Origin of the sequence: Streptomyces sp. NPDC092370, from assembly GCF_044755265.1 — a bacterium.
GTDB lineage: Bacteria > Actinomycetota > Actinomycetes > Streptomycetales > Streptomycetaceae > Streptomyces.
In genome coordinates this window covers 1-55,056 of the sequence record NZ_JBIVQO010000002.1, presented here as the reverse complement: position 1 = coordinate 55,056, position 55,056 = coordinate 1, and the positions used below count along the sequence as shown (strand labels likewise).

The window sequence follows — 55,056 nt, the reverse complement described above, 5'->3', positions numbered from 1 at the left end:
CGCCGAGCTGCGCGACCACGGGCTCGCCGGGCGAACCCCTCGCTTTCGGCAGCGCGGGCAGAGGCCGCTGCGCCGGCTGGAGACACAGGCGCCGCAACCGCCGTCACGGCACTCGTACCGGATCACGCGGGACTGGGACCACCTGCGTGCGGCACTGGAGGAGAAGTCATGAGCAGTGTGCTCGTCGTCGGCGGAACGTCCGGGATCGGGCTCGAATTCGCCCGGGCGCGGGCCGGGCAGGGCGACGACGTCGTTCTCACCAGCCGCGACACCCAGCGGGCCGAAGTGGTCGCGAAGGAGGTCGGCGCCCATGGACTGGCCGTGGATTTGGCCCGGCCGATGGAGATCGCGGCGGCCCTGGCCGGCATGGGCCGCGTCGACCACCTGGTGATCGCGAGCGTCTCCCGGGACGACAACAAGGTGACCGAGTACGACATCGACGCGGCCCTGCGCCTGGTGACCCTCAAGCTCGTCGGTTACACGGAGGTCGTGCACACGCTGGGCGGCCGGCTGCACGACGACAGCGCCATCGTGCTGTTCGGCGGCCAGGCCAAGGAACGCCCGTACCCGGGAGCGACGACGGTGGCGACGGTCAACGCCGGGGTGCGGGGCCTGATGAACTCCCTCGCCGTCGAGCTCGCCCCCGTCCGGGTGAACGCGGTGCATCCCGGAGTCGTGGGCGACAGCCCGTACTGGCAGGCCAAACCGGAGAAGGTGCTCGCCGCGCTGCGCACCGAGACACCCACGGGGCGGCTCGCCGCGATGGCGGACGTGGTCGACGCGGTGGACTTCCTGCTGCGCAACCGGTCCGTCAACGCGGTGGAACTGACCGTGGACGGGGGCTGGCTGCTCGGCTGAGGGGGTGCCGGTCACCGGGCGCGGCTGAGCGTGTCCTCGGCGACCTCCTTGTCCACCGCCGCCCGCACCAGCGCGGCGGCGAGGACGGCCGGGTCGGTGTCTCCGGCCAGTGCGACGAGGCGCTTCGGCTCCTTCGGCAGGTTCAGCCGTTCGGCGCCCTGGAGGGCCTTGGCGTCCAGGTAGGGGGCCACCTCCGGCCAGACGCCCTGCGCCTCGCGCAGGAAGATGCCGGCCCCGGCCGGGCCTATGCCCGGGAACTCCTGGAGGAGGCGGCGCAGTTCGGATACCTCGCCGCCCGCATCCCCGCGAAGCCGCCGCAGATCGCCGCCCCACCGGTCGTTCAGCAGCTCTGCCGCGTCGCCGAGCTGGGTGGACGTGCGTTCGTCGTAGCGCCGGTAGCCGCCCCGGCCCAGCGCGTCGACCCGCTCCTGCCAGGCGGCCTGCGCCATACGCCGCGGATCGCGCAGCCCCGCCTCGTGCAGGGCACGGGCGGTGGCCAGCGCGATCGAGCCGCGGATGCGGGCACTGAGCAGATGGGACAGCACCAGCAGCCGGTAGAGCGGCTGCGGGGTGTCCTTCAGCCCGATGCCCGCCTCCTCGGCGTACGTCCGGCCGTGCGCGCCGACCAGTTCCCGTACGACGCGCTCCTGGCTGCCCACGGTCTACCCCTTCAGCGGGTCGTGCCCGATCGTCATCAGCCGGTGCCGGCGGCGGGTGTCCTCGGCCGTCACCTCGGGCTCGGGCTCGTTCTCCGGGTCCACCTGCTCGGTGACCGTGTCCACGACCTTCCGCATTACGCGCAGGTCGTCCTCGGTCAGGTCGGTGCGCCGCTTCTGGAGGATGGCCAGGACGTGCTGCCCGGTGGGCGAACCCGCCTGGTCCGGCAGCGGTTCGGTGGCCTCGTCCGCGTCGCGGACCCGCAGCCAGGCCGCGAGTTCCTGCGAGGTCATGTTCACCACGCGGTGGAAGTCCTCCCACAGCGCGTCGAGTTCGAGGGCGTCGGTCATCGCCTGCCCCTTCCGTACGTACGTCGGATGCTCTGTGCCGTCCTGCCGCGATCAGCGGGGGAAGTTCTCGGCGTCGAACATCCACCGCTGCTTCTCCAGCTCCGCGGTGATGCCGATCAGCAGGTCCTGGGTGACCGGGTCCGCCTTCTCGGTCGTGTCGATGCGCTCGCGCAGGCGGCCCACCGCTTCCCGCAGTGCGTCCACCATCACCTGCACCGCGTCCGAGTCACGTACCCAGCCCTCCGCCGGGGCGGGCAGCGTGAACGCCTTGGCGACGGTCTCCGGGCGGCCGTCCGGCGGGACGCCCAGCGCGGCGGAGCGCTCCGCCACGGTGTCGGCGAAGTCCCGCGCCGCCGTGACCACCTCGTCCAGCTGGAGGTGGATGGACCGGAACCGCGGTCCGACGACGTTCCAGTGCGCCTGCTTTCCGACCAGCGAGAGCCCGAGCAGATCCACCAGCGTGTCCTGGAGTGCCTCGCAGGAGACCTTGCGGGCGTCGTCGGGCAGTGTGCTCCTCACAGCCGTCATAGGGCACTTCTCCTTCTCGCGTCGTTCCCGGTCGTCCGGAGCAGCGCGTCGCGCTCCTCCTCGCCGGTGCCGCCCCAGACGCCCGAGGCCTGACCGCTGCCCAGCGCGAAGCTCAGGCACTGGTCGGTCACCGGGCAGCGCGCGCAGATCCGCTTCGCGGCGCTCGTGTCGCGCAGGGCGGGGCCGGCGGTACCGACGGGAAAGAACAACTCGGGGTCCTCGTCCACGCAGGCGGCGCTCCGCAACCACTCCATGACGGCGCGGGTGCCCCGGGTGCACTGGTGCAAACGTGACGCATGAGGGGCGTCCGGCCTGCGATATGACCTAAAGGGAACCCCGCGAGGCGCAGAATCTTCACAGCGGGCGAGGTGAAGGTCTATAGTCCGAAACTAGCAGTGCTAATTAATGCGCGGTGTGAGGAGCCTCTCGTGCGTCCCGTCCACTTCGCGGCCGCCCGCCGCACCCCCATCGGCAAACTGCGGGGATCCCTCTCCTCGGTACGGCCCGACGACCTCGCCGCGACCGTCGTCCGCGCCCTGGTCGCCGGCGCGCCCGCGCTGGACCCGGCCCGGATCGACGACGTCTACTGGGGCGCCGCCAACCAGGCCGGCGAGGACAACCGCAACGTCGCCCGCATGGCCGCCCTGCTCGCCGGCCTTCCGGACTCCGTGCCCGGCGCCACCGTCAACCGCCTGTGCGCCTCGGGCCTGGAGGCCGTGACCACAGCGGCCCGCACCATCGCCGCCGGCGAGGCCGACATCGTGATCGCGGGCGGTTCCGAGTCGATGAGCCGCGCCCCCTTCGTGCTGCCCCGCCCCGACGAGGCCCTGCCGCACCGCATGGAAACCGTCGACACCCGCCTCGGCTGGCGCCTGGTCAACCCGGCGATGCGCGAACTGCACGGCCTGCTGGCCATGGGCGAGACGGCCGAGGAGGTCGCCACGCGGTACGGCATCCCGCGCGAACGCCAGGACGACTTCGCGCTGCGCAGCCATCAACGGGCAGCCCTGGCCCGCAAGAACGGTCACTTCGACGACGAACTCCTGCCCGTCGAACGCCCCGACGGCGTGACCGTCGACACCGACGAATGCGTCCGGGAGGACACCTCCTACGAGAAGCTGTCCCGGCTGAAGCCCGTCTTCCGCGACGGCGGCACGGTCACCGCGGGCAATGCCTCGCCGATGAACGACGGCGCAGCCGGTCTCCTCCTGGTCAGCGAGGACGCCCTGAACGAGCTGGGTCTGGAGTCCCTGGGCCGCTACGTCGCCGGCGCCGCCGCCGGAGTCCACCCCGACGTCATGGGCATCGGCCCCGTCCCCGCCACCCGCAAGGCCCTGACCCGCGCCGGCTGGAGCGTCGGCGACCTGGAGGAGGCCGAGTTCAACGAGGCCTTCGCCGCCCAGGCCCTGGCCTGCGTGGACCAGCTCGGCATCGACCCCGACCTGGTCAACCCCAGCGGCGGCGCCATCGCCCTCGGCCATCCCCTGGGCTGCTCCGGCGCCCGCATCCTGACGACGCTGCTCCACCGGATGCGGCGCACGGGAGCGGGACGAGGCCTGGCCACGATGTGCGTCGGGGTGGGACAGGGCAGCGCGGTCCTCGTCGAGCGGTCCTAGCGGCAGCCGGACGGTCCCGGCGGCCTCAGCGGGCCCACCAGACGAGACAGCGCTTACGGGCATCTGTTCGTTGCACATAGCATCAGTGCTCGCATGAACACCATGACCCTCTGGCACATCACCGGCTGGGAGTTCGCCGCCCTCGCCTTCGCGGCGCTGCTCGTCGGCTTCTCGAAGACCGCCGTGAGCGGGGCCAACACGGTCAGCCTCGCCCTCTTCGCGGCGGTGCTGCCCGCTCGCGCCTCCACCGGCGTACTGCTGCCCATCCTGATCGCCGGAGACCTCCTGGCCGTCGCCACCTACCGGCGGCACGCCCACTGGCCCACCCTGTGGCGGCTGTTCCCGGCGGTCGCCGCGGGCGTCGTCGTCGGCACGGTGTTCCTGATCTGGGCGGACGACGCGATCGTACGGACCTCGATCGGCGCGATCCTGCTGCTGATGGCGGCCGTGACGGTGTGGCGGCGGCGCACGGCCGACGCGGGGGAGGAGCCGGAGTCGGTCACCACCCGCTCGGGCCGGATCAAGGCCCGCTCCTACGGCGTCCTCGGCGGCTTCACCACCATGGTCGCCAACGCGGGCGGCCCCGTGATGTCGATGTACCTGCTCTCCGCGGGCTTCCGCAAGCTCGGCTTCCTCGGCACATCGGCCTTCTTCTTCCTGATCGTCAACGTCTCCAAGCTGCCCTTCAGCGCGGGCCTCGGCCTGATCGACGGCCGCTCGCTCCTGCTCGACCTGGCGCTCGTGGCGTTCGTCGTGCCCGGCGCGCTGTTCGGCACATGGGCCGTGCACCGGATCAACCAGCGGCTGTTCGAGCAGCTCGTCATCGCGGCGACCGTCGTGGGCGGCCTGCAACTACTGCTGCGCTGACTCCCGCAGCAGCGCGGGAAGGTCCGCGAAGGAGTCGATCACGTGGTCGGGTGTGCCGTCGGCGGCCCGCAGCGTCTCCGGCTGGAACTTCCCGGTCCGCACGAGCACCCCGGTGATCCCGGCCCGCTGCGCCGCCAGCACGTCGGACTCGACGTCGTCCCCGACCATCACCGTCTCGTCCGGGCCGACGCCCAGCCGGGCGAGCGCCGACGCGAAGAACGCCCGCGCCGGTTTGCCGGTGATCTCCGCCTCCACCCGCGCGGCCCGCTCCAGCCCGGCCAGGAACGCCCCGGAGTCCAGCCGCAGCCCCTCGGACGTACGCCAGTACAGGTTGCGGTGCATCGCCACCAGCCGGGCTCCCCGCTGCAGATGGCCGAACGCCCGGTCGAGCGCCGCGTAGCCGAACTCGGGACCGGCCCCGCCGACCAGGACGACATCCGGCACGGCCCGGGTGTCACTCCCCTCGACGACGGTGACACCGTCGAGGTCCTCCGCGATGTCGCCGCTGTTGAGCAGCGCGCACCGGGCGCCGGGACAGTGCTCGGCGAGGTAGGCGGCGGTGGCGGCGGGCGCCGTAAGGATGTCCTCGGCGGACACCGGGAACCCCGCCTGCGCCAGCGTCCCGGCGATCGACGCCCGGGTGCGGGAGGTGGTGTTGGTGACCAGCAGGACGGCCGGCCCCGCCGCCCGGATCTCCCGCAACGCCGCCACGGCCCCGGGCAGCGGCCGCCACGACACGGTGAGCACCCCGTCGATGTCCACGAGCACGGCACGCACGGACTCCATGCCAGGACGATAACCATCCGGAGCCGTGTTCGCCGGTCGGTCTCCGGTCGGGTGGTCGGGTGGGGCGGGGTGCGTCCCGGGCCGTGTTCGCTGGTCGGTGTGCGGTCGGGTGGTCGGGTGGGGCGGGGTGCGTCCCGGGCCGTGTTCGCCGGTGGGTGCGTGGTCGGGTGGTTGGGTGGGGCGGGGTGCGTCCCGGGCCGTGTTCGCCGGTGGGTGTGTGGTCGGGTGGTTGGGTGGGGCGGGGTGCGTCCGGAGTGGGGTTCGCCCGCGGCACCCGTCCCGTCGGCGGCCGGTCCGGACCTCGTAGGCTCGACGCCGTGTCCCCTCACGTTCTGATCCTCGGCGGCACGGCCGAGGCCCGCGCCCTGGCCGCCGCGCTGGCCACCCGCCCCGGCGTTCGCGTCACGACGTCCCTCGCGGGGCGGGTCGCCGAGCCGGGCGCGCTTGACGGACAGGTGCGCGTCGGCGGCTTCGGCGGGGCCCGGGGCCTCGCCGGGTGGCTGCGGGAGGAGGGCGTGGACGCGCTCGTCGACGCCACTCACCCCTTCGCCGAGTCGATCACGGCCAACGCGGCCCGCGCCGCGACCGAGACCGGTGTACCCGCCGTGGTGCTCCGCCGCCCCGGGTGGCGGCCCGCCCCCGGGGACCGGTGGCACCCGGTCCCCTCACTGGACGCTGCCGCGGACCTGCTTCCGTGTCTCGGCCGCCGGGTGCTCCTCACCACCGGGCGGCTCGGCCTGGCCTCCTTCGCCCACCTGACGGGACTCCACTTCGTCGCACGGTCGGTGGATCCCCCCGAGCCGCCGATGCCGCCCGACACACAGGTGCTCCTCGCGCGCGGCCCGTTCACCGTCCCCGGCGAGACGGCCCTGCTGCGCGAGCACCGCGTCGACGTCCTGGTGACCAAGGACAGCGGGGGAGCGGCGACGGCGGCCAAGCTGACGGCGGCCCGGGACCTCGCACTTCCGGTCGTGGTCGTACGGCGGCCGCCGCTGCCGGACGGTGTGACGGCCGTACCCGATGTGGAGGGGGTGCTGGAACGGCTGGAGCTGTCTTAGCGCTGACGTCGAGCCGGCCGTGAGGGGACTTCCCCGGACCGTGCGGCAGCCCCTGGCTCAGGTTCTCCACACGCAGCCGTTTCGCGATCGCGTGACCGCCACCCGCAGGTCGCCGTCCGAGGGACGGCCGATGTCCTGCCCCAGCCCGTCCTCCGGCGAGCCGGCACAGGCCCGGCGAGGACCGCGGTCTCGCGAGCCTCCGCCTCGGTGGGGGAGAGCATGGAGCCGTCGCGGGTCAGGAAGCCGTCCTCCACCACCCCCGAAAACCGCAGCAGCACCTCCGGCGGCAGTACGGACGGGGCGGCCTCCGCCACGACGGTCGCGTCGCCACCTTCACACCGGTGGGCTGTGCGCGCCTGCCAGAACCTCCGCACCGGTGCCCGCTGATGTGCCCGCCGGTCCCGTCAGTCGCGGGGGTGCCGGCGCAGCAGATACGTGTCCATGATCCAGCCCTTGCGCTCGCGGGCCTCGGCCCGCAACCGCTCGATGCGGGGGGCGGCCTCGGCGATCGGACCGGAGACGAGGATCTCGTCGGGGGTGCCGATGTAGGCGCCCCAGTAGATGTCGACGTCCTCCTGCGCGTACCGCTGGAACGTCTGGTGGGCGTCGAGCATCACCACCACGTCGTCCACACCCTGCGGGAATCCTTCCGCGAGCCGCCGGCCGGTGGTGATCTGCACCGGCCGGGCGACGCGGTTGAGTCCCGTCCGGTGCCGGGCGACCAGCGCCGAGACACTGCTGATGCCGGGCACGACGTCGTACTCGAAGGCCACGGCGCCCCGCTCCAGCACCTCCTCCAGGATCCCCAGGGTGCTGTCGTACAGCGACGGATCGCCCCACACCAGGAACGCGCCGGTCTGCTCCTCGCCGAGCTCATCGGCGATCAGCCGCTCGTAGATGTCGGCGCGGGCGCTGCGCCAGTCCCCGACGGCCGGGGAGTACGCCGCACCGCCGGCGCTCCGGTCCCGCTCCGGGTCGCGCGCCTCGACGACGCGGTAGCTCCCCCGCGGCACGTGCGCGTCGAGCATGTCCCGGCGCAGCCCGGTGAGGTCCGCCTTCACCTCGCCCTTCTCCAGGATGAAGAACACGTCCGTGCTCCGCAGCGCCTTGACGGCCTGGAGGGTGAGCTGGTCGGGGTCGCCCGCTCCGATACCGATGACATGAATCTTTCGCACGCCCCGAGTGTGCCGTACGGGGCTGAGGGCGAATTCACCGCGGTGGGGGTCGGCGGCTGGTGCCGGCCGTTCAGGTGCGGGCGCTGTCGCCGCCGTCGCAGTCAGCGACCGGCTGCCGCGCCCCGCAGCCGGGGTGCCCGGACCGTCGCGTCCACCGGGCGGCCGGTGCGCTCCAGGTCTCCCGCCAGCTCACGCGCCCACGCGGCCACGCCTCCCACGTCGACCCCGTGCGGCAGTGCCCGCCCGGAGCCGGCCACCCACGCCTCGGCCGCGCCCGCCCCGCGCCGGAGCAGCCGGGCCCCGCCGGTCAGGTTGCCGCGGGCGGCGTGCGTGAGCCCCACGGCGAGCTGGGCGAGGCCACGCCACAGCTCGCGCTCCTCGTCCGGCCCCGACTTCCACGCGTCCTCGAAGACCTCGTGCGCGTGGAACGGCTTGCCCTCGTCCAGCAGCCGCTGCGCCTCGGCGACGGTCTCCTCCGGGGCCCGGACGACGCCCTCGGGCTGCCGGGGCACACCGTCGGTGCCGTACGGCAGGGGCCGCCCGAGACGGTCCCGGGGCCGGGCGTTGCGCGCCCGCCCCTCACTGTCGCGGTCCCGTGCGCCGCCCGTCCGGCCCGAGTGTGTCTCTCCCATGCTGCCCATACCCCGATTGTCCCGCCCGGCCCGCTTTCGATGCGGCCAGGGGTGTGGGGTAAAGTGCTGTTCGCGCGATCACGCGGTTCACCGCGGGTGGCGCGCACCGGGACGTGGCGCAGCTTGGTAGCGCACTTGACTGGGGGTCAAGGGGTCGCAGGTTCAAATCCTGTCGTCCCGACGGTGCGAAGGGCCCCGCAGGCCGATACCTGCGGGGCCCTTTTCGTTTGCGTAGGCCCTTGACCTCGAGAGCGCTCCAAGCCGCAGACTCCCCTGCGTGCCCGAAAGCCGGAGCACACGGGAGGGGCGACATCCATGAAGTACCGCACGATCGGCACGGATCCCACGACCCGCCGTGAGGTGAGCGTCCTCGCGCTCGGCGCGATGCTGTTCGGCTCGGTGACGGACGAGGCGACGTCCTTCGCCGTGCTCGACCGTTACGTCGAAGCCGGCGGGAACTTCATCGACACCTCCGACAACTACGCCTTCTGGACGGACGGAGGCCAGGGCGGCCAGAGCGAGGAACTCCTCGGCCGCTGGCGGCGCAGTCGTGGCATCGGTGACGAGATCGTCATCGCGACCAAGCTCGGGGCCCGCCCCCTGGCCCCCGGCACCGGCTACACCGACAACCCCGAGGGCCTGTCCGCGAAGGTGATCCGCGAGTCGGCCGAACGCAGCCGCGAACGGCTCGGCCTGGCGAAACTGGACCTGCTGTACGCACACATCGAGGACCACACCGTCCCGCTCCAGGAGACCGTCGAAGCCTTCGGGGCACTGGTGGCCGAGGGCACCGTCGGACTGCTCGGTGTGAGCAACCACGCCGTCTGGCGCGTCGAGCGGGCCCGGGCCCTCGCCGCCGCGGCCGGACTGCCCGGTTACGAGGTCCTCCAGTACGCGCACACCCATCTGCGCCCCCGCACCGACGTCCCCGACGCCCTCTTCCCGGACGGCAGCCTCGGCCACGCCGGTCCCGACCTGCTCGACTACCTGAGGGCCGAGCCCGGCCTGACCCTCGTCGCGTACTCACCGCTGCTGAAGGGCGCCTACGTCCGCCCGGAGCGGCTGCCCGCCGACTTCGACCACCCCGGCACCCCGGCCCGGCTGGCCGCACTGCGCGACGTGGCCCGCGCGACCGGTGCGAGCGTCAACCAGGTCGTGCTCGCCTGGCAGATCGGCGGAGAACTGCCCGTCCTGCCGCTGGCCGGAGTCTCGTCGGTGGCCCAGCTGGAGGAGAACCTGGCGGCGGTGGACCTGGACCTGACCCCGGAGCAGCGCGCCCGGCTGGACGCGGCGCACTGAGACCGTGGGACCGTGGAGGGGAACCGGCATCCGGACCTCCGAAGGGAGCACCGGACATGACCACACACCCGGCCCACCCCGCCGCCCGCTCGATCAGGACCACCCCCGAAGGCCTCCTGTGGGAACCCAGCGAACGCTGGGTGCGCGGCCGCAAGGGCGACGTCACCGTCGTCGACAGCCGGCACCCGGTGCTCGTCTGGGAGCCACGTCTGCCCGTCCCGCAGTACGCCTTCCCGTACGAGGACGTCCGCACCGACCTCCTCCGCCCGGCGAAGAACCCGCCCACCGGCACCCACACCGGCTCCCGGACCTTCTACGACCTCGACGCCGACGGTGAGGTGCGCGAGAACGCGGCCTGGACGTTCCCCTCCGACGACCTGGCCGGCCACATCGCCTTCGAGTGGTTCCTGCGCGCCGACACGGGTCTCGACCACTGGTACGAGGAGGACGAGGAGATCTTCATCCACCCCCGTGACCCGCACAAACGCGTCGACGCGCTGCCCAGCAGCCGCCATGTGCAGGTCGAGATCGAGGGGCGGATCGTCGCGGACAGCCGTGCCCCCGTCCTGCTCTTCGAGACCTCCCTGCCCACGCGGTACTACCTCCCCCGCGAGGACGTCCGGCTCGACCTGTTCGACGCGACCGACCACCAGACCGGATGCCCCTACAAAGGCACCGCCGAGTACTGGTCCTGGGGCGGCGGGGGTGACGTACCGCCCCACATCCTCTGGAGCTACCCGGAGCCGCTGCCCGCGGTGAGGGCGGTGCGGGGGCGCGTCGCCTTCTTCAACGAGGTCGTCGACATCACCCTGGACGGCGAGCGCCTGGAGCGCCCGGACACGCCGTTCAGCCGGATGCTGCGGAAGGGGAGCCGCTCGTGAATCCGTCGAGCAAGGCACCCGGCCCGGCTGCGAGGCCCAGCGGGCCGCCCGTTCGGCGAGTGAGGCCGCCGTCTCCGGCAGGGTCGGCAGTTCCTTCGCGGACAGCCGGTACGGCGCGGGACGGACTGCCTCCCTCATGCCCGAGGACCGGCGGCTGCTCGCCCGGGCCCTTGCCCCTCCCGGACCGGACACGGCTGCGACCCCGCTGACCTGGTGGTGGCATGTCGCCGGGGAATCCGGAGAAGCCGGCCCGCTATGCCCGCTGTGCGCGCAGCAACCGATGGTTCGCCGACAACGTCGTGCCCGGGAGGTGCTCGCAGAGGAGGGGGGAGACCGCCTGTGTGCGACCCGACCGTACCGAGACGCCGGCCCCCTGTACCGGTTTCCCGGCGGGCAGCCGGATCGTGCTGCCGCTCGTCGGCAGGGCGAGGCGTGTGCGCCGCCTCGACGCGGAGGGGTCCTGGCCGGCCGGAAACGACCCCGCCGGTGACGAGGACGGTCGGCTTCGCGCCCGGATGCCGGCTCCGGTCAAGGCCGGACCAGCAACTGGAAGTCGAACGAATAACGCGAAGCCCGGTAGAGGTGCGTCCCGTACTCGACCGGGCGCCCCGTGTCGTCGTACGCCGTGCGCTGCATGGTGAGCAGCGCCGCCCCCTCCCGCTCGTCCAGGCGGGTCGCCTCCTGTGCCGTGGCCGCGCGGGCGCCGATCGTCTGGCGGGCACTGTGCAGGGTGATGCCCGCCGCGCGCATCATCCGGTACAGGCCCGTGGCCTCCAGGCGCGCGCTGTCCAGCTCCAGCAGGGACGCCGGGAGGTAGTTGCACAGCAGGGCCACCGGACGGCCGTGGGTGCGGCGCACCCGGTCCAGTACGGTCACCTCGCCGCCCTCCGGCACACCCAGGGCGGCGGCCACGTCACAGGAGGCCGGGACGACCTCGTGGCGCACGACCTCGGTGGTCGGTGCCTGACCGGCCTCCTCCAGGTCGTCGTAGAGGCTGCTCAGTTCCAGGGGGCGCCTGACCTGGCTGTGCACCACCTGCGTGCCCACCCCGCGCCGCCGGACCAGCAGCCCCTTGTCGACGAGGGACTGGATGGCCTGGCGGACGGTGGGGCGGGACAGGCCGAGGCGCACGGACAGGTCGACCTCGTTGCCCAGGAGGTTCCCCGGGGCGAGCACCCCCTGCTCGATCGCCGCCTCCAGCTGCTGCGCGAGCTGGTGGTAGAGCGGCACGGGACTGCCCCGGTCCAGGGCGAAGTCGAGCGAGCCGAGCGCGGAGGCCGCCGTGGTGCGGGCCCGGTCACCGGTCTTCGCCATGGCGGAACCCCCTTCGGGTGTCAGGAGCGTGTCAGGAGTTGCTCGGGAAACCGAGGTTGATGCCGCCGTCGGACGGGTCCGGCCAGCGCGTGGTGATGACCTTGCCCTGGGTGTAGAAGGCGATGCCGTCGTTGCCGTAGACGTGCAGGTCGCCGAAGAGCGAGTCCTTCCAGCCGCCGAAGGAGTGGTAGCCGACGGGGACCGGGATCGGCACGTTGACGCCGACCATGCCCGCCTTCACCTCCAGCTGGAAGCGGCGGGCCGCGCCGCCGTCCCGGGTGAAGATCGCCGTGCCGTTGCCCCAGCGGGAGGAGTTGATCAGCTGGATGGCTTCCTCGTACGTCTCCGCCCGTACGACCGCCAGCACCGGGCCGAAGATCTCGTCCCGGTAGGCGTCCGCCGTCAGCGGCACCCGGTCCAGCAGGGAGACACCGAGGAAGAAGCCGTTCTCATGGCCCTCCACCGAGAAGCCCGTGCCGTCGACGACGACCTCGGCGCCCTGCTCGGCGGCCGAGGACACGTACGACGCCACCTTGTCGCGGTGCTCGCGGGTGATCAGCGGGCCCATCTCGGACGCCGGGTCGTCACCCGGGCCGATCCGCAGGTTCCTCGCACGCTCGGCGATCTTGCCGACGAGTTCGTCACCGATGTCGCCGACGGCGACGACCACCGACACGGCCATGCAGCGCTCGCCCGCCGAGCCGTACGCGGCGTTGATGGCCTGGTCGGCGGCGAGTTCGAGGTCGGCGTCGGGCAGCACCAGCATGTGGTTCTTGGCGCCGCCGAGCGCCTGCACCCGCTTGCCGTGCTCGACGGCCGCTCGCTGGATGTACTTGGCGATGGGCGTCGAGCCGACGAACGAGACCGCCTCGACGTCCGGGTGCTCCAGGATGCGGTCCACGGCCGTCTTGTCGCCCTGCACGATGTTCAGGACGCCCTCCGGCAGACCCGCCTCGCAGGCCAGCTCGGCCAGGCGGAAGGAGGCCGACGGGTCTTTCTCCGACGGCTTCAGCACGAAGGTGTTGCCGCACGCGATGGCCAGCGGGAACATCCACATCGGCACCATCGCCGGGAAGTTGAACGGCGTGATGCCCGCGACCACGCCCAGCGGCTGGCGGATCGAGGCGACGTCGACCCGCGTGGAGACCTGGGTGGACAGCTCGCCCTTGAGCTGGACGGAGATCCCGCAGGCGAGCTCCACGATCTCCATGCCGCGCGCGACCTCGCCGAGCGCGTCGGAGTGCACCTTGCCGTGTTCGGCCGTGATCAGCTCGGCGATCTCGTCGCGGTGGGCGTCCAGCAGCTCGCGGTACTTGAACAGGATCGCCGTGCGCTTGGCGAGGGAGGACTGACCCCAGCTCTCGAAGGCGGCCCTGGCGGAGGCGACCGCGGCGTCCACCTCCTCGACGGACGCGAACGCGACCTGCTTCTCCTGGGCGCCGGTCGCCGGGTTGTAGACGGGGCCGAACCGGCCGGAGGTGCCCTCGACGGGCTTGCCGTCGATCCAGTGGGTGATGGTCTTCATGGTGCGCAAGGGCCTTTCCTGGAGCATGGGTTCAGCGGCAGCGGGAGGATCAGAGGTGACGGCGGCGTCCGGCCGCCTGGCGCTCGTAGCGCTCGCGTGCCTCGACGGCCGCCTCGCGGGAGGCGGTCTCGGCCACCGGCACGTCCCACCAGGCCTCGGCCGGGGGAGCGGTCGAGGCCGGGTCGGTCTCGACGTACACGCACGTCGGCCGGTCGGAGGCGCGGGCCGCGGCCAGGGCCTCGCGCAGCTCGCGCACGGTCTTGGCGCGCAGCACGTCCATGCCGAGGCTGGCGGCGTTGGCGGCGAGGTCGACGGGGAGCGGGGCGCCGGTGAAGGTGCCGTCGGCGGCCCGGAAGCGGTAGGCGGTGCCGAAGCGCTCACCGCCGGTCTCCTCGGACAGGCCGCCGATGGAGGCGTAGCCGTGGTTCTGGAGGAGGACGACGTTGACCGGCAGGCGCTCCTGGACGGCGGTGACGATCTCCGTCGGCATCATCAGGTAGGTGCCGTCGCCGACCAGCGCCCACACCGGCGTGCCGGGGGCGGCCTGCTGGACGCCGATGCCGGCCGGGATCTCGTACCCCATGCAGGAGTAGCCGTACTCCAGGTGGTACTGGCGCGGGCTGCGCGAGCGCCACAGCTTGTGCAGGTCGCCGGGGAGCGAGCCGGCCGCGTTGATGACCACGTCCTCGTCGCCGACGGCCGCGTCCAGCGCGCCGAGCACCTGCGTCTGAGTGGGGACCGCGTTCTCGTCGGCGGCGCGGTAGGCGGTCTCGACGACCTCGTCCCAGCGCTCCTTGCCGGTGCGGTACTCGGCCTCGTACGCCTCGGACACGCGGTGCCCGGCCAGCCCTTCGGACAGCTTCTCGAGACCGGTCCGCGCGTCGCAGACCAGCGTCCGCGCGGCCAGCTTGTGCGCGTCGAAGGCGGTGATGTTGAGGTTGAGGAACCGTACGTCCGGGTTCTGGAAGAGCGTGCCGGAGGCGGTGGTGAAGTCCGTGTAGCGCGTCCCGACGCCGATCACCAGGTCGGCGGTGCGGGCGAGTGCGTCACTGACCGCCGTGCCGGTGTGGCCGATGCCGCCGAGGTCGGCGGGATGGTCGTGGCGCAGCGACCCCTTGCCCGCCTGGGTGGAGGCGACCGGGATGCCGGTGGCCTGCGCGAACGCCTTCAGCGCCTCCTCGGCCTCGCTGTGGTGGACGCCGCCGCCCGCCACGATCAGCGGCCGCCCGGCCGACCGGATCGCCTCGACGGCTGCGGTCAGTTCCACCGGGTCGGGCGCGGGACGCCGCACGTACCAGACGCGTTCGGCGAAGAACTCCTCCGGCCAGTCGTACGCCTCGGCCTGCACGTCCTGGGGCAGGGCGAGGGTGACGGCGCCGGTCTCGGCCGGGTCGGCCAGCACCCGCATCGCCTGGAGCGCCGAGGGGATCAGCGCCTCCGGGCGGGTGACGCGATCGAAGTACCTCGACACCGGGCGCAGCGTGTCGTTGACCGACACGTCGGCTTCGACGGGGTGCTCCAGTTGCTGGAGCAGCGGGTCGGGGGCGTGCGAGGCGAAGTAGTCGCCGGGCAGGAGCAGCACCGGCAGCCGGTTGATCGTCGCCAGGGCGGCGCCGGTGACCAGGTTGGTGGCGCCCGGACCGATCGAGGTCGTCACCGCCTGCGCGGAGAGGCGGTTGAGCTGCCGGGCGTAGCCGACGGCCGCGTGCACCATGGACTGCTCGTTGCGGCCCTGGTGGAACGGCATGGCGGCGTCCGGCCCGATGCCTGCCTCCATCAGAGCCTGGCCGATCCCGGCGACGTTGCCATGGCCGAAGATGCCCCAGGTCCCGGCGATCAGCCGGCGGCGCACGCCGTCCCGCTCGGTGTACTGGGCGGACAGGAACCGCACCAGCGCCTGGGCGGTCGTCAGTCGGCGGGTGGGGGCGCTCATCGGGAGGTCTCCGGGGCGGTGTAGAGGGGGAGGCGGGGGTCGACCGGCTGGTCCGGCCAGGTTTCGCGGACCCAGGCGTGGTCGGGGTGGTCGCAGATCAGCCAGGCGCGCTCGGCCTGCGGGCCGGCCATGACGTTGAGGTAGTACATGTGATGGCCGGGCGTGGCCATCGACGGGCCGTGCCAGCCGTCCGGGATCAGGACGACGTCGCCGTCGCGGACCTCGGCGAGGACGTCGGTGTCCCGGCCCGGTCCGGAGGGCGAGACGCGCTGGTAGCCGAGTCCGGGGACACCGTCGTGGCCGGCGAACTCGAAGTAGTAGATCTCCTCCAGCACGGACTCCTCACCCGGCCGGTGCTCGTCGTGCTTGTGCGGCGGGAACGACGACCAGTTGCCGCCCGGGGTGATCACCTCGACCGCGATGAGCTTGTCGCACTCGAAGACCCCGGCCGCGCCGAAGTTGTTGACCTGCCGGGAGCAGTTCCCGGTGCCGCGCAGCTCCACGGGCACCTCGGAGGCCGGGCCGTAGCGGGCGGGCAGCCGGCGGGTGCAGCGCGCGCCGGTCAGCGCGAACCGGCCGCCGCCTACGGACGTCACGCTCGCGCGCGCGTCGCGCGGGACGTACGCGAAGTCGCTGACGCCGCTGAACACGTCGGCCCGGCCCTGAAGCTCGAAGGTGTCCTGGCCGGTGCCGTCCGCCGCGGCGACCGTGCAGCCGCCGCTCAGCGGGACGACGATCCACTCGCTGTCGCCGGTGTCGAAGGAGTGCGCGCCGCCCGGCGGCAGCTCCAGGATCCGCAGGCTGGAATGCCCCCAGCCGGCCTTCTCGGGAGTGATGTCGACGGTGTAGGGGCCGCCGAGGGCCTTACCCGCGGGAAGGTGATACGTCATCGTGTGCCTTTCGGGTCACAGCGGAGCGACTCACAACTGACCGGTTCACAGCAGACCGACGGCCGTGTCCACCGCTTCTTCCACGCTGCCCCCGGCCGGGTAGAGCAGCGACCTCCCGACGACCATGCCCTGGACGGTGGGCAGCCGCAGGGCCTTGCGCCAGCGTTCGTAGGCGCCCTCCTGGTCGCCGCCGACCTCGCCGCCGAGCAGGACGACGGGCAGGGTGGAGGTCTCCAGGACCTCGGCCATGTCGTCCGGGTCGTCGGTGACGGGCAGCTTCAGCCAGGTGTAGGCGGAGGTGCCGCCCAGGCCGGAGGCGATCGCGATCGACCGGGTGACGGCCTGCGCGGACAGGTCGTTGCGGACCGTGCCGTCGACGCGCCGGGAGAGGAACGGCTCGACGAACAGGGGCAGCTGGTGGGCGGCCATGGCGTCGATCGCCCGCGCGGTGGACTCCAGGGTGGTCAGCGAGCCCGGGTCGTCGTAGTCGATGCGCAGCAGGAGCTTGCCCGCGTCGAAGCGGAGCCGGGCGATGTCCTCGGCGCGGTGGCCGGTGAAGCGGTCGTCCATCTCGAAGGCGGCGCCGGCGAGGCCCCCGCGGTTCATCGAGCCCATGACGACCTTGTTCTCCAGCACCCCGAGCAGGAGCAGGTCCTCCAGGATGTCGGCGGTGGCGAGCACCCCGTCGACACCCGGCCTCGACAGCGCCGTGCACAGCCGCTCCAGCAGGTCCGCGCGGTTGGCCATGGCCAGGCGCCGGTCGCCGACCCCGAGGGCGCCGCGCGCCGGGTGGTCGGCGGCCACGATCATCAGCCGGCCGCTGTCGCCGATCAACGGCCGGCGCGTCCGGCGGGCCGCCGCCTGTGCGACGGCCTCGGGTGTGCGCGCTCGGACCGTGGCGAGGTCGGGGATGCCGATGTTCAAGGAAGGCTCCGTTTCAGTGGCTCGTGCTCGGCGACGGCACCCCGGTGAGGAGGTCCTCGACCTCTGACCCGGTGGGCATCGCGCAGGAGCAGGCGAGGCGTGAGGCGACGAGGGCGCCGGCGGCGTTGGCGTGGCGCATGGTCCGCTCCAGGTCCCAGCCGGCGAGCAGGCCGTGGCAGAGCGAGCCGCCGAAGGCGTCGCCCGCGCCCAGGCCGTTGACGACTTCGACCGGCACCGGCGGGACCTCGGCCCGGGTGCCGTCGCGGTGCACGGCGAGGACACCCTTGGGACCCTGCTTGACGACGGCCAGCTCCACTCCGGCCTCCAGCAGCGCGTCCGCGCAGGCCTGCGGCTCGCGCACGCCGGTGGCGATCTCGCACTCGTCGAGGTTGCCGACCGCGACCGTGGCGTGGCGCAGCGCCTCGCGGTAGTACGGGCGGGCCTCCTCGGGATCGCGCCAGAACATCGGGCGCCAGTCGAGGTCGAAGACGGTGGCGCCCGCCTTGTCGCGGGCCTTGAGGGCGGCGAGCGTGGCGGAGCGGCTGGGCTCCTCGCTCAGGCCGGTACCGGTGATCCAGAAGATCCGGGCCCCCCGGATCGCGAAGTAGTCCAGCTCGTCGGTGTGGATCTCCAGGTCGGGGGCCTTGGGCCGGCGGTAGAAGTACAGCGGGAAGTCGTCCGGCGGGAAGATCTCGCAGAACGTGATCGGGGTCGGGTACGCGGCGACCGGGGTGACCCAGCGGTCGTCGACGCCGAAGCTCTTCAGCTCCTCGTGCAGATACGTGCCGAAGGGGTCGTCGCCGGTGCGCGTGATCACCGCCGTGCGGCGTCCGAGGCGGGCCGCGGCGACCGCCACATTGGCCGCCGAACCTCCAAGAAACTTCCCGAACGTCTCCACTCGGGCCAGGGGGACGCCGGTCTGCAGCGGATAGAGGTCGACCCCGATGCGGCCCATCGTGATCACATCGAAATACTGGGCTGGTTCGGCCATGCGCGACCTCCTCGGGAAGCTGGGGATGCGGGTCGTGGGGCGCCCTGACACGGTGGGGGCGTGGATCCACGGGACCTGCCGCCTCCCAGGTGTAGGTCTCGGAGGGCGGGGCTGTCAATAGTTTGTACTTACATTCGGACCTGCTTGTGAAATGATGTCTTAACAAAGTATTGACAGCGGGCGCGGCAGGGACTTGTATCCCGTGCCATCGCAACAGTCGGTTTGCGGCATCATGATCCGGACTCCGTAAGGCTCCGGGACCACGGATCCCTTCGTGATCCCTTCCCTTTCCCCGCAGTAGCACAGTGAGGTGCCAGGAAAGATGGACCGCTCTTCTCACCCCCGCTCTCGCAGGTTCGCGCCCGTCGTCGCCGTGGCCGCGGCGGCGGCCCTGACCCTCGCCGGCTGCTCCAGCAGTTCCGGGGGCAAGAAGTCCGAGGAAGGCGGCGCGAACGCCTCCGCCGGCAAGGCCAACACGCCGCGCATGACCGTCGCCCTGGTCACGCACCAGGCGCCCGGCGACACCTTCTGGGACACCGTCCGCAAGGGCGCCGAGGCCGCGGCCGCCAAGGACAACATCAAGCTCATCTACTCCGCCGACCCGAACGCCGGCAACCAGGCCAACCTGGTCCAGAACGCCATCGACCAGAAGGTCGACGGCATCGCCGTCACGCTCGCCAAGCCGGACGCCCTCAAGGGCGTCATAGGCAAGGCCGAGAAGTCCGGCATACCCGTGGTCGGACTCAACTCCGGCCTGAGCGACTGGAAGAAGCTCAACCTGCTGGAGTTCTTCGGCCAGGACGAGTCCGTGGCGGGCGAGGCCTTCGGCAAGAAGCTCAACGAGGTCGGCGCCAAGCACGTCCTCTGCGTCATGCAGGAGCAGGGCAACGTCGGCCTCACCCAGCGCTGCGACGGCGTCGCCAAGACCTTCGAGGGCAAGGTCGACCCGCAGAACGTCAACGGCACCGACATGCCGTCGGTGAAGTCGACGATCACCGCCAAGCTGAAGCAGGACCCGTCCATCGACTACGTCGTCACGCTCGGCGCGCCCTTCGCGCTGACCGCGGTGCAGTCGGCCGGCGACGCGGGCAGCAAGGCGAAGATCGCCACCTTCGACCTCAACAAGGACCTGATCAAGTCCATCAAGGCCGGCGACATCCAGTTCGCCGTCGACCAGCAGCCCTACCTCCAGGGTTACCTGGCCGTCGACGGCCTGTGGCTCTACAAGAACAACGGCAACTACAGCGGCGGCGGCGAGCAGCCCGTGCTGACCGGCCCGGCCTTCGTCGACAAGTCCAACGTCGACAAGATCGGGGAGTTCGCCGCGAAGGGCACCCGGTGATGAGCATGACCCAGCAGGCCACGCCGGCGGTGGGAACACCGCCGGCTCCCGGCCCTGAGCAGTCCGACGGCCGGACGCGGCAGCGCCCGCTGGCGCTGCGGCTGCTGGCCCGGCCCGAGGTCGGCGTCTTCCTCGGCGCCGTCGCCGTGTTCGTGTTCTTCCTGTTCGCAGCGCCGCCGGTGCGCGACGGCAGCTCGATGGCCAACATCCTGTACCAGTCGTCGACCATCGGGATCATGGCGCTGCCCGTGGCCCTGCTGATGATCGGCGGCGAGTTCGACCTGTCCGCCGGTGTCGCCGTGGTCACCTCGGCGCTCACCGCGTCGATGCTCAGCTACCAGCTGACCATGAACGTCTGGGTCGGCGTGATCGTCGCCCTGCTCGTCTCGCTCGCGATCGGTGCCTTCAACGGCTGGCTGCTGGTCAAGACCGGCCTGCCGAGCTTCCTGGTCACCCTGGGCACCTTCCTGATCCTCCAGGGCGTGAACCTGGCCATCACCAAGCTGGTCACCGGCAACGTCGCCACCGACGACATCAGCGACATGGACGGCTTCACCCAGGCGCAGAAGCTCTTCGCCTCGACCTTCACCGTCGGCGGGGTCAACGTCAAGATCACCGTCGTGTGGTGGCTGGTCTTCGCCGCCCTGGCGACCTGGGTGCTGCTGCGCACCAAGTACGGCAACTGGATCTTCGCCGTCGGCGGCAACAAGGACTCCGCACGGGCCGTCGGCGTGCCCGTGACCTTCACCAAGATCTCGCTGTTCATGCTGGTCGGCTTCGGCGCATGGTTCGTCGGCATGCACCAGCTGTTCTCCTTCAACACCGTGCAGTCCGGCGAGGGCGTGGGCCAGGAGCTCATCTACATCGCCGCGGCCGTCATCGGCGGCTGTCTGCTCACCGGTGGCTACGGCTCCGCGATCGGTCCGGTCTTCGGCGCCTTCATGTTCGGCATGGTGCAGCAGGGCATCGTCTACGCCGGCTGGAACCCCGACTGGTTCAAGGCCTTCCTCGGCGTGATGCTCCTCGGCGCCGTCCTCATCAATCTGTGGGTCCAGCGCACGGCGACCCGGAGGTGACCGCGATGACCAGCAAAGAAACGGGCACCCACGGTGCCGTCCTGAAGGACACCCCGCCCGCCGACGAGCGTCCCCTCGTCGCATTGCGCGGCGCCGGCAAGTCCTACGGCAACATCCGCGCCCTGCACGGCGTCGACCTCACCGTCCACCCCGGCAAGGTGACCTGCGTCCTCGGCGACAACGGCGCCGGCAAGTCCACCCTCATCAAGATCATCTCGGGTCTGCACCAGCACACCGAGGGCGAGTTCCTCGTCGACGGCGAACCGGTGCGCTTCTCCACCCCGCGCGAGGCCCTCGACAAGGGCATCGCCACGGTCTACCAGGACCTCGCGGTCGTCCCGCTGATGCCGGTGTGGCGCAACTTCTTCCTCGGCTCCGAGATGACCAAGGGCCCCTGGCCCGTGCGCCGTCTCGACATCGAGAAGATGAAGAAGACCGCGGACGAGGAACTGCGCAACATGGGCATCGTCCTGGACGACATGGAACAGCCCATCGGCACGCTCTCCGGCGGCCAGCGCCAGTGCGTCGCCATCGCCCGCGCCGTCTACTTCGGCGCCCGCGTCCTCATCCTGGACGAGCCGACCGCCGCCCTCGGCGTCAAGCAGTCCGGTGTGGTGCTGAAGTACATCGCCGTCGCCCGCGAGAAGGGCCTGGGCGTCATCTTCATCACCCACAATCCGCACCACGCCTACATGGTCGGCGACCACTTCAGCGTGCTGCGCCTCGGCACCATGGAACTGTCCGCCTCCCGCAGCGAGGTCAGCCTCGAAGAGCTGACCAACCATATGGCCGGCGGCGCCGAACTGGCCTCCCTCAAGCACGAGTTGGCGCAGGTCCGCGGCGTCGACGTCGAGGAGCTCCCCGAGGAGGGGGACCTCACCGCTCCCGTAGCCACGTCTTCGGAAGGAAAGTCCTGACATGGCCTTCGCGCTCGACCGCATCCGGGTCGGCTCCGCCCCCGACTCCTGGGGCGTCTGGTTCCCCGACGACCCTCAGCAGGTGCCCTGGGAACGCTTCCTCGACGAGGTCGCCGAGGCCGGCTACTCCTGGATCGAACTCGGCCCCTACGGTTACCTGCCCACCGACCCGGCCCGGCTCACCGACGAGGTGACCCGGCGCAACCTCGAGGTCTCCGCGGGCACCATCTTCTGCGGCCTGCACCGCGGCCCCTCCGAGTGGGACTCCACCTGGGAGCAGGTCAGCCGGGTCGCCGCCCTCACCCAGGCCATGGACGCGAAGCACCTGGTCGTCATCCCGTCCTTCTGGCGGGACGACAAGACCGCCGAGATCCTGGAGCCCCCGGAGCTCACCACCGAGCAGTGGCGCAACCTCACCACGGGCATGGAGCGCCTCGGCCGTGAGGTGAAGGACCGCTACGGACTGGACATCGTCGTCCACCCGCACGCCGACACCCACATCGACACCGAGGAGCACGTCGAGCGGTTCCTCGACTCGACCGACTCCGACCACGTCAACCTCTGCCTGGACACCGGGCACTACGCCTACTGCGGCGGCGACAGCGTCAAGCTGATCGAGACCTACGGCGAGCGCATCGGCTATCTGCACCTCAAGCAGGTCGACCCGGAGATCCTGGCCGACGTCGTCAAGAACGAGATCCCGTTCGGCCCGGCCGTCGCGCGCGGTGTGATGTGCGAACCGCCCGCCGGTGTCCCGGAGCTGGGTCCTGTCCTCACGGCCGCCCAGAAGCTGGGCGTGGACCTGTTCGCCATCGTCGAGCAGGACATGTACCCCTGCGAGCCGGACAAGCCGCTGCCCATCGCGGTGCGCACCCGCAAGTTCCTGAGGTCCTGCGGCGCCTGACGACCCGGAAGGACGGCCATGAGCGAGCGCCCCCCACTCGGAATCGCGGTCATCGGTACCGGAAGGATGGGCGCCGACCATGTGCGCCGCATCCATGAAGTCATCAGCGGAGCACGGGTCGTCGCCGTCGCGGACATCGACGCGGAGCGCGCGAAGGCCGTCGCCGCCCGCATCGACGGCTGCACCGCCCACACCGACCCGGTCGCCGCGATGGCGGCGGCCGACGTCGACGCCGTCCTGATCGCCTCCCCGGGCCCGGCCCACGAAGCCACCCTGCTCGCCGCCTTCGAGCGCGATCTGCCCGTCCTGTGCGAGAAGCCGCTCACCCCCGACGCGGCCTCCGCGCTGCGCGTCCTCGAAGCCGAACTGCGCCTCGGCCACCGCCGGGTCCAGGTCGGCTTCATGCGCCGCTACGACCCCGAGTACGTGAAGCTGAAGGCCCTGCTGGCGACGGGCCAGCTGGGCCGGCCGCTGATGCTGCACAACCGGCACCGCAACGTCGCCAGCCCGCCCTTCTTCACCAGCTCCATGCTCATCAGCGACTCCGTCGCCCACGAGGCCGACGCGACCCGCTGGCTGCTGGGCCACGAGATCACGGCGGTCACGGTGCTGCGTCCCACCGCGTCGGCCAGCGCCCCGGACGCCCTCCAGGACCCCCAGTTCGTCGTCTTCGAGACCGACGGCGGCGCCCTCAGCGACGTCGAGATCTTCGTCAACTGCGGCTTCGGCTACCAGGTCCAGGCCGAGGTCGTCTGCGAACGCGGCACCGCCCGCATCGGCGACGGCCACGCCCTGGTCACCACCATGGCGGGCCGCTGGGGCGGCACCATCGCCCAGGACTGGACCGAACGCTTCGAGACGGCGTACGACCACGAGATCCGGAGCTGGATCGACGCCACCCGCCGCGGCGAGGTGACGGGCCCGAGCGCCTGGGACGGCTACGCGGCGGCGGCGGTGTGCGAGGCCGGGGTCCGGGCACTGCAGGACGGTGGCCGGGTGGAGATCGATCTGGCGGAGAAGCCGGCGCTGTACGTGTGACAAGGGGCTCGGGTCGCAGCCCCGGCCCCTTGCCGCGTGTAGCGTGAACCCGGTCGTAGAGGGGAGCGGTGATGGGCACGGCACGCGACCTGATGATCGTGGCGCTGGACGGGGCGACGAGCCGGCCGGTGACGCAGGGTGACCTGTCGCTCGGACTGGCCGGGGCGGAGGTGTTCGACCTCCTCGGCGTCGAAGCGGTGACGCTGGACGACGATCGCATCGTGCCCCGCCGCACGCCGCCCCTCGACGACCCTCTGCTCGAACAGGCCGCGGCCGGGCTCGTGCGTGACAAGCCGTACGAGACGGTCGAGGACTGGCTGTGGCGCCGGGGCCGCGGACTGGCCGAGCGGTACCTGACCGTCCTGACCGAGGAGGGACTGGTCGCGCGGCCCCGCGCCTCCTGGATCCCCTTCCGCGGCGCCGCCGGGCCGACGCCGGTCGACTCTCCCGCCCGGCAGCGCGCCAGGGGCCGCCGGGCGGCCGACGAGCCGGTGCTCACCACACTCGCGGCCGCCGTCGGAGCGCGCGACGACGTGCCCGAGGACCTCGCCGTGCCTCACGGCGTCGCCCAGACCGTGTTCGCCGCGGTGGTCGGCGCCGTGACGGAGCTGGACGCCGTGCGCCGGCGACGGGCCGTGGAGAACGCGGCGTTCGCCAACGTCTGGCGCGGGGCGTGAACCGTCGCGTCCCCGCGGGCCCGTGCGTCCCGAGAGGGCCGCTCTACGCGCCCTGCGGACGGTGACCGCCGCGCCGAACTGACCGCCCTCGTCCGTGGCCCGTCGGGGTGAGGACGGGGGCGGGAGCCGGCCCCGCCCCGCCGCGGCACGTCAGACCGCCCGTACCTCCTCGATCGTCACCGGCCGGTGCTCCCGCAGCGACAGGGTGCACGCGTCGGCGATCCAGCCCGCCTCCAGGGCGTCCTCGATCGTGCAGGGGGAGGGGCGGGTGCCGGCGACGACCTCGGTGAACGCGGTCAGTTCGGCGCGGTAGGCCGCGGTGAAACGGTCCATGAAGAAGTCGTGCGGGGTGCCCGAGGGGAAGGTCACGCCCGGCTCGACCGAGCGCAGCGGCAGCTTGTCCTCGAGGCCGACGGCGATGGAGTCCTGGAAACCGTGGATCTCCATGCGGACGTCGTAACCGCGGGCATTGTGGCGGGAGTTGGAGACCACCGCGAGAGTGCCGTCGTCGAGGGTGAGGATCGCGCCGGTGGTGTCGGCGTCGCCCGCCTCCTTGATGTACTCGGCGCCGCGGTTGCCGCCCACGGCGTACACCTCGGTCACCTCGCGGCCGGTCACCCAGCGGATGATGTCGAAGTCGTGCACCGAGCAGTCGCGGAAGATGCCACCGGAGGCGGCGATGTACGCGGCCGGCGGGGGCGCCGGGTCCAGCGTGGTGGAGCGGACCGTGTGCAGCGTGCCGAGCTCGCCGCCGCGCACGGCGGCACGGGCGTTGACGAACCCGGCGTCGAAGCGGCGGTTGTACCCGATCTGGATCGGTACGTCCGTGCCCTGGACGGCCTTGAGCACCTCGACGCCCTCGGCCATGGTCCGGGCGACGGGCTTCTCGCAGAACACGGGCACACCCGCCTCGACACCGGCCAGGATCAGCGCCGGATGGGCGTCCGTCGCGGCGGCGACCACGATGCCGTCCACGCCGGCGGCCAGCAGCGCCTCCGGCGAGTCCACGACATCGGCCCCGAACCGCTCGGCGGCGGCCTTGGCGGCGTCCGCGAACGGATCCGTGACGACGAGGGAGTCGACGGCGTCGAGTCCGGAGAGGGTCTCGGCGTGGAAGGCGCCGATGCGGCCGAGGCCGAGGATTCCGATACGCATGGGGGTGTGCTCCTGGAGGAAGTGCGGGTTTCTTGCGGGGGAAGTGCTCAGTCGAGTCCGCCGAGGACGTTCTGGTCCCAGTCGATCACCGACCCGGTGACCACCCCGGACCGGTCCGACAGCAGGAGGACCACGAAGTCGGCGATCTCGTCCGGCTGGCCGAGCTTGCCCATGGGCAGCTTCGCGGCGGCTTCCTCGCGCCAGTCGTCCCCGGCCCCGTGGAACGCCTTCTGCGTGACGTCCTCGCCCTCGGTCGCCGTCCAGCCGATGTTGAGCCCGTTGATCCGGACCCGGTCCCACCGGTGCGCGTGCGCGGCGTTGCGGGTCAGGCCGATCAGTCCCGCCTTCGCCGCGACGTACGGTGCGAGGAACGGCTGCCCGCCGTGCGCCGACGAGGTGATGATGTTGACGACCGTGCCGGGCGACTCGCGCGCCACCATGTCCGCGACAGCCGCCTGCATCGCGAAGAAGGGTGCCTTCAAATTGATCGCGATGTGCTGGTCGAACAGCTCGGGCGTGGTGTCCAGCAACGTCCCCCGGGAGGTGAGACCGGCGGAGTTCACGAGACAGTCGACCCGGCCGTACGTCTGGACGACCCGGGCCACGGAGGCCTTCGCCTGCTCGGCGTCCGACAGATCGGCCCGGACGTACAGGGCCGTGCCGCCCGCGGCCGTCAGTTCCCGCACCAGGGCCTCGCCCGGCTCGGGGCGCCGCCCGGTGACGGCCACGACCGCGCCCTCCCGGACGGCGGCCCGCGCGATGGCGGCGCCCACCCCCTGGCTGCCGCCGTTGACCAGGACGACCTTGTCGTCGAGAAGTCCCATCGAGTTCCTCAGCTCTCTCGGCGTCCGGCGCCGGCCCGCAGCTCCGCCCGGAACGCCTCCGGTGTCCACTCCTCGCGCAGCGCGCGTCGCATCAGGTCCGCCTGCGAGAGCGGGGCGAGACCGTCGACCGGCGGGTCGCTGTCCAGGTTGGTCGGGAAGGGGTAGCCCTCGGCGCTCGCCGCGACGACGTTGTCCAGCCATGCCTGGTCGGCGCCCTCGGCCTTGCGCCGGAGGAGAACCGGGTACACCGCGCCCGCCAGGGCCACCCGGTCCACCGTCTCCATCGCGCGGCCGAACGCGGACGACACCTGGAGCAGGTTGGCCATGCGCCGGATGTCCGCCGAGCGGTTGGTGCCGGCCGCGTGGAAGAGGGCCGGGTTGAAGAAGACCGCGTCGCCCTTGGCGAGCGGGAGTTGCACCTGGTGCGCCTCGAAGTACGCCCGGAACTCGGGCAGCCGCCAGGCGAGGTAGCCCGGCCCGTACTTCTGCGAGTGCGGCAGATACATCGTCGGACCGGACTCCACCGGCATGTCGCAGTGCGCGACCGCGCCCTGGAGCGTCAGCACGGGGGAGAGTCGGTGCACGTGCGCCGGGTAGGCGGCGGCGACGTCGTTGGACAGGAAGCCCAGGTGGTAGTCGCGGTGCACGGTCTGAGCGGCACCGCCGGGGTTGACCACGTTGAGCTGGGAGGTGACCTGGTAGCCGGGGCCCAGCCAGGCCGAGGACACCAGGGCGAGGATCTCGTTGGCGTAGTAGTCGGCGAATGCCTCCGCGTCGTACAGGGCCGCCTTCTCCAGCGCGTTCCACACCCGGTCGTTGGCGCCCGGCTGGGCGAAGTGGTCACCTGCCGTCGCGCCCGAGGCGCGTTGCTCGGCGATCAGGGCCTCGAACACGCCGGTGGCCCGGTCCACGACGTCCGGGTCGGGAAAGGCACTGCGGAAGACCACGATGCCGGGCCCCTCGGCCAGCGCCCGCACCAGCTCGGCCTGGACGACCCGGTCGCCCTCCAGGAGCCCGCAGTCGTAGACCGGCACGTTCCGCTCCACGGCGGAGGCGTGCGGAAAGTCGGCGGGGTCGGTCGCCCGCTCGACCAGCGCGCGGAACGCGTCGAGGTCGCAGTCCTGCTCGGACAGCCAGGCACGGTGGTGCAGGGAAGTGATGGACATCGTCGTCCCTTCGGGGGTCACTGGAGCGACGCAGCCCTGTCATTCTTGTCAGTACAAACCCCTCGAACAACCAGCAGCGAGCCATCAAAAACCCCTCAAGGAGCCGGCGCATGGGCCACCCGTTCCCGATCCGGGAGATCGCACGTCAGGCGGGCCTGAGCGAGGCGACCGTCGACCGGGTGCTGAACGACAGGGGAGGGGTGCGTGAGAGCACCGCACGGGAGGTCCGCCAGGCCATCGCCGATCTCGACCGGCAGCGCACCCAGGTCCGGCTCGTCGGCCGGACGTTCATGGTCGACATCGTGATGCAGGCACCCGAGCGGTTCACCACGGCGATCAGGGCCGCCCTGGAGGCCGAACTCCCGTCCCTGCGTCCGGCGGTGCTCCGCTCCCGCTTCCACTTCCGCGAGACCGGCCCGGCCGCTGAGCTGGTGCGGATCCTGGACCGGATCGCCCGCCGCGGCTCGCAGGGCGTGATCCTCAAGGCCCCGGACGTTCCCGAGGTCACCGCCGCCGTCGGCCGGCTCGAAGCCGCCGGCGTCCCCGTCGTGACGCTGGTGACCGACCTGCCCGCCAGCGCCCGGCTCGCCTACGTCGGCATAGACGACCGGGCGGCGGGCGCCACGGCCGCGTACCTGATGGGCCAGTGGCTGGGGGAGCGCCCCGGCAACATCCTCACCAGCCTCAGCAGCGGCTTCTTCCGCAACGAGGAGGAGCGGGAGATGGGCTTCCGCAGCGCCATGCGGGCCCGGTACCCCGAGCGCACCCTGGTCGAGATCGCCGAGGGGCAGGGGCTCGACGCCACCCAGTACGACCTCGTCCGGGCCGCGCTGCAACGCGACCCGGACATCCGCGCGGTCTACTCCATCGGCGGCGGCAACATCGCCACACTGCGGGCCTTCGACGACCTCGGCCGTGAATGCGCCGTGTTCGTCGCGCACGACCTCGACCACGACAACACCCGCCTGCTGCGCGAGCACCGCCTGTCCGCCGTGCTCCACCACGACCTGCGCCAGGACGTCCGCGAGGCCTGCCACACCGTCATGCGCGCCCACGACGCGCTGCCGCCGGCGGGACCGACCCTGCCCTCGGCGATCCAGGTGGTGACGCCGTACAACATGCCTCCGCAGGCGGCCGTGTGATCCGGGCGGCACCGCCGGGCGTGGATACGCGAGCGCGGCTCCTGCGGCGCCTACCGTCGGGCCCATGTGGACATCGCGGCCCGACGGCGGGCCGGACCGGTTGCTGACGCTCGCCGACGGCGTGTTCGCCATCGCCATCACGCTGCTCGTCCTGGATCTCTCCGTGCCGCGGGGCCTGGAACCCGACCAGTACCGACAGGCCCTGCGCCGGGTGCTCCCCGACCTCGGGGCCTACGCGCTCAGCGTCGCGGTGCTCGGCAGCTTCTGGCGCGACCACCGCAGGATCTTCCGCGGGGTGCGGGAGGTCGACGGACAGGTGATCCTCCTGTCCGTCCTCGGCTTGGGCGTCGCGGCCCTCGTGCCGTTCCCGACCCGGCTGCTCGCCGAGTACGGCGACCGGCCCGTCTCGGTCGCCGTCTACGCGGGGGCCGTCGCCGCGCTCGGCGCCTGCCACCTGGCGGTGGCCGCCGTGCTGGCCAAGCGCCCCTGGCTGCGGCACGACACGCCCACCGAGGCGGCGACCACGCTCTACCTCCTCGACAGCGCCGCGATCGTGGTGGTCTTCCTCATGACCGTCCCGCTCGTCTTCGCGACCGGCCCCACGATCATGTGGCTGTGGCTCGTGCTCGTCCCGACCAAGGCCTACCTGGGGCGGCGGCTCCAGGCCCCCGGTTGAGGGAGCCGCTTCACGCGCGCCCGGCCACCTCTGCCCACGTGCCGCTCCGCGCCGAGCGCGCCATCGCGTCCAGGGCGGCCGCGCTGTGCACGGCGTCCGTGAGCGTCGCCCCGTACGCGGTGCCCTCGGCGATCGAGCGGAGGAAGCGGTACGCCTCGATGACCTTCAGGTCGTCGTATCCCATCGCGTTCGCCGCCCCCGGTTGGAACGCGGCGAACTCCCCGTGCCCCGGGCCGACGTAGACGGTGGTGACGGCCTGGTCCTGGTACGTCGTGCCACGGCTGATCCCCAGCTCGTTCATGCGGCGGAAGTCCCAGAACACGGCGCCCTCGGTGCCGTGCACCTCGAAGCCGTAGTTGTTCTGCTCGCCGACCGAGACCCGGCAGGCCTCCAGGACACCGCGCGCCCCGGAGGCGAAGCGCAGCAGACAGCTGACGTAGTCCTCGTTCTCGACGGGGCCGAGTTCACCCCCGGCGGCGCGGCTGTGCCCGGCCGTGGCACCGGCCGGGCGGGCCCGCTCCGGGAGGAAGACGGCCGTGTCGGCCGTCAGCGAGGTGATGTCGCCGAGCAGATGACGGGCCAGGTCCACACCGTGCGAGGCCAGGTCGCCCAGCACTCCGCTGCCACCACGCTCCCGCTCGTAGCGCCACGTCAGCGCGCCCTCGGGATGGGCCGCGTAGTCGCTGAACAAGCGGATGCGGACGTGCGTGACCGTGCCGATCTCCCCGGAGACGATCAGCTCGCGGGCCGCCTCGACGGCGGGCGCGTTGCGGTAGTTGAAGCCGACCGCGCCCTGCACACCCGCCGCGGTCACCGCGTCCGCGACCGCACCGGCGTCCTCGGCGGTCAGACCCACCGGCTTCTCGATCCAGATGTGCTTGCCCGCCTCGGCCATGGCGACGCCGATCTCGCGGTGCAGGAAGTTGGGCGCGGTGATGCTGACCGCCCGCACCCGGGGGTCGGCGGCCACCTCGCGCCAGTCGCGGGCCGTCGAGGCGAACCCGAACTGCGCGGCGGCCTCCTCGGCCCGGCCCGGCACCTCCTCCGCGACCGCGACCAGCTCCGGAACGAGGGGCAGCTGCGGATAGTGGTGCCGCACGCGCGCGTACGCCTGGGTGTGCACCCGCCCCATCCAGCCGAATCCGATGACGGCGACGCCGAGCGTGTCCACCATGAGAGCCCCTTTTTGGACCGTTCCATAACCTGTCCAGGCCACCCTGAGCGGGGTTCGCCGACGCTGTCAACCCTTTGACAAGCCGTGGCGCCTCGTGGAACGGTCCATCGCATGAGACCGCCGACGATCCGTGACGTGGCCGACCGGGCCGGCGTCTCCAAGTCCCTGGTCTCCCTGGTGCTGCGCGGCTCCGACCAGGTGCGCCCCGAGAAGCGGGACGCCGTGCTCCGGGCCGCCCGGGAGCTCGGCTACCGGCCCAACGCCGCCGCACGCAGTCTCAGCGAACAGCGCACCCGCACGGTCGGTGTGCTCCTGAACGACCTGCGCAACCCCTGGTTCGTCGACCTCCTCGACGGCCTGAACTCCCTGCTGCACGCCAACGGCCTGCACATGCTGCTCGCCGACGCCCGCCTGAACCGCCGCACCGGGCAGGACCCGGCCGACCCGCTGCTGGACCTGCGCGTCGACGGCCTGGTCGTGGTCGGCACCCTGCCCGACCCGGCGGCCCTCGGGGTGGTGGCCGAGCGCATCCCGGTCGTGCTGGCCGGCTCGCGGGAGAAGGCGCCGCCGGGCGTCGACGTCGTGGCGGGCGACGACGAGCGGGGGGCCCGGCTGGCCGCCGAGCACCTGATCGGCCTTGGACACCGCCGTATCGCGCACATCGCCGGATTCGGCGCGGTGGGTGAGCTGCGGCGCCGCAGCTTCGAGGCGGCGATGCGCCGGCACGGCCTCGCGGACCAGGTGGTGGTCGAGCCGAGCGACATGACGGAGGAGAGCGGTTACCGCACGACCGTCCGGCTGCTCAGCCGCCCCGAGCCGCCCACGGCCGTCTTCGCCGTCAACGACATCGCCGCCCTCGGTGTGCTCTCGGCGGCCGCAGAACTGGGGCTGCGCGTTCCGCGCGACCTGTCCGTCGTCGGCTACGACAACACGAGCGTCGCCCGGCTGCGGCACGTGTGGCTCACGACGGTCGACAACACCAGCCACGAGGTCGGCCGCCGCGCGGCCCGCTGCCTCCTGGAGCGTTTCGAGGGCGCGGAGGGCGAGGGCCGGGTCCACCTCGCCGTCCCCACTCTGGAGATCCGCGGATCGACGGCGCCCCCGCTCTGATCGCGCACCGCGCTCAGAGGTTGATGGCGTAGGCCTTGCGCAGGGTCTCGTGCACCGTCCACGTCGTACGGTCGCCCTCGCGCAGCACGGCGAGGTCGCCGGGCCCGACCGTGAGCGTCGGCCCGTCCTCGACCTCGATCGTCGCCCGGCCGCTGATCACGACGAACAGTTCGTCGGCCTCCGTGTCGGTGACCACCCCGGGGGTGATCTGCCAGACGCCCCGCACCTGACGGCCGTCCGCCGACTCCCACACCACCTTCCCGGTCACCTCGGGCGTCCCGGAGACGATCTGCTCGGGCGCGAGGGGCTCGGGTTCGAGTTCGGCGTCGGGGACGTGGAGTACGAAGCTGTGCGTCATGCGGCGACCCTAGCCGTGGTGAGCGGGGGAGCGGCCTCGACGGAGTGTGGGGTGTCGGGGGGACCGGGTGGACACTCCGTCACCTCCGGCGTCGCGACCGCACCCGCCCCGCGCCGCACGCCGCGCTGCTCCCGATACGGCACCGATATCCGCCTCAACCCCTATGCCCCGGTCGGGAGTTCCCGCCGACTCGCGTATTGTTTGCGGCATATGCCCGGGAGTTGAGGTACGCCGGGTCTGCGATCGCGCGAGCGAAGGGGGACAGCACGTGGACGAGGCGCGGCACCGACCCGTGAGGCGAGCCGAACTGGCCGGAGGTGCCGTCACGGCCCTCCTGGCCGTCGCGGCCTGCGCGGGTCATGCCACCAAGACGGGGCTCCCTTGGTGGGCCGTACTCGCCGTCGCCGTCTCGACGGCGGGTCTCGCGGGCTGGACGGGCGCCCGGATCGGCCGCCCCGGCCCGCGCGACGAACCCCTGGACCTCGGTGATCGCGTGCTCGTCACGCACCCGTTCCGGGAGGTCCGCGACGCCGAGCTGCCTCCCCGTATGCGGTAGGGTTGACCTGCGTGATCACGCGGCTCGCCCGCGCGAGACGCATCGGGACGTGGCGCAGCTTGGTAGCGCACTTGACTGGGGGTCAAGGGGTCGCAGGTTCAAATCCTGTCGTCCCGACTTTGGGAAGTCGCAGGTCAGGGGCCGTTTCAGGAGACTTGAATCGGCCCCTTGATCATTCTTGGAACCCGCTGGGGCCAGCGCACTTGACGGAGCCGAAGCGTCCCTTGACCCGGTCGACGTACGCCATGCGGTCCGTTGACGTGCGCCCATTCCCGCCGTCTGCGGGCCGATGCCCGGACGGCCGTGTCCATCCGGCGACCCTGTCGGTAGCGGCCTGTGCTCCTGCCTGTGGTCCGGGTTCCGGCCGGGGAAGATCCGCCCACTTGAACGTTGCTGATCACGGAGCCGATGTGGGGTGGCGGTTCGTGTTCTCGTGCTGGTCGTGGGCGGTTCCGGGCTCCCCGTGGACGCGCCGCAGTGCGCGTCCTGGGGGGAAGTCCACCCAGGGCGGGGCCTTGCCCGGCATCCGGTAGGTGGTCCAGGAGTCCGAGCTGAACGCTCCGCACAGTGAGGTGGAGTTCCTCCATCCCGGCATGCCGAGCGGCCATACCTCCCCGTCCATGTCGGAGCAGCCTCGCGAATGTCGTCGTACAGGGTGCCGTTCGCTCTCCTCTCTTACGCAGTACGAGTGAATGAACCGATGGTTCCGTTCGCCGGCCGGTGGCGAGTCCTTACGGTTTCTGAGTGGATCCGGGGACTGCGGGAGAGGGCCCGCGGACGGGGGACCGGTGGAAAGGCGCACCTGATGTCGGGGTTGGGAAAGTCGCCGGACGCGCTCAGGCTCCGTGCGGGCCGCCGCGATCGGGCCTGGGGGCGAACCTGGGGCACGGTCGGCGTGGCATGTCTGGTGGCGACAGCGCTGATGTTCGGCGGGTCGTGGGCGGCCGGGAGCGGGGCGGAGCGGATGGTGGCCCTCGGGCCGTCCACCGGTAGCTGGGTGCTGGCGGCATCCTTGATGTACCGCGTGAGGGGAACGGGCGGGCGGGTGCGGACGCGTGTGCTGCTGTTGGCGGGTTCCGCGGTTGCCGGAGGTGTGTACCGGGGAGCGGTCACCGTGCTGTCGGCTCAGCCCGCGGCCTCGGGACGGGACATGCGATCGTTGCTGGGTTCGGTGGTGGTCACCGGAGCCACGCTGACGGTCGGCCTGGGGATGGCCGGTCTGGTGGTCGCGGCCGATGCCGGTACAGGTCGGCACGTGTTGCTGCGGCGTGTGGTCGACGGGGCCGTCACAGCCGGGGTCGTGTTCATGACGGTATGGGTCGTGCTGCGCGGGTCCGGTGACGGCTGGCGGCTGGGCACGGGGATGGTCGGTGTCCTGTGGACCGCGGAAGTCGTGTTCCTCAGTTTTCTGTTCGCCCTGCGCCGTCTTGTGCGGAGCGACCAGAGAGCCACCTTGTGGGTCGGGAGCGCCGGGCTGTCGCTGATGCTGATCGGCGACACCCTGCGACTGTGGACGGTCGGCCCGCACGGCCCCGAGGTGATGTCCTGTCAGCTGATCGACATCTGCGCCACCGCGGGACTGCTGGTGGCCGCAGTCGCCCCTTGGGTGCCCGGCGGGGCGAGCGCCCTGGGCACCGCTCAGCCCGCGCTGCGACGGGGGATGGAGGGTGCGGCGGCGTTCATTCCCCTGACGGTCTGCACGGCCATGGCGCTGGGATACGTGCTGGCTCCGCCTGCCCGAGACCCAGTGCCGCTGCTGGTCGGCGGAACGGCCCTGCTGGGTTTCTGGGCTCGCCAGAGATTCCTGCCGAGCGAGGACACCAGGCACGGCGACTGAGTCCTCGTGCGGCTGTCCTCTCCGTCAGACGTCGAGCACCGGCCGGGAACCGCAGGAACGCGAGACGCAGATCGGCATGGTGTTGCCGAGGTCCGCTCGTCCTCATACTCGTTCGGCAGCGAGCAGTGATCCTGTGGACGGACCCCGCCGGAGGTGAGGCGGACCTCCCCGGCCCGCCGCCGGCCGGCCGGGGATGCCGTCCTGGGTGGCGAAGTGCAGTCGTCGCGAACGATCGGCCGGTTCACGCCGACGTCCCAGACCAGGGTGAGGAGCGTGTCACCGGCCCACCATGCGCTCGACGCCGCTTTGTGTCGGGGCCGGTTTGAGGTCCACCTGCACCCGGTGCACGGAGTCGTGGCTCACCGCGCCGCCGAGGCGCGCCTCCACGACGCCCAGGCGCAACCCCGCGCCGCCCTCACCGGCCCGGTGGAACTGCACCGAGAACTCCACGCTCACCTGTTCGACGGTGAACCGCCAGTCGCTGCCCGCGCCGTCCCGCTCCGCCTGAGCCAGTTCCGTGCGGATCGAGTCGATCGCCTGTGCAAGACCGATCGGTTCGGACTGATTTACCGTCATGTCTCTTCCCCCGTTTGGTGCTTGACCGATTCGACAAGGGCAGGAGTCTAGTCCCGGAGGGTCCTGATGCGTAGCGTGATGAGGATGGGGGAACTGGCTGCGGACTGGCGGGTGCGGCTGCGGTCGGGGGGAGCGGCGGGCGAGGTACGGGGCGCCGGCGTTCTCATCGATGCGCGGACCGTCCTCACGTGCGCGCATGTGCTCCCGGACCCGGACGCGGTGATGTGGGTCGAGTTCGTGGAGAACCCGGGCGTCGAGCCGGTCTCGGCGCGCGTCGCCGACGGCGGCTGGTTGCGGGACCTGCCGGACGGCGACGGCGAGGACGTGGCGGTGCTGCGTCTGGACAGCCCGCGCCCACAGGCCCGCCCGGCCGTCCTGTCGACGGAGCTCACCGCGGGGCTCGCGGTCACCGTGACCGGGTACGCCGAGCGCTTCGACGACGGCATGGTGCTCACCGGGACCGTGCGTGGCCTGAGGGGGCACCGGGTGCAGTTCGACGCGCGGCACCGCAGGGAAGTGGTGCGCCGCGGGTTCAGCGGGGCCGGGGCATGGGCCGTGTCCGCGGACGGAGAACCGGTCGTGGTGGGGATCGTGGTCAGCTGGCGGGGTGACCTGGACGAGCCGCTGCCGCAGGACAACGTGCTGGCGTACTCGTACCTGATCCCCGTCGCGCGCATGGCGGACATCTCCCCGGCGGTGCGTGAGGTGGCACGTCCCGATGCGTGGGACCGGGGTTTCGACGGGCGGACGCGGCGCTGGCTGGCCGACCCGTCCGGCACCCCGGTGAAGGTCAGCGTGGTCGAGCGCGGGGGCGGCCGGGAGCGGACCCTGCGCCATCTGGAACACCTCGCCGACTGCGTGCACCGGCCTGCCGACGCCTCCCGGGACGAACTGATCGACCGGCTCCTGGGCGGAGTGCTCGCCTTCGCGCCCGGCGACTACCCCGCGTGCCGGGAGTGGCTGCTCGGCCGGGGCGAGCGCCCGGCCTGTGACTCCCCCTGCGCTGCCGGGCCGGGCCTCACCGTTCTCGTCGACGGTGTGGACGAGGCCCGCAGCCCCGCCCGCCTGGCCGGGCTGCTCGCCCGGCTCGTCGCGTGCCGCGTGCGGTTGCTGCTGGTGTTCCGCGACAGCGGCGGACCGGGATGGCGGGAGGTGCGCGACCTGGTGCTCGAGCCCGCCCTCTTCGCCCACGTCGATGAGCTGCTGGCCCGTGGGAAGGACTGGGAGGCCCGCCGCGCGCGCGAGGACGGGATGGTCGACGCGGAGTCCCTGCGCCACGCGACCGCCGCCACCGCGGACCTGATGATCCGCCGAGAGGCGATCACGGCCATCGCCGAACCGGCAAAACGACTGCGCGCCTTGCGGGAGTTCGCGCAGGAGCTGCGGACGGCGTACCAGGGGGGCGGGTGAGTGGGATGCGGGGCCGGCGGCCACCGCCGGAAAGGCGAACCGCCGGCGGTGTGTGCTGAGCCGGGGCGCCGATGAGCGGCGCGACCCGCCGTCGTGACATCGGTGTACCGACGGCCGCGGGGCGAAGACGGGGGAGGACATGCGCGTGAGTACGGAGCCGTGCCGTCAGCGACGGCTCAGTGGAAGCCCCTGCGACGGGGGGATCCTGCCGACCGGGTACTGCGACCGGTGCGGCCGACGACGGGACGCGCGGCCGCTGCCGCAACTCGACGACCGGCCGCGGGGTCCCCGGCAGCTGCTGGCACTGCCGAGCCGCACACCGCGCTCGCCCGAGGAGCGGCTCGACGGCGGCGCTCACATAGCGGACCAGGCACAGCGCTGCCGCACACCGGACTGCGGTGCCACGATCCCCGTCCTCCCGGGCAGCCCCGACCGGCAGTACTGCCCGCGCTGCGGAAAGCCGCACGCCATGCGGCCCGACTTCTTACGCGGCGCCACGCTCAACGACCAGTACCACATCAAAGGCCCCGTCGCCCGCGGCGGCCAGGGCTGGGTGTACCTCGCCGAGGACACCCACCTCGACGACCTCGTCGCCGTGAAGACCCTGCGGGACCGTTACGGCGCGCACGGCGCCGCCCTCGCCGACCTCGAGCGGCGCACCCTCGTGGCCAGCCGGCACCCGTACATCGTGCGGATCCGCGACTTCCTCCCCTATGAGGCCCCCACATCGGGCGAGGACGCCGAGAACCCCGAACTCCGCGTCCGGGGCGGTCACATCGTCATGGAGGACGTCGGTGACCACACCCTCCAGTCCATCATCGACGAGGTCCGCCGCGGACACGAGACGCTCGACATCGAGCACGTCGCCACGTACGGCATCCAGATCCTGACGGCGCTCTCCCACCTGCACCAGCAGGACCTCCTGTACGGCGACATGAAACCGTCGAACGTCGTCCACGTCGACGACCACGTCAAGGTCATCGACATGGGCAGCGTGCGCAAACTCCACCAGACCGAGCCGCCGCCCCACGTGACACCCGGCTTCCACGCGCCGGAGCTGGCCGGTGAACTCACCCTCGCGAACGACCTGCACACCGTCGGCGTGACCCTGCGCTGTCTCGCCGCTCCCGCCGTCCGCGACGACGTGCCCGGCCTCGGCACGACTTCGCTCGACGCCGTCGTCGACCGGGCCACGCGGACCGTACAGGAAGGGCCCCGCTTCAAGGACGCGGAGGAGATGGCCGACCAACTCCGGGGCGCCCTGCGTGAGATCAGGGCGCTGCGCGGCAAGGGCGGCTCACCCGAGCCGTCCGGCTACTTCGACCCGTCGCCGGAGTGGCTCGGTGAGCGGCTCGGCGACGTACCCGCGACATCCGACCTCGCGCGTCCCGACGAGGACCCCCCGCGCCGTGGTGCTCCGCCCGTCCTGCGCGTCCTGGACCACGGGCGGCCCACGCCCGTCGAGATCGCCCGACGGCTCCCCGTCCCCAAGCCGTTCCCGAAAGACCCGCGGACCCCCGAGTTCGGCGTGAGCGGGGGCTATGCCCGCACCGTGCGGCTCCGGCAGACCCCCGACGACGAGCCCTCCGCCGAAATCTGCCTGCACAACATCCGCGTCGCCCTCGCCACCGATCCCGCACCGCCCGACGTCGACGCGGCGGAGGCGGAGCTGGCCGTGGCCGAGGGCATCCCGGGTCCGGAGGAGGTGCGGCGCTGGCGCCTGGAGTGGCATCGGGGGCTGATCGCGCTCGCCCGGTTCGGCACGGGCACGTCGGGGCGGCCCGCCGGCCTGACGGCGGACCTGGCCGAGGCGTGCCGGAGCTTCGAACTGGTCCGCGCCGACCTGCCGGGGGAGTACGCGCCGAAATTGGCCCTCGCCTACGCCTACGAGTGCGCCGCCCACGCGGAAGCACGGGCACCGGACGCCGCCGCGGTACGGGCCCGGGCCCGCGATCTGTTCCACGCGGTGCATCTGCGCAACCCCGCGCACTGCGGCGCCGCCCTGGGCCTGGCCCGCCTCGCTCTCCACGAGCACGATCGCGACAAGGCGCTGGCCGCCCTCGAACGGGTGCCGCGTGGCACCCGTGGCCGCACCCTCGCCCAGCGGGCCGCGGGGCGGATCCGGGCCGCCTGCCTGGGCCACGGCCCCGAGGACCTGCCCTCGCCGGAAGCCGCCGAGGCGGTGCTCGCCGCACATGCCGCGGACCGGAACCGCCCCTCACAGGAACGGGAACTGGTCCTCGCACCGCTCGACGAACTCCGGCTGCGCATCGAGGTCAACGAGTGGCAGCTCGCCGCGCTGCACCTGAAGCACGGCATCACCGACGCGGGCGAGGCCACCTTGCGGCACCGCCTGCGCCGCTGGTGGCACCCCGCGCACGAACCGACCCCCGACGAACGCCGGGCGATGGAGGTCCGCGTCCTGCTGGAGCGCGACTACCTGGACCTCGCCGCCGCCGACCCGGACCTCCGCGAGGCCCTGGTGGAGCGCGCCCACGCCGTCCGCCCGACGACGTTGACATGAGACGCCGCCGGTGTCCCTGCCGCCGTATCGCAGCACCTGACAGGAGGCCCTGATGAATTCTCCGGCCGAGCCGGACCCGATGCCGTCGCCCGGCGGCGGCGAAACCGCGGGGCCCTACACCACCGCACTCGTCGTCGACGTCGACGAGCCCGAGCTCGTGCCGCGGATTCCGGGCGAGTCGGTCAGGCTGCTCGCGCAGGTGAAGGTGACCGTCCTGGACCGGGCACAGGGCGACCACGCGGACCCCGGGCAGCTCGCCCTGCTCATCGCGCTCGACCTCGCCGAACACCGCAGGGAGCGCATGCTGACGGCGATGCGGGCAGCTCTCGCCGCGATGCCCTCAGGCGTGTCGTTCGCCGTGCTCACGGCGGCCGCCGGGCGAGAAGACGGGCCCGTGCGCTACTACCCGGCGGAGCCCGGTGCGTGGACGCCGGCCGACCGGAAGCACCGGGTCAACGCGGCCTTCGCGATGGGCGCCGCCCCGCTGGCCGCCGACGGCGTACCGAGACCCTTCGGCTACGAAGGATGGCTGGCCGAGGCCCGGCGGACGTTCGCCGGGTGCGACCGGCCGCTGTGCCGACTGCTGCTCGTCACCGACGGGAGCACCGGATACGAGCAGGCGTCGCTCACCGAGGAACTGGCGGCGTGCGGCACCGGGTTCACCTGCGAGGTCGTGGCCGTCGGCACGGACTGGGACTACCAGCCACTGGAGCGGATCGTCAGCCGTCTGCGGGGGACGGCTGACGACGCGGGACCGGACTTCGCCGCCGAACTCGCCGCGGCGGTCCGCCGGGCCTGCCGCCGGGCCGTTCCCGCGCTGCCGCTGGAGGTCACCGTGCGCCCCGGCGCGCGCATCGAGTCCTTCGTCCAGTTCAAGCCCCAGCACCTGGAACTCGCCGCCGAGCCGTCGTCAGGACCGCACCGTCACGTGTTCCATACCCTGCCGTGGGACCCGGCGGGCACCGGCAGCGAGTTCCTGCTCGATCTGCGCGTCGACGGCGCCGGTGATCCGCTCGGCGAAATACTCCAGTTCGCGATGGTCTCGCTGGGATCCCAGCACGAAGCCGTCACCGCCTGCTGGCGTGACCCCGGCCTCCCACCCGCACGAACCGCCTCCAGCGCGAACGACGAGACGACCGGTGACAGCAGCCGCTTCCTCGACTCGCGGAACCGGATGATCGCCCATCTCAAGAAGGGCCTCACCTCCTTGGGAGCCGGTCGGAGAGCGGACGCGGAACGGCACCTGGGGCAAGCCGCTGCGGTGGCCCACCGGCTGGGGGTGCGCTGGGTCCTCGACGAGATCAAGGCCTGGGGCGACATCCACGACGCCGCCGCCGGATCCGTGAGCGTCAGCCTGCCCGCCGACGCCCACCGGGTCAGCGTCACGCTGCTGCGTCTCGGTGCCCGGTCGGCGAACGGGAGTACGGGCCGCACGGCAGGCCGACAGCGCACCGCCTGCCCCCGTCCGGACTGCCGGGAGCCGGCCGTCCCCGGGGCCTTCTACTGCGTGCGCTGCGGAGAGGAACTGTCGTGAGGAGAGGGCGCGAGCAGCGGCCCGGCACGGCCCGGCGCGGCCTGAGCACACGACGGCTGCTGCTGCGTCACCTGTGGGCCTTCCTCGGCTGCGCCGCCGTCGGCGTCGCTCTGCTCACCATCGTGGCCGTACCCCAACTGGACGCCCGAGTACGCGAGTTGCGCGACGACGTCGCGCCGTCCGTACGTGGCTCGGCAGCCGTCAGGCTCGCCGTGCTGCGCGCCGACGAGGCGGCCCGGCACTCGATCGTGCGGGGGGTCGCCGGTACGGTCGGGGCGGGTGAGACGGCCCAGAGCCAGCTCGCCGCCGCGGACCAGGGCCTCACCCAGCTCGCGGACCACGTCGGCAGCGGCATGGACCAGGACATCTCCGCGGCCAACGGCCTGCTCGAGGCCTACAGCAACGCCATCACGCTCGCCACGGTCAAGTATCAGGCGGACGTCGAGATGCGAAACGAGAAACTCGCCGAAGCCCACGCCCTGCTGAAGCGCCCGGACACCGGTCTGCTCGCCCGCCTCGACAAGGTCGCCAACGCCGAACGGCACCGGGCCGGCGAACTGTCCGACCAAGGCGTCCTGTTGACGGCCTCCTGGGTGGTGGCGGCCGCCGCGCTGGCCGCCGCCGCCACCGTGGCGGGCCTCGCGTGCCGCACCATCAGCCGACGCTGCGGTCGGCTGCTGGCCCCCTGGATCCTGGCCGGCGCCGTCGCTCCCATGGCCCTGGCCACCGTGCCTGCTTTCGTTGCGTGGCGTACCGCCCAGAACCTGAACACCGCGCGCGGCCATCTCGCGGACATCCTGCACATCACCCTCACGGACTCGCTCCGCGGAAACGCCGGGGAACTCACGGCCGCACAGCAACAGGTCGCCGCCACCGGCCTGCCCGACCTGTCCGCGTTCGGCTGGTGGAACGGTGTCTACGTCGTCGTGGGCCTGGCCGGCATCTGCGCCGCCGTCGTCGGCTTCGTCGCCCGGCTCACCACCGACTACCCCGAGCGCCCGGTCGACTGGTCGTGGGCGCGCGCCTCCTGGAACCGAGCGACCCGTACGAAGGGGCGCCGCTGGATCGCCGCGACGGCCGTGTTGGCCGTCCTGGCGGCGATCGCCACCCCGCAACTCCTGGACCGTGACCCCGTCGTCACCGTGCTCGGTCCGTGGACGGGCGAGGAGGAAGAGCGCTTCCTCGGCCTGATGAAAGCCGCCGGCATCCGTGTCAGCTATCAAGGCACCCCCGCCCAGCGCGAGGTGCTGCTCTCGCGGGTACAGGCCGGTGACCCGCCCGACATCGCGATCATGCCCGGCATCGGGGAACTCGCCCAATACCGCGCCGAGAAACACCTGAAACCACTCGACGACCTGGTCAAGGGCCTGCGCTACGCGGGGCCCTGGCGCCCGCACGGCAAGGGTCACACCTACTGGTGGCCGGTCAACGCCAACCTCAAGAGCATCGTGTGGCAGTCGCGCGACGCCGTCGGCCGCCCCGGCACCCCGTCCTCCTGGTGCCTGGGCATGGGCGAGGACGGCGCCGCCGGGTGGCCCGGCACCGACTGGATCGAGGACATCGTGCTCCAGAGGGCCGGACCGGACGTCTACGCGGACTGGGCCCGCGGCACCGGCAAGAACGCCTCCATGGTGTGGACGAAGGGACCGGTCCGGGAGGCATGGCAGCGGTGGGCCGGGTTCCTCGGCACGGACCGCAACCGGGCAAAGCAGGCACTGATCACCGACTGGCGTGGCCCCGGCGCTCTGACGAACGGCACCGCCTTCCGTGAGGTGACCCCCCGGTGCGCCCTCGAACACCAGGGCTCCTTCGCGCAGGGTGACGACGGCGCCCGCCTCACCGACGCCGCACCCCTGCTCCCGGGCGGGCCCTACCGGACACAGGCCTACGAGGTGTCCGGCGATTTCGCCGCCCTCTTCAATGACAGGGAACCGGCCCGCAAGGCGCTGCGCGCCCTCTTCTCCGAGGACGGGCAGGAGAGGTGGGCGGGTCAGGGCACCATGTACTCGGCGATGCTCCCGGTCATGGCGGAGATCGCCGACCACGGCGAGGTGGACTCCACCGCCCGCGCGATCTACGGAAGGTTCCTGCAGACCGAGGTGCCGCGCTGCCTCGACGCCTCCGACGTCATGCGGCCCGCCGTACGGGACGCGTTCCACGAGGCGGTGCTGCGGACCGTGGCCGCCGTGGCCAGGGACGGAAAGTCCGCGAACCTCGACGCCATCCTGGGCGGTGTCCAGAAGGTCCAGGACGTGACGGACCGGGACGAGGACATCGAGGAACTCGGGGTGTGCAGCGAACCCCGGGCGTGAATCCGGCCGCGTGGCCATGCCCGCGGCCTCGGGCACGCGGGCCGGTGTGGCGTGGTCGAGGACGTCACCCACCCCCATGGGCGACGTCCTCGACCGCTCCCCCGGTGCCGGACTGTGGCTCAGGTGCCCGCGTGACGGATCCGTGCCGTCACCAGCACATCGCCGCCGTCTCGCCGGACCCCCAGGCGGAGTACAGGCGTATGCGGACGGCGTAACGGCGACCCTTGACGAGCCGGGCGCCGATCGTGGCGTTGTGCAAAGTTCCCCCGTCGTCCTGTCCGGCGAGGTAGCGGGGTTCCCCGTTCCGCTCCTCGAAGATCACGACGACGGCGTCGCAGTCCCCGAAGGTGCCCAGTGTGTACGTGCGGGTCTCGGGCGGGTCGATCACGAAGTCCGCCTGTTCGCCCGGGCCGAGCAGGAGCGGCGCCGAACGGAACGGCACCAGCACGGGCGCACCTTGCGGATGCGCCGGCGGATACCAGCGCAGCACCGCCCCCTTGTCGGCGGCGGACAGGGTGCCGGGTGGATTCAGGCCACCGCGGTACTGCTCCGGTTCCAGGATCAGCCCCGACGGGAACGGGAACTCCATGATCGACTGCGGGTCCCAGACGGAGTGGTCCACCTCGTCGGGGCCGAGCTTGCGCAGGATGTTGTAGTGCGTCCGCTCCCGGCTCCAGTGGTGGGGCGGGCCCGCCAGTTCGGCGTACACGGCCTCGTCGTCCCAGTGGATGCCGGCGAACGGGCTCTGGTGCTCGTGCAGCAGACCGAGCGCGTGCCCGATCTGGTGCAGGGCCGTCGCGCGCCCCCCGGGCGCGGTCAGGTCCCAGCCGAAGTTCATGGTGCGTTCGTGCCGGCCGGCGAGCAGTGCCGCCCGGCCCACCGCGGACCAGGAGCCGTCACCGGGCTGGAACCCGATGCGCAGTTCGGCCTCCGAGCGGTCGTCCGTCTCGGCGAAGGTGACCCCGATGCCGAGGTCCTGCCACTCCCGGAAGCACGCGCGCACCACGGCCCGTTGCTCGTCGGCGCCGGCCCACGACACCCGTCGCGTCATCCCCCTCCCCGGCACGGGGATGACGGACGCGTCGGCGTCGCCGTCGAAGAACCAGTAGTGCAGAACGGTGCCGTTGACCCACATGCGCCGCCCGCTCGCGAGTGCGCTCAGCCGCTCGGCCGCCAGCCCCGGTGCGAAGGCGGGCGCCGGCGCCTGTGCCAGCGAGCAGTACCGTGTGGTCATGGGCCACAGCCTGCCCTGCGGCCCGTCCCGGGCGCCTGAGTCGGGGGCTACTCAAGTCACCCTGTATCAGGAGTGAGTAGCCGCGCTCATACCTGTGTGATGACCTACGAGAGGAACGCGACGACGCTGGAGCTGCCCTGGCCGTTCACCGGGCGGGACGACGAACTGGAGCTGGTCCGCCGGTCGTTGACCGGCGTGCGGCGCGGCATCGTGGTGACGGGGGCGGCGGGCTGTGGCAAGACCCGCCTCGCCGTGGAGGGGGTCCGCGGCACCGACTGGGCCCGGGCGGCCGGTACGCCGGAGAGCCGGACCATCCCCTTCGCCGCGTTCGCCCATCTGCTGCCCGAGTCGGTCACCCTGCACCGCGCGGTCCGGTCGCTGTCCGGCATCCGCACGCTGCTGGTGGACGACGCGCACCTGCTCGACGACGCCTCCGCCGCCCTCGTCCATCAGCTGGCGGTGCACGGGCGCACCCGGCTGCTGGTCGTCGCCACGGACGGCAGCCCGGTGCCCGGCGCGATCGCCCGGCTGTGGACCGGTGAACTCCTGCCCCGGCTCGCACTGGAGCCGCTGCCCGAGGAGGAGACCGGCCGGCTCCTCACCGCCGGCGCCGGCCCTCTCGACGCGCTCACCGCGAACCGGCTGCGACGCCTGAGCCAGGGTGATCTGCGGCTGCTGCGCGACCTGCTGGCGGGGGTACGCGGGCTGCTGACGCCCGTCCCGGACACCGGCGAACGGGCCTGGCGGGGCCCGGTACCCCTGACCCCGGCCGTGCGGGAGCACACCGCCGCCGTCCTCGGCCGGGACCGCCCCCTCGAAAGAGAAGCCCTCGACCGCCTCGCCTTCGCCGAACCCCTGCCGTCGGACCTGGACGACCTGGACCTCGACGCCCTCGAAGCGCTGGAGTCCGACGGCCTGATCGAGGTCGACGAGCACGGCGCCGTCCGGCTCGCCCACCCTCTGTACGGACCGGTGCTCCGGGCCGCGGCGGGCCGGCTGAGGGCGCGGCGGCTGGCCCTGCCTCCGGACGCGCACGCCGCCGCCCTCGACGCCGAATCGGCCGCCCTCGCCCACCGGATCGGCCGGCACGACGTACGGGCGATGCCCACCCCGGTGGGGGAGTGGACGGTCGCTGAGGGCGGACCGCTGCCGGGCCGGTACGCCGCGGTGCGCGCCCGGTTCGCGCGGCTGCGCGGGGAGGTGGGAGAGGCAGCGGCCTGGGCCCGGGAAGGCCTGCGGGGCGACCCCGGGGACGCGGCGTGCCGGACGGAACTCGCCCGCGCCGCGGCGGCCGTGAACAACCCGGGCGACCTGGACCGGGCGGCCGTCACCGACCCCTACGACGCCGTGCGCCTCGGCGCCCCGGAGAAGGTCATCGACCGGCTCGACGGCGTCTTCGCCCGGCACGCCGACGCGCTCACCCGCGCCGACGGACCAGACCTGGACGACGTGGCCGGGGAGCTGGAGCGGCGGGGCTTCCTGCTGTTCGCCGCCGAGGCGTACGCCCAGGCCGTGGCCGCCCACCACGACCCGCGCGCCGCCCGGCATTCCCGCACCCGGGCCGTCGCCCTGGCCCGGCGCTGCCAGGGCGCCCGCACCCCGGCACTGTCCGGACTGGTCCTCGGCGAACTCACCGCCCGCCAGCGGCAGATCGTCGCCCTCGCCGCGGCCGGCCTGACCAACCGGCAGATCGCCGAACGTCTCACCCTGTCGATCCGCACCGTCGGCAACCACCTGTACAGCGCCTACGCCCGGCTCGGCGCGAGCGACCGGGGCGCCCTGCCGTGGCTGGAGCGGACACCGGAGGCCCAACCGGCCTGAAGCCGGCACCGCGTTCGGTGGTCTGACCCGAACGGGGCGGGTCGGGCCGCCTGTCCCCGCCGACCGGTTCGACCATGAGCCGCTCGACGCCTGAGGGCCGCGCAGCCGCTCGCGGGCGCCGAGACCGATGAGGGGGAACCGTCGGCTCAGAGCGCGGTGCCCCCGGAGTGGCGCTGGCCGCGACGGGCCTGAAGCCGGCACCGCGTTCGGTGGTCCGACCCGAACGGGGGGCGGGTCAGGCCGCCCCGAATGCTGAGAACGCCCAGCCCGTGGCCTGGTGCAGCGCGTCGCCCGGCAGGGCGGCCCGGGCGTCGCGCAGCGCCTCCGCCAGGGACAGGCCGGCGTCGAGGCCCTTGTGCAGCGCGAGCATCAGCGGCACCACCGCGGCGTCGTTCACCGGCGCGCTGCACGCCACCACCCCGGCCGTACCGAGCGGCAGCAACGCCGTGACCAGGCCGAGCAGTTCGTCGGCGCCGACCTGGGCGAGCCGGGCGGTGTCGCAGCAGGACAGGATGATCCGGTACGGGCTGCGGTCCAGCCGCTCGAAGTCGTGCACGACGATCGGCCCGTCGGCCATCCGCAGGGAGGAGAACAGCGGGCTGTCCGCGCGGAACGTGCCGTGGGCGGCGATGTGCGCCAGGGCCGCCCCGTCCAGCTCCTCCAAAACGCGCGGCACCCGCGCCTGGTCACCCTCCAGGACGGTGGCGCAGCCGTACCGGCCGGCCAGCTCGGGCACCTCGGCGCCACCGGTCGCCAGGCCCGGACCGCGCACCAGCACATGGCAGCCGTCCGCAGGCGGCGGGGTCTCCCGGGCCCGCAGCCAGCTGCCCGCCGAGGGCGACACGCTGAGCACCCGCTCTCGCAGCGAGGGCAGCAGCGCCCACGGCACCCGGTGCAGCCGCCCCGGCGGCACGACGACCACCGGACCGCCGCCCAGGTGCGCCGCGGCCTGTCCGAGGAGGAGTTCTTCCAGCCGGTGCCCCGCCGACTCCACCACCGGCAGCCGGGCCTCCGCCCCCGGGTGGGCCAGCCGCCGCAACCCCGCCTGTACGTGCTCGGCCTCGGTCTCCGCCTCCGCGAGCAGCCCGGCCTCGAACCGGCGCACCCGTCCCCGCCCGCACAGCAGCACCTGCACCTGCCCGTCCAGCACGGCGAGTTCCACCAGCAGGACCTCGTCACCCAGCCGTTCCAGCAGCCGGCCGACGTCGAACCGGTCGCCGTCCCCGGGCGCCTCACCCCGTATGTGCAGGGTCCGGGAGCGGATCTCCCGTTCCAGGCGCCGTTGCTCGCGTTCCAGCGCCGGGACCGGCCGGCCCTCCATCCGGGCGGCCTCCGCACGGGAGGCGATCTCGCGGAAGGCGGTCATGCCGCTGAACAGTTCCGGATCGGCGGGCGGCCGGGTCGGCGGGGTGGACAGCACGGTGGCCCGCCAGCGCTCGCTCCACACCAGCAGCCGCCGCGGCCCGCCGGAGACCAGACTCGCCTCCTGCGCCAACGCCGCCAGCTCAGCGCCCTGTTCGGTGGCTCGAGCCCGCAACTCCGAGGCGCCCAGCGTCATCCGGTGGTCGTCCAGCACGTCCAGGCCGCGCCGACAGGCCTCCAGCACCCCGCGGGCCGACCCAGTGGCCCGCGCCCGCAGCGCCTGCGCCGCCCAGCCCGTCATCCGCGCCAGCGGCGGGCCGCCGTGCCGGCTGCGGGCGGCGACGGCCAGATGCCGCTCGGCGTCCGCCGTCCAGCGCAGATCCAGCGCGATCCGGCCCGCGAGCAGCGAAGCCTCCGGCGCGGCCGGGGCGCCGAACGACGCCAGCTTCGCGGCCACGGCGGCGGCATCGGCGACCAGCCGCCCTGAGCCGCGCCCGGCCGCGTACCGCGCCTCGATCAGCACCAGCCGGGCGTGCGTCTCCCACCAGGTGCGCCGCTGCCCGGCGAACAGCCGTACCGCGAGCGCCGCACGGGCGATGGCCGTGTGCGGATCGCCCGCGAGCCGCGCTGCCCGTGCGGCGGCCAGCAGCAGCTCCGCCTTACGGGTGGACTGCCCGCCGATCCCGTCCAGCCTGCTGATCGCCGCGTCCGCCTCGGCCAGCGCCTCGGGCGCCAGCCCGGCCGCCATCAGTACCTCGCAGCGCCGGATGTTCAGCATGAACGTCGGAGTGCCGAGCCGGGCGTACCGCTCCTCCGCCTCGTCCAGCAGCCGCAGCGCCACCGGCACGTCCCCGGACCGGAACGCGGCCAGGCCCCGGCTTTCCACCGCGTCGGCCTTGTCGTGCTCCTGGCCGGTGGTGTCCCACAGCGCCTCGGCCGCGGTGAAGTCCGCCTCGGCCCGCTCCACCGCACCCAGCGCCAGGTGCACGGTGGCGCGCAGGGTCAGGGCCCGCGCCGTCCAGATCACGTCGTCCGCCTGCCGCAGCACCGGCACCGCCCGGCGCACGTCCTCCAGCGCCTCGCGATGGTGACCGAGCACCCACCACACGTAGGCCCGCCGGTACAGCACCCGCGCCCTGGTGTGCCCCGTGCCCCGCGCGACTCCCCGCTCGAACGCCGCCAGACCCTCCCGGGTGCGGCCCGCGTGCACCAGCGCCACGCCCAGCGTGGCCAGCACGTCCGCCTCCCGGTCGGCGGACTCCGCGCGCGCCGCGCACTGCCGGGCCCGCCGCAGATGGCGCAGCGCGAGCCGCAGATCGCCGAAGTCCCGCTGCCAGATGCCGATCACCTGGTGGGCGACGGAGGCGTCCAGCGGGGACGGATCGGTGTCGAGCAGCGCCCGGGCCCTCGCGAGAGCCTCGCCCGGGTCGGCGAACACCATCGGCAGCAGTTCCGGAACCGAGTCGCTTCCCGCTGTCACTCCTCGGATGGTAGTGCTCCCGGAGCGCACCACACAGGTGTCGAGCGCACCCTGGATGCAGCCGCGCACGATCCGCCTTGCCGCCCACCGCCGTGTCCAGGGATGGTTTCCGTCTACTTCTCCCCTCGACTCACCCGTACGCAGCCCCAGGTGCCTGTCACAACGATCAGCGCTGCCAGGCCGCCAATGATCCCTTTGTACGCGCCGGGGTCCAGGTCTACTGCTGTGTCCTCGAACGGACCAGCTGCTCCCTCAGGGTCGTACAGAACGCGCAGTCTGTCGCCTGGCTCAATCCTTTCCGGGTCGCAGCCGTCCGTCATCTGAGGTGAGATCTCCCGGCCGTCGCGGGTGCGGAGCGTGCACTCATCGGTCTTGCCGTTGTCGACGACGACCACCACGGCCTCGGTCCACCGACCCCTCTTCTCCAGGCCCCGCTCTTCGCCGGCCTCTCGGGTAATGGCCGCCAGCACGACTGCGGCGATGAGGGCAACGGTAAGCGCCCCGATGGCCAGTTTCGGCGGCTTCTTATGAGTGACGTGGCGGAGCAAGAGGGCTGGAACCAGGACGAGCGCCAGGGGTATTGCCAGCGCGGAGATGATGAAGGCCGGGCCGCGCAGGAAGCCCGGCAGGGGCACCACCGGCGCGAACCACATCAGGGCCCCCGAGGCCGCCACGCACCCGCTGTTGAACAGAAACCAGCGAATCGGGCCCGCACGGCGCGGGTGTCGGGGAGGAACGTTGTCAGCCGGCTGGGCCGCTCGGTTAGCTCCTGTCGTGAACCCGCGTATGTCCCTGCCCGTTGCCATGCGCGCTCTCCGTCCATATCGGCCTGTCGACGGGTGAGCGTACGGGGCGCGGAATGTGGCGTCTGACCGAGCCTCCCGGCAGAGGAAGGGCTTGCCCAGGGCCGCTGGGCAAGCCCTCGTTGTCGGTGGCGGCTGGCGAGGATGGTGTAGCAGACCGCGTCGCGCGCCACCACTCGACAGCCCCGCGGCACAGGCACCATCCCGGAGACCCAACCCTGCCGCATTCGCGCCGACGCCTGGGCAGGTGGGTGGCCGGGCGGTGATGATGATCCCGCATGCTCTGCGGACACGGCCGATGGAGACGTTCGCCCTGTGGCGTGTGACAGGAGCTTGGCGGGGAGCTTCGGCCTCTTTGCCCAGGTGGTCGGCAATGGAGACGGTCACCCGGCACCTGCCCGGCCCGTGTGGCCGGCCAGCGGCGGCACCGCCCTCCACGGGTCCTGCGGCCAGCTCGCAAGCAGGCGCTCGCCGTCCTCTGTCCGCTCAGTCAGGACGATCTGGCGCCGTCGATCTGCCCCACGAGCCGATCCACGACAAGTACTGGTGCTTGGGTATGCGGTGAGTTTCGAGAACGCGTGTCGGTCAGCGCCGTTTCCTCCTTCGTGCCGGTCTGGGACCAGCGCACCCTGCGCCTGACCGTCTACGACAGCGCCGACCGGCTGCGCTCGATGACCACGCGATAACACCGCTTCCCCGAGAGCGCCCGCGGCCGGGACCAACGGCTGACGCGGCGGCCCTGTCGCACTGGCTGCGCCAGCACAGCGGGATCCTCACAGGTCCGTCCAGGGGCGAAGCGCGCCGCCGACCAGAGGCGTCCACACATCCGCGGCGGGACCCTGTTCGAGGTCTTCGAGCACGGCCGCTCCCAGCGGCGCTTCCCGGACGAGCGCGGCGACCAGGGGGTGCTGGGCGGCCATCGCCTGCAAGTCGCTGATCCTGCCCTCCAGCCTGGTACGGGAGGCGCCGGGGCACCGCCGTCCGTCCTCCCCGGCACCCCCGCCGTACCCGTCCTCCTGGCGGTCGTGCCGGGTCATCCGTACCCAAGGACACGGGGCGTGCGAAGCTCAGCCGGGGTGTAACGCCTGCCGCCTGTTGTGCCAAGTACGGATGAAGCGCAACCGACGACGAGGGGATCCGAGTGACAGGGAACCGGGGCGGGCCGGCCGAGGCGGCTTGCGACCCACAGCTCTTCGAGGAGTTCTATCGGCGCCATGTGGACGCCGTGACGTCGTTCGTGGCCCGGCGTGTCACCGACGCGCACACCGTGGCCGACCTGACCGCCGAGATCTTCCTCGCGGTCCTGGACTCGGCGGACACCTACCGCCCCTCCCGGGGCAGCGAGACCGCGTGGCTCTACGGCATCGCCCGCAACGTCGTCTCGTCCGAGTACCGCCGGGTCGCCCGGGAGGCCGAACGCGTCCGGCGGGTCTCGGGACGGCGGCTGCTTGAGGCCGACGACATCGTCCGGCTGGAGGACAAGCTCGACGCGCAGAGCCCGGCACGCCGTGCGCTGGCCGCCTTGGAGCGGCTTCCGCCGGGGGAACGGGCGGTGCTGGAACTGATCGTGGTCGACCAGCTCACGGTCACCGAGGCCGCGGCGGCGCTCGGCATCCGCCGCACCACGGCCCGGGTCCGGCTGCACCGCGCCCGCAAGGCCCTGCGCCCGGAGGCCGCGGGGCTGCCGCCGGGACCGGGAGCGCGCGGCGCGTCACTGTCATTCGTCACAGGAGGAACAGGGGGAGAGGCATGACCGCGAGGGCGACGTTCGAGGACCGACTGCTGACGGAGCTTCAGGGGGAGATCGTGCGGCGGGAGCGGACGGCGCTTGAGGCGAAGGGGGCGCCGGAACGCGGGGCCGCGGACACGACGGCCGGGCACGGCACGGGAGGTGGCTTCGGGGCCCACGCGGGGGGCGGGCCCCGAACCCGGGGTCCACGGCGCCGGCTGGTCACGCGTCCCCGGCTCGTCATCGCCGCCGGGGTCTGCGCGCTGGCGGGGTTCGGGGTGACCCTGGTACCCGGCTCGCCCGCCGTCTCGCCGGCGTACTCGCTGGAGCGCCATGACGACGGCAGCGTCACTTTCAGCCTTCACGAGCTGGGCATCGGCCCTGACGCCCAGAAGGAACTCGCCGGGAAACTACGGGCGGCGGGAATCCACGTCACCATCGACGACCTGAAGCCGGGCTATCGGTGCGCGCCGACGCGCGGCAAGTCCCTCGGTGTCGTCGGGGTCAGTGCCGTCCTGGACCTGCCCGAGGTCGGCGCTCCGAAGAGCGCTCAGCCCCTTCCGGACGACTGGCCCGGCGGGAGTGTCACGCTGCACCGTGGCGACTCCCTGGGCATCGAGAACCGCCCGGCCGGTTCCAAGGACGACAGCAGGCTCGTGCGGAGTGAGGCCTACTTCCCCTTCAAGGGCAGGATGACCGCGTGCGAACCGGAGCGGGACCCGCTGAACAGCTAGACGATTAGATGTATTGATCACGAGCGTTGTTAACGCTGGTCGGAACGATCATGGCGAAGGCCTCCATGTGTGGTGGAGGTGTCGAATCTTCACCGCACGGAGGCCTTCGTGTCCCACCGTAATGCCCGGCTGACCGTTCACGGCAGGCGGCTGCTCGTCGACCGTGTCCCGCTCCGGCCGTCCCGTCGCCCACGTCGCCGCAGAGATGGGCATCTCCCGTCCCACAGCCCACAAGTGGATCCGGCGGTGGTGGGCCGAGGGCGAGAGCGGACTCATCGACCGTTCCAGCTGTCCCCGCAGGACACCGCCCGGACTACAGCCGCCACTGAGGCGCATGTCTGCAGACTGCGGCAGGACCGCACACTGGGCCCGGCACGTATCGGCTCGATCCTGGGCTTGCCCGCCTCCACCGTGCACCGCATCCTCACCCGCCACGGCCTGAACCGTCTGGCCTTCCTGGACCGGCCCACCGGTCACGTCATCCGCCGCTACGAGCGTGAACGGCCCGGGAACTGGTCCACGTGGACGTCAAGAAGCTCGGCCGGATCCCTGACGGCGGCGGTCACAAGGTCCTGGGCCGACAAGCGGGCCGGGCCACCCGCAGCGGCGTGGGCTTCGACTACGTCCACTCCGCCGTCGATGACCACACCCGCCTGGCCTACAGCGAGATCCACGGCGACGAGAAGGCCGCCACCTGCGCGGCCTTCCTGCGCCGGGCCGCGGTCTTCTTCCAGACCACGGGCATCTCCGCATCGATCGGGTCCTGACCGACAACGCCTGGCCCTACCGCTAGAGCTTCGCCTGGCGACAGGCCCTGGCCGACCTCGGTGCGGCCGGCAAGCTCACTCGCGCCTACCGGCCACAGACCAACGGCAAGGTCGAACGCTTCAACCGCACCCCGCTCGACGAATGGGCCTACCAGCGGCCCTACACCAGCAACACCGAACGCACCGAAGCCCTGGCAGACTTCCTGCACACCTACAACCACCACCGCTGCCACACCGCACTCGGCGGCCAGCCACCCATCACCCGCGTGAACAACGCCGCGGGTCAATACACCCAGGACCTGGGCGCCCGCGGACTTCAGGTTGGCGTAGCGGACCTTGGTCCGCGGGACCCGCCCAGTGCTTGGAGCGCGTGCACGCGGCCTTCGAAGAGCGCTTCCTGGCCGCAGGAGGCGAAGACGCGGTGGATGGCCCTGCCCGTGTGTCGAGGGCACCGCTGAAACAGCGGTGCCCTCGACGCGGCGATGCCGCAGGATCAGGCACGCACGGTGTACCACGCACCCAGGCCGCTGCATCCGCGGGCGTCATAGGTGGTGCTGCGGTAGCCCGCAGGGATGGGCGAGTAGGGACACGTCCAGATGCCGTTACGGACGAGCTGGTGGAACCAGGCGCCGATGCCGCTGCAACCGGTGCGGTCGTAACCAGTGGTCACGTAGCCCGAGACGACCGGCGAACCCGCGCAGGTCCAGAGACCGTCACGCGCGAGTCGGTGGAACCAGGCGCCGACGCCGCTGCAGCCATTGCGGTCATAACTGGTGATGACGTACCCGGTCACGATGGGCGAGCCGCCACAAGTCCAGATCCCGTCGCGGACCGGCACCTGGAGCCAGGAACCCGCGCCGTTACAGCCGTTGCGGTCGAAGGCGGTGATGACGTAACCGTCCGGAACGGGTGTTCCGGGGCAGGTCCAGCCGCCCACCGTGGCCTGCGATTCGTTGGCCGCGGCGCTGCCTGTACCGGCGACAGTGCCGGCAAGGACCACGGTCATGAGGAACGCAACTGTTCCTGCAATTGCGGCGACCCTGTTTCGGAAGGCCGTCATCGTTGCGGAGTTCCACGAACCCCACACCTGGTGAAATTTGCTGCTCAATTCACACATCCCTAGAACCTGGTAACGGAACGAGGGTCACACTAGTTGTTCGCCACGTGAAGAAAGCATGCGAATACTGAAAAGACGATAACTTGACCTGAAACTACCGGAGGAGCGCGTCAGTACATAAGCAGAGCTTCCCGTCCGCCGGTCCAACGAGCTTGTGGAGAGGGGCGATGCCGAGCACGGCGTGGTGGACGCCGTCGCCCTTGAGGCGGCAGTCGCGAAGGATCTTCTGGGTCTTCATGCGGGCGAAGGTGTGCTCGACGCGGGCGCGGACCTTGCGGTGGGAGCGGTTGTGGTCTTCTTTCCAGGGCGGGGGTGCATGCGTACACGCCGGCCGGCGCCACCGTCGAGGCAATCCGTCCGGGCGTAATCGACCAGATGGTCAGCGATCTGAAGGGTGAAGCCAGAGTCCAATCTGAAGCGTTCGTGCGCGCGAAGCTGTGGCATCACCGTGAGGCACTCGAGGTGGAACAGGTCGCTGCCGGGCTGGCCCCTCGCTCGCCCGCGCGCCCCGCAGACCGAAGCAGCAACCCTGGCCCCGGCTTCGAAAGAGCGGGGGAAAAGGGACGCCAGTCTGTGGGCCGGCCAGGCCCTTGAACGTGCTCGCGCCGATGGAGCAGCTGCTTGCCCGCCACGAGATGGTCCACGGCCTGCTCCGTACCGGCGGCGCCGTCGACGTCGACCCACCACGTGTCCGACATGGGATGACCCCAGGGGCGCCCGAAGGAGACGAACGGAATGCCGCGTTCGCGCAGGAAGGGGATACGAGGGTCGTGGTCCTGGGTGGAAGTGATCATGAAGCAGTCGACGGTGTTCGTCGTGCTGCTCTGGCACAAACCTTGAAGTGTGGCTGAGCCCGGTAGCGGCGCAGCGAGGCACACGCGCGCCTGATCGGTCGGCGAACCCGCCGTCGGGCTTCGTAATGATCATCAGCCCGCTCCCGCACGCGCTGCTACCTCCCCCTCGCGGCAAGAGACCCGCATATCCACGGAATCCGAAGCCGCTTGGTTCAATCTGCGATTTCGGCTCGCGAATCATGCGAAAAGTATTGACGCAGTTCACCGGACCCTTAAGATCCAGTCGATCGACACTTCGACCGTCGTTCGTTATCTCGAACACGCTAGGGCCGCACCCCCGCCGGATTCCGGACAGCCTCTGACGGGCGCATCGGTACCGCCCGCTCAAATGATGACGAGGTTCGCATGCACAGACGTAGTTTCAGCCGCAAACACCCGTCCGCGGTGCTCGCGGCTACCGTTGCCGCCCTGGTCGCGTTGGCGGCGACGCTCCTCGCCAGCCCCGCTCAGGCGGCCACCACCAGCGCTGTGCGCGGCGTCGCTTCCAACCGGTGCCTCGATGTGCCGGGCGCCAGCCAGACCGACGGCACGAACGTGCAGATCTGGGACTGCAACGGCGGTAC

49 protein-coding genes, 2 tRNA genes and 4 pseudogenes (1 of these 55 only partly in view) are annotated in these 55,056 nt (G+C 72.2%); 29 read left to right on the top strand and 26 right to left on the bottom strand.

Annotated features, from left to right (window positions below; all coding sequences use genetic code 11):
• Positions 1-28, top strand: a pseudogene (locus ACIQHQ_RS06840) (aminopeptidase P family protein) (its annotated part extends 398 nt beyond the left edge of the window); the annotation flags it as partial.
• 140 nt (positions 29-168) lie between these two features.
• Positions 169-858 carry an SDR family oxidoreductase gene (locus ACIQHQ_RS06835; protein ID WP_402610681.1) on the top strand — a complete coding sequence of 230 codons (690 nt, stop codon included), beginning with the start codon at positions 169-171 and terminating at the stop codon, positions 856-858.
• An 11-nt stretch (positions 859-869) separates the two neighbouring features.
• On the opposite strand, the gene ACIQHQ_RS06830 is transcribed toward ACIQHQ_RS06835, so the two are convergent.
• The 4 genes from ACIQHQ_RS06830 to ACIQHQ_RS06815 are packed head-to-tail and all read right to left on the bottom strand — an operon-like array spanning position 870 to position 2,647.
• A complete protein-coding gene (locus tag ACIQHQ_RS06830) occupies positions 870-1,517 on the bottom strand; it encodes an endonuclease (RefSeq protein ID WP_402610680.1) in 648 nt (215 codons plus the stop codon).
• 3 nt (positions 1,518-1,520) lie between these two features.
• Positions 1,521-1,865 (bottom strand): DUF3140 domain-containing protein, encoded by a 345-nt coding sequence (locus ACIQHQ_RS06825; protein WP_402610679.1) that lies wholly within the window; start codon positions 1,863-1,865, stop codon positions 1,521-1,523.
• A gap of 51 nt (positions 1,866-1,916) precedes the next feature.
• Positions 1,917-2,393 carry a Dps family protein gene (locus ACIQHQ_RS06820; protein ID WP_402610678.1) on the bottom strand — a complete coding sequence of 159 codons (477 nt, stop codon included), beginning with the start codon at positions 2,391-2,393 and terminating at the stop codon, positions 1,917-1,919.
• Positions 2,390-2,647 (bottom strand): WhiB family transcriptional regulator, encoded by a 258-nt coding sequence (locus ACIQHQ_RS06815; protein WP_402610677.1) that lies wholly within the window; start codon positions 2,645-2,647, stop codon positions 2,390-2,392. The genes ACIQHQ_RS06820 and ACIQHQ_RS06815 overlap by 4 nt, the downstream gene beginning before the upstream one ends.
• A 174-nt stretch (positions 2,648-2,821) precedes the next feature.
• Here ACIQHQ_RS06815 and ACIQHQ_RS06810 point away from each other — a divergent pair, with 174 nt between their 5' ends.
• Positions 2,822-4,009 (top strand): thiolase family protein, encoded by a 1,188-nt coding sequence (locus ACIQHQ_RS06810; protein WP_402610676.1) that lies wholly within the window; start codon positions 2,822-2,824, stop codon positions 4,007-4,009.
• Positions 4,010-4,102: 93 nt separating this feature from the next.
• The gene (locus ACIQHQ_RS06805) at positions 4,103-4,876 is read left to right on the top strand and encodes a sulfite exporter TauE/SafE family protein (protein ID WP_402610675.1); all 774 of its coding nucleotides are present in this window, start codon (positions 4,103-4,105) and stop codon (positions 4,874-4,876) included.
• Here the strand turns inward: ACIQHQ_RS06805 and ACIQHQ_RS06800 are convergent.
• A complete protein-coding gene (locus tag ACIQHQ_RS06800) occupies positions 4,862-5,662 on the bottom strand; it encodes an HAD-IIA family hydrolase (RefSeq protein ID WP_402610674.1) in 801 nt (266 codons plus the stop codon). The genes ACIQHQ_RS06805 and ACIQHQ_RS06800 overlap by 15 nt on opposite strands.
• A gap of 317 nt (positions 5,663-5,979) precedes the next feature.
• On the opposite strand from ACIQHQ_RS06800, the gene ACIQHQ_RS06795 reads away from it, so the two are divergent.
• Positions 5,980-6,720: a cobalt-precorrin-6A reductase gene (locus tag ACIQHQ_RS06795; protein WP_402610673.1), complete on the top strand. Its 741-nt coding sequence runs from the start codon at positions 5,980-5,982 to the stop codon at positions 6,718-6,720.
• A 404-nt stretch (positions 6,721-7,124) separates the two neighbouring features.
• Here ACIQHQ_RS06795 and cobF read toward each other — a convergent pair whose 3' ends face one another.
• A complete protein-coding gene (gene cobF / locus ACIQHQ_RS06790; protein ID WP_402610672.1) occupies positions 7,125-7,895 on the bottom strand; it encodes a precorrin-6A synthase (deacetylating) in 771 nt (256 codons plus the stop codon).
• A gap of 101 nt (positions 7,896-7,996) precedes the next feature.
• A complete protein-coding gene (locus ACIQHQ_RS06785) occupies positions 7,997-8,536 on the bottom strand; it encodes a DUF309 domain-containing protein (protein WP_402610671.1) in 540 nt (179 codons plus the stop codon).
• Between the two features lie 98 nt (positions 8,537-8,634).
• On the opposite strand from ACIQHQ_RS06785, the gene ACIQHQ_RS06780 reads away from it, so the two are divergent.
• The 3 genes from ACIQHQ_RS06780 (at position 8,635) to ACIQHQ_RS06770 (ending at position 10,707) form a co-directional block, all read left to right on the top strand.
• A tRNA-Pro gene (locus ACIQHQ_RS06780) sits at positions 8,635-8,708 on the top strand.
• A 134-nt stretch (positions 8,709-8,842) separates the two neighbouring features.
• Positions 8,843-9,826, top strand: coding sequence for an aldo/keto reductase (locus ACIQHQ_RS06775; RefSeq protein ID WP_402610670.1), 984 nt, complete (start codon positions 8,843-8,845; stop codon positions 9,824-9,826).
• 56 nt (positions 9,827-9,882) lie between these two features.
• Entirely contained in the window at positions 9,883-10,707 is an 825-nt protein-coding gene (locus tag ACIQHQ_RS06770) for a DUF427 domain-containing protein (RefSeq protein ID WP_402610669.1), read from the top strand.
• 528 nt (positions 10,708-11,235) lie between these two features.
• Here ACIQHQ_RS06770 and ACIQHQ_RS06765 read toward each other — a convergent pair.
• The 6 genes from ACIQHQ_RS06765 to iolC are packed head-to-tail and all read right to left on the bottom strand — an operon-like array spanning position 11,236 to position 18,284.
• The gene (locus tag ACIQHQ_RS06765) at positions 11,236-12,021 is read right to left on the bottom strand and encodes a GntR family transcriptional regulator (RefSeq protein ID WP_402610668.1); all 786 of its coding nucleotides are present in this window, start codon (positions 12,019-12,021) and stop codon (positions 11,236-11,238) included.
• 31 nt (positions 12,022-12,052) lie between these two features.
• Positions 12,053-13,546, bottom strand: coding sequence for a CoA-acylating methylmalonate-semialdehyde dehydrogenase (locus ACIQHQ_RS06760; protein ID WP_402611577.1), 1,494 nt, complete (start codon positions 13,544-13,546; stop codon positions 12,053-12,055).
• 49 nt (positions 13,547-13,595) lie between these two features.
• Positions 13,596-15,479, bottom strand: coding sequence for a 3D-(3,5/4)-trihydroxycyclohexane-1,2-dione acylhydrolase (decyclizing) (gene iolD, locus ACIQHQ_RS06755; RefSeq protein WP_402610667.1), 1,884 nt, complete (start codon positions 15,477-15,479; stop codon positions 13,596-13,598).
• Positions 15,476-16,369 carry a 5-deoxy-glucuronate isomerase gene (gene iolB, locus ACIQHQ_RS06750; protein WP_402610666.1) on the bottom strand — a complete coding sequence of 298 codons (894 nt, stop codon included), beginning with the start codon at positions 16,367-16,369 and terminating at the stop codon, positions 15,476-15,478. The genes iolD and iolB overlap by 4 nt, the downstream gene beginning before the upstream one ends.
• A gap of 45 nt (positions 16,370-16,414) precedes the next feature.
• Positions 16,415-17,293, bottom strand: coding sequence for a deoxyribose-phosphate aldolase (locus tag ACIQHQ_RS06745; protein WP_402610665.1), 879 nt, complete (start codon positions 17,291-17,293; stop codon positions 16,415-16,417).
• Between the two features lie 13 nt (positions 17,294-17,306).
• A complete protein-coding gene (gene iolC, locus ACIQHQ_RS06740; RefSeq protein ID WP_402610664.1) occupies positions 17,307-18,284 on the bottom strand; it encodes a 5-dehydro-2-deoxygluconokinase in 978 nt (325 codons plus the stop codon).
• 322 nt (positions 18,285-18,606) lie between these two features.
• Between iolC and ACIQHQ_RS06735 the strand changes: the two genes are divergently transcribed.
• The 6 genes from ACIQHQ_RS06735 to ACIQHQ_RS06710 all read left to right on the top strand — a co-directional run bounded on the left by ACIQHQ_RS06735 (position 18,607) and on the right by ACIQHQ_RS06710 (position 24,238).
• Positions 18,607-19,626, top strand: coding sequence for a sugar ABC transporter substrate-binding protein (locus tag ACIQHQ_RS06735; RefSeq protein ID WP_402610663.1), 1,020 nt, complete (start codon positions 18,607-18,609; stop codon positions 19,624-19,626).
• Complete coding sequence (locus ACIQHQ_RS06730; protein ID WP_402610662.1) at positions 19,626-20,702, top strand: ABC transporter permease; 1,077 nt, start codon at positions 19,626-19,628, stop codon at positions 20,700-20,702. The genes ACIQHQ_RS06735 and ACIQHQ_RS06730 overlap by 1 nt, the downstream gene beginning before the upstream one ends.
• A gap of 5 nt (positions 20,703-20,707) precedes the next feature.
• Positions 20,708-21,619: an ATP-binding cassette domain-containing protein gene (locus ACIQHQ_RS06725; protein WP_402610661.1), complete on the top strand. Its 912-nt coding sequence runs from the start codon at positions 20,708-20,710 to the stop codon at positions 21,617-21,619.
• Position 21,620: 1 nt separating this feature from the next.
• The gene (locus tag ACIQHQ_RS06720; protein WP_402610660.1) at positions 21,621-22,523 is read left to right on the top strand and encodes a sugar phosphate isomerase/epimerase family protein; all 903 of its coding nucleotides are present in this window, start codon (positions 21,621-21,623) and stop codon (positions 22,521-22,523) included.
• Between the two features lie 18 nt (positions 22,524-22,541).
• Positions 22,542-23,561 (top strand): Gfo/Idh/MocA family protein, encoded by a 1,020-nt coding sequence (locus ACIQHQ_RS06715; RefSeq protein ID WP_402610659.1) that lies wholly within the window; start codon positions 22,542-22,544, stop codon positions 23,559-23,561.
• A gap of 71 nt (positions 23,562-23,632) precedes the next feature.
• Positions 23,633-24,238, top strand: a complete 606-nt coding sequence (locus ACIQHQ_RS06710; RefSeq protein WP_402610658.1) for a GPP34 family phosphoprotein — start codon at positions 23,633-23,635, stop codon at positions 24,236-24,238.
• Positions 24,239-24,388: 150 nt separating this feature from the next.
• Here ACIQHQ_RS06710 and ACIQHQ_RS06705 read toward each other — a convergent pair whose 3' ends face one another.
• Genes ACIQHQ_RS06705 through ACIQHQ_RS06695 form a run of 3 tightly spaced genes read right to left on the bottom strand, consistent with a single transcriptional unit; the run spans position 24,389 to position 27,383 of the window.
• Positions 24,389-25,393, bottom strand: coding sequence for a Gfo/Idh/MocA family oxidoreductase (locus tag ACIQHQ_RS06705; RefSeq protein ID WP_402610657.1), 1,005 nt, complete (start codon positions 25,391-25,393; stop codon positions 24,389-24,391).
• Positions 25,394-25,440: 47 nt separating this feature from the next.
• Positions 25,441-26,217, bottom strand: a complete 777-nt coding sequence (locus tag ACIQHQ_RS06700) for an SDR family oxidoreductase (RefSeq protein ID WP_402610656.1) — start codon at positions 26,215-26,217, stop codon at positions 25,441-25,443.
• 8 nt (positions 26,218-26,225) lie between these two features.
• Positions 26,226-27,383, bottom strand: a complete 1,158-nt coding sequence (locus ACIQHQ_RS06695; protein WP_402610654.1) for a phytanoyl-CoA dioxygenase family protein — start codon at positions 27,381-27,383, stop codon at positions 26,226-26,228.
• 110 nt (positions 27,384-27,493) lie between these two features.
• Here ACIQHQ_RS06695 and ACIQHQ_RS06690 point away from each other — a divergent pair, with 110 nt between their 5' ends.
• Together ACIQHQ_RS06690 and ACIQHQ_RS06685 are read left to right on the top strand one after the other, a co-directional pair.
• Positions 27,494-28,525, top strand: a complete 1,032-nt coding sequence (locus ACIQHQ_RS06690) for a LacI family DNA-binding transcriptional regulator (protein WP_402610653.1) — start codon at positions 27,494-27,496, stop codon at positions 28,523-28,525.
• Between the two features lie 64 nt (positions 28,526-28,589).
• Positions 28,590-29,201 carry a TMEM175 family protein gene (locus ACIQHQ_RS06685; RefSeq protein ID WP_402610652.1) on the top strand — a complete coding sequence of 204 codons (612 nt, stop codon included), beginning with the start codon at positions 28,590-28,592 and terminating at the stop codon, positions 29,199-29,201.
• A 10-nt stretch (positions 29,202-29,211) separates the two neighbouring features.
• Here ACIQHQ_RS06685 and ACIQHQ_RS06680 read toward each other — a convergent pair whose 3' ends face one another.
• Positions 29,212-30,375 (bottom strand): Gfo/Idh/MocA family protein, encoded by a 1,164-nt coding sequence (locus ACIQHQ_RS06680; protein ID WP_402610651.1) that lies wholly within the window; start codon positions 30,373-30,375, stop codon positions 29,212-29,214.
• A gap of 111 nt (positions 30,376-30,486) precedes the next feature.
• Between ACIQHQ_RS06680 and ACIQHQ_RS06675 the strand changes: the two genes are divergently transcribed.
• Positions 30,487-31,485, top strand: a complete 999-nt coding sequence (locus ACIQHQ_RS06675; protein WP_402610650.1) for a LacI family DNA-binding transcriptional regulator — start codon at positions 30,487-30,489, stop codon at positions 31,483-31,485.
• Positions 31,486-31,498: 13 nt separating this feature from the next.
• Here the strand turns inward: ACIQHQ_RS06675 and ACIQHQ_RS06670 are convergent, their stop codons facing one another.
• Entirely contained in the window at positions 31,499-31,843 is a 345-nt protein-coding gene (locus ACIQHQ_RS06670; RefSeq protein WP_402610649.1) for a cupin domain-containing protein, read from the bottom strand.
• 292 nt (positions 31,844-32,135) lie between these two features.
• Here ACIQHQ_RS06670 and ACIQHQ_RS06665 point away from each other — a divergent pair, with 292 nt between their 5' ends.
• Both ACIQHQ_RS06665 and ACIQHQ_RS06660 read left to right on the top strand, forming a co-directional pair.
• Positions 32,136-32,399 carry a hypothetical protein gene (locus ACIQHQ_RS06665; RefSeq protein ID WP_402610648.1) on the top strand — a complete coding sequence of 88 codons (264 nt, stop codon included), beginning with the start codon at positions 32,136-32,138 and terminating at the stop codon, positions 32,397-32,399.
• A gap of 43 nt (positions 32,400-32,442) precedes the next feature.
• Positions 32,443-32,516, top strand: a tRNA-Pro gene (locus ACIQHQ_RS06660).
• 280 nt (positions 32,517-32,796) lie between these two features.
• Here the strand turns inward: ACIQHQ_RS06660 and ACIQHQ_RS06655 are convergent.
• On the bottom strand, positions 32,797-33,021 hold the full coding sequence (locus ACIQHQ_RS06655) for a hypothetical protein (protein WP_402610647.1): 225 nt from the start codon (positions 33,019-33,021) through the stop codon (positions 32,797-32,799).
• Between the two features lie 528 nt (positions 33,022-33,549).
• On the opposite strand from ACIQHQ_RS06655, the gene ACIQHQ_RS06650 reads away from it, so the two are divergent.
• A complete protein-coding gene (locus ACIQHQ_RS06650) occupies positions 33,550-34,236 on the top strand; it encodes a hypothetical protein (protein ID WP_402610646.1) in 687 nt (228 codons plus the stop codon).
• Positions 34,237-34,512: 276 nt separating this feature from the next.
• On the opposite strand, the gene ACIQHQ_RS06645 is transcribed toward ACIQHQ_RS06650, so the two are convergent.
• A complete protein-coding gene (locus ACIQHQ_RS06645) occupies positions 34,513-34,812 on the bottom strand; it encodes a trypco2 family protein (RefSeq protein ID WP_402610645.1) in 300 nt (99 codons plus the stop codon).
• A gap of 84 nt (positions 34,813-34,896) precedes the next feature.
• Between ACIQHQ_RS06645 and ACIQHQ_RS06640 the strand changes: the two genes are divergently transcribed.
• The 4 genes from ACIQHQ_RS06640 to ACIQHQ_RS06625 all read left to right on the top strand — a co-directional run bounded on the left by ACIQHQ_RS06640 (position 34,897) and on the right by ACIQHQ_RS06625 (position 42,592).
• Positions 34,897-36,222 carry a trypsin-like serine peptidase gene (locus ACIQHQ_RS06640; protein WP_402610644.1) on the top strand — a complete coding sequence of 442 codons (1,326 nt, stop codon included), beginning with the start codon at positions 34,897-34,899 and terminating at the stop codon, positions 36,220-36,222.
• 139 nt (positions 36,223-36,361) lie between these two features.
• On the top strand, positions 36,362-38,746 hold the full coding sequence (locus ACIQHQ_RS06635; protein ID WP_402610643.1) for a tetratricopeptide repeat protein: 2,385 nt from the start codon (positions 36,362-36,364) through the stop codon (positions 38,744-38,746).
• A 52-nt stretch (positions 38,747-38,798) separates the two neighbouring features.
• Positions 38,799-40,280: a hypothetical protein gene (locus ACIQHQ_RS06630; protein WP_402610642.1), complete on the top strand. Its 1,482-nt coding sequence runs from the start codon at positions 38,799-38,801 to the stop codon at positions 40,278-40,280.
• Positions 40,277-42,592: an extracellular solute-binding protein gene (locus ACIQHQ_RS06625; RefSeq protein WP_402610641.1), complete on the top strand. Its 2,316-nt coding sequence runs from the start codon at positions 40,277-40,279 to the stop codon at positions 42,590-42,592. The genes ACIQHQ_RS06630 and ACIQHQ_RS06625 overlap by 4 nt, the downstream gene beginning before the upstream one ends.
• Before the next feature lie 148 nt (positions 42,593-42,740).
• On the opposite strand, the gene ACIQHQ_RS06620 is transcribed toward ACIQHQ_RS06625, so the two are convergent.
• Entirely contained in the window at positions 42,741-43,826 is a 1,086-nt protein-coding gene (locus ACIQHQ_RS06620; protein WP_402610640.1) for a M12 family metallopeptidase, read from the bottom strand.
• A gap of 99 nt (positions 43,827-43,925) precedes the next feature.
• Between ACIQHQ_RS06620 and ACIQHQ_RS06615 the strand changes: the two genes are divergently transcribed.
• Positions 43,926-45,647, top strand: a complete 1,722-nt coding sequence (locus ACIQHQ_RS06615) for a LuxR C-terminal-related transcriptional regulator (protein ID WP_402610639.1) — start codon at positions 43,926-43,928, stop codon at positions 45,645-45,647.
• Between the two features lie 235 nt (positions 45,648-45,882).
• Here ACIQHQ_RS06615 and ACIQHQ_RS06610 read toward each other — a convergent pair whose 3' ends face one another.
• The 3 genes and pseudogenes from ACIQHQ_RS06610 to ACIQHQ_RS06600 all read right to left on the bottom strand — a co-directional run.
• Entirely contained in the window at positions 45,883-48,450 is a 2,568-nt protein-coding gene (locus tag ACIQHQ_RS06610; protein WP_402611575.1) for a CHAT domain-containing protein, read from the bottom strand.
• Between the two features lie 152 nt (positions 48,451-48,602).
• The gene (locus ACIQHQ_RS06605) at positions 48,603-49,163 is read right to left on the bottom strand and encodes a hypothetical protein (RefSeq protein WP_402610638.1); all 561 of its coding nucleotides are present in this window, start codon (positions 49,161-49,163) and stop codon (positions 48,603-48,605) included.
• Between the two features lie 902 nt (positions 49,164-50,065).
• A pseudogene (locus ACIQHQ_RS06600) lies at positions 50,066-50,260 on the bottom strand (hypothetical protein); the annotation flags it as partial.
• A 173-nt stretch (positions 50,261-50,433) separates the two neighbouring features.
• Between ACIQHQ_RS06600 and ACIQHQ_RS06595 the strand changes: the two are divergent.
• The 3 genes and pseudogenes from ACIQHQ_RS06595 to ACIQHQ_RS06585 all read left to right on the top strand — a co-directional run.
• The gene (locus ACIQHQ_RS06595; protein ID WP_402610637.1) at positions 50,434-51,045 is read left to right on the top strand and encodes an RNA polymerase sigma factor; all 612 of its coding nucleotides are present in this window, start codon (positions 50,434-50,436) and stop codon (positions 51,043-51,045) included.
• On the top strand, positions 51,042-51,755 hold the full coding sequence (locus ACIQHQ_RS06590; protein ID WP_402610636.1) for a hypothetical protein: 714 nt from the start codon (positions 51,042-51,044) through the stop codon (positions 51,753-51,755). The genes ACIQHQ_RS06595 and ACIQHQ_RS06590 overlap by 4 nt, the downstream gene beginning before the upstream one ends.
• Positions 51,756-51,863: 108 nt before the next feature.
• A pseudogene (locus tag ACIQHQ_RS06585) lies at positions 51,864-52,815 on the top strand (IS481 family transposase); the annotation flags it as partial.
• 200 nt (positions 52,816-53,015) lie between these two features.
• Here the strand turns inward: ACIQHQ_RS06585 and ACIQHQ_RS06580 are convergent.
• Together ACIQHQ_RS06580 and ACIQHQ_RS06575 are read right to left on the bottom strand one after the other, a co-directional pair.
• On the bottom strand, positions 53,016-53,630 hold the full coding sequence (locus ACIQHQ_RS06580; protein ID WP_402610635.1) for a hypothetical protein: 615 nt from the start codon (positions 53,628-53,630) through the stop codon (positions 53,016-53,018).
• A gap of 103 nt (positions 53,631-53,733) precedes the next feature.
• Positions 53,734-53,949: pseudogene (locus ACIQHQ_RS06575) on the bottom strand (hypothetical protein); the annotation flags it as partial.
• An 889-nt stretch (positions 53,950-54,838) separates the two neighbouring features.
• Between ACIQHQ_RS06575 and ACIQHQ_RS06570 the strand changes: the two are divergent.
• Positions 54,839-55,056, top strand: a 218-nt coding sequence (locus tag ACIQHQ_RS06570; protein ID WP_402610634.1) for an RICIN domain-containing protein, incomplete at its 3' end; no start/stop codon positions are given.

Excerpts from the sequence above, each read along its gene's own strand:
- ACIQHQ_RS06835 (WP_402610681.1), top strand. The coding sequence starts at position 169 with ATGAGCAGTGTGCTCGTCGTCGGCGGAACGTCCGGGATCGGGCTCGAA.
- ACIQHQ_RS06825 (WP_402610679.1), bottom strand. The coding sequence starts at position 1,865 with ATGACCGACGCCCTCGAACTCGACGCGCTGTGGGAGGACTTCCACCGC.
- ACIQHQ_RS06820 (WP_402610678.1), bottom strand. The coding sequence starts at position 2,393 with ATGACGGCTGTGAGGAGCACACTGCCCGACGACGCCCGCAAGGTCTCC.
- ACIQHQ_RS06815 (WP_402610677.1), bottom strand. The coding sequence starts at position 2,647 with ATGGAGTGGTTGCGGAGCGCCGCCTGCGTGGACGAGGACCCCGAGTTG.
- ACIQHQ_RS06805 (WP_402610675.1), top strand. The coding sequence starts at position 4,103 with ATGAACACCATGACCCTCTGGCACATCACCGGCTGGGAGTTCGCCGCC.
- ACIQHQ_RS06800 (WP_402610674.1), bottom strand. The coding sequence starts at position 5,662 with ATGGAGTCCGTGCGTGCCGTGCTCGTGGACATCGACGGGGTGCTCACC.
- ACIQHQ_RS06785 (WP_402610671.1), bottom strand. The coding sequence starts at position 8,536 with ATGGGCAGCATGGGAGAGACACACTCGGGCCGGACGGGCGGCGCACGG.
- ACIQHQ_RS06775 (WP_402610670.1), top strand. The coding sequence starts at position 8,843 with ATGAAGTACCGCACGATCGGCACGGATCCCACGACCCGCCGTGAGGTG.
- ACIQHQ_RS06770 (WP_402610669.1), top strand. The coding sequence starts at position 9,883 with ATGACCACACACCCGGCCCACCCCGCCGCCCGCTCGATCAGGACCACC.
- ACIQHQ_RS06765 (WP_402610668.1), bottom strand. The coding sequence starts at position 12,021 with ATGGCGAAGACCGGTGACCGGGCCCGCACCACGGCGGCCTCCGCGCTC.
- ACIQHQ_RS06760 (WP_402611577.1), bottom strand. The coding sequence starts at position 13,546 with ATGAAGACCATCACCCACTGGATCGACGGCAAGCCCGTCGAGGGCACC.
- iolD (WP_402610667.1), bottom strand. The coding sequence starts at position 15,479 with ATGAGCGCCCCCACCCGCCGACTGACGACCGCCCAGGCGCTGGTGCGG.
- iolB (WP_402610666.1), bottom strand. The coding sequence starts at position 16,369 with ATGACGTATCACCTTCCCGCGGGTAAGGCCCTCGGCGGCCCCTACACC.
- iolC (WP_402610664.1), bottom strand. The coding sequence starts at position 18,284 with ATGGCCGAACCAGCCCAGTATTTCGATGTGATCACGATGGGCCGCATC.
- ACIQHQ_RS06735 (WP_402610663.1), top strand. The coding sequence starts at position 18,607 with ATGGACCGCTCTTCTCACCCCCGCTCTCGCAGGTTCGCGCCCGTCGTC.
- ACIQHQ_RS06730 (WP_402610662.1), top strand. The coding sequence starts at position 19,626 with ATGAGCATGACCCAGCAGGCCACGCCGGCGGTGGGAACACCGCCGGCT.
- ACIQHQ_RS06725 (WP_402610661.1), top strand. The coding sequence starts at position 20,708 with ATGACCAGCAAAGAAACGGGCACCCACGGTGCCGTCCTGAAGGACACC.
- ACIQHQ_RS06720 (WP_402610660.1), top strand. The coding sequence starts at position 21,621 with ATGGCCTTCGCGCTCGACCGCATCCGGGTCGGCTCCGCCCCCGACTCC.
- ACIQHQ_RS06715 (WP_402610659.1), top strand. The coding sequence starts at position 22,542 with ATGAGCGAGCGCCCCCCACTCGGAATCGCGGTCATCGGTACCGGAAGG.
- ACIQHQ_RS06710 (WP_402610658.1), top strand. The coding sequence starts at position 23,633 with ATGGGCACGGCACGCGACCTGATGATCGTGGCGCTGGACGGGGCGACG.
- ACIQHQ_RS06705 (WP_402610657.1), bottom strand. The coding sequence starts at position 25,393 with ATGCGTATCGGAATCCTCGGCCTCGGCCGCATCGGCGCCTTCCACGCC.
- ACIQHQ_RS06700 (WP_402610656.1), bottom strand. The coding sequence starts at position 26,217 with ATGGGACTTCTCGACGACAAGGTCGTCCTGGTCAACGGCGGCAGCCAG.
- ACIQHQ_RS06695 (WP_402610654.1), bottom strand. The coding sequence starts at position 27,383 with ATGTCCATCACTTCCCTGCACCACCGTGCCTGGCTGTCCGAGCAGGAC.
- ACIQHQ_RS06690 (WP_402610653.1), top strand. The coding sequence starts at position 27,494 with ATGGGCCACCCGTTCCCGATCCGGGAGATCGCACGTCAGGCGGGCCTG.
- ACIQHQ_RS06685 (WP_402610652.1), top strand. The coding sequence starts at position 28,590 with ATGTGGACATCGCGGCCCGACGGCGGGCCGGACCGGTTGCTGACGCTC.
- ACIQHQ_RS06680 (WP_402610651.1), bottom strand. The coding sequence starts at position 30,375 with ATGGTGGACACGCTCGGCGTCGCCGTCATCGGATTCGGCTGGATGGGG.
- ACIQHQ_RS06675 (WP_402610650.1), top strand. The coding sequence starts at position 30,487 with ATGAGACCGCCGACGATCCGTGACGTGGCCGACCGGGCCGGCGTCTCC.
- ACIQHQ_RS06670 (WP_402610649.1), bottom strand. The coding sequence starts at position 31,843 with ATGACGCACAGCTTCGTACTCCACGTCCCCGACGCCGAACTCGAACCC.
- ACIQHQ_RS06655 (WP_402610647.1), bottom strand. The coding sequence starts at position 33,021 with ATGGACGGGGAGGTATGGCCGCTCGGCATGCCGGGATGGAGGAACTCC.
- ACIQHQ_RS06650 (WP_402610646.1), top strand. The coding sequence starts at position 33,550 with ATGCGATCGTTGCTGGGTTCGGTGGTGGTCACCGGAGCCACGCTGACG.
- ACIQHQ_RS06645 (WP_402610645.1), bottom strand. The coding sequence starts at position 34,812 with ATGACGGTAAATCAGTCCGAACCGATCGGTCTTGCACAGGCGATCGAC.
- ACIQHQ_RS06640 (WP_402610644.1), top strand. The coding sequence starts at position 34,897 with ATGGGGGAACTGGCTGCGGACTGGCGGGTGCGGCTGCGGTCGGGGGGA.
- ACIQHQ_RS06635 (WP_402610643.1), top strand. The coding sequence starts at position 36,362 with ATGCGCGTGAGTACGGAGCCGTGCCGTCAGCGACGGCTCAGTGGAAGC.
- ACIQHQ_RS06630 (WP_402610642.1), top strand. The coding sequence starts at position 38,799 with ATGAATTCTCCGGCCGAGCCGGACCCGATGCCGTCGCCCGGCGGCGGC.
- ACIQHQ_RS06620 (WP_402610640.1), bottom strand. The coding sequence starts at position 43,826 with ATGACCACACGGTACTGCTCGCTGGCACAGGCGCCGGCGCCCGCCTTC.
- ACIQHQ_RS06615 (WP_402610639.1), top strand. The coding sequence starts at position 43,926 with ATGACCTACGAGAGGAACGCGACGACGCTGGAGCTGCCCTGGCCGTTC.
- ACIQHQ_RS06610 (WP_402611575.1), bottom strand. The coding sequence starts at position 48,450 with ATGGTGTTCGCCGACCCGGGCGAGGCTCTCGCGAGGGCCCGGGCGCTG.
- ACIQHQ_RS06590 (WP_402610636.1), top strand. The coding sequence starts at position 51,042 with ATGACCGCGAGGGCGACGTTCGAGGACCGACTGCTGACGGAGCTTCAG.